The sequence below is a fragment of the Luteimonas arsenica genome, assembly GCF_004352825.1.
Taxonomy (GTDB): domain Bacteria; phylum Pseudomonadota; class Gammaproteobacteria; order Xanthomonadales; family Xanthomonadaceae; genus Luteimonas; species Luteimonas arsenica.
This window is the reverse complement of record NZ_SJRW01000001.1, coordinates 790304-845076: the sequence shown is the minus strand read 5'-3', so window position 1 is coordinate 845076 and position 54773 is coordinate 790304. Positions and strand designations below refer to the sequence as shown.

General features: G+C 70.5%; 58 protein-coding genes (2 of these 58 running past the window's edge). 15 read left to right on the top strand and 43 right to left on the bottom strand.

Going from position 1 to position 54773, the window contains the following annotated elements; translation table 11 throughout:
- Positions 1–667: the 5' portion of an efflux RND transporter periplasmic adaptor subunit gene (locus E2170_RS03930; protein WP_132999317.1), read on the bottom strand. Its footprint begins 476 nt before the window's first position; 667 of the gene's 1143 nt are visible here — the first part of the coding sequence; its start codon is at positions 665–667; the stop codon falls past the left edge of the window.
- Between the two features lie 75 nt (positions 668–742).
- On the opposite strand from E2170_RS03930, the gene E2170_RS14130 reads away from it, so the two are divergent.
- Positions 743–1231, top strand: a complete 489-nt coding sequence (locus tag E2170_RS14130) for a MarR family winged helix-turn-helix transcriptional regulator (RefSeq protein WP_132999316.1) — start codon at positions 743–745, stop codon at positions 1229–1231.
- Between the two features lie 51 nt (positions 1232–1282).
- On the opposite strand, the gene E2170_RS03920 is transcribed toward E2170_RS14130, so the two are convergent.
- The 11 genes from E2170_RS03920 to rlmE all read right to left on the bottom strand — a co-directional run bounded on the left by E2170_RS03920 (position 1283) and on the right by rlmE (position 13045).
- Positions 1283–2575, bottom strand: a complete 1293-nt coding sequence (locus E2170_RS03920) for an adenylosuccinate synthase (protein WP_132999315.1) — start codon at positions 2573–2575, stop codon at positions 1283–1285.
- A 124-nt stretch (positions 2576–2699) separates the two neighbouring features.
- A complete protein-coding gene (locus tag E2170_RS03915) occupies positions 2700–2888 on the bottom strand; it encodes a DUF2065 domain-containing protein (RefSeq protein WP_132999314.1) in 189 nt (62 codons plus the stop codon).
- A 16-nt stretch (positions 2889–2904) separates the two neighbouring features.
- Entirely contained in the window at positions 2905–3768 is an 864-nt protein-coding gene (gene hflC / locus E2170_RS03910) for a protease modulator HflC (RefSeq protein ID WP_132999313.1), read from the bottom strand.
- The gene (hflK, locus tag E2170_RS03905) at positions 3765–4940 is read right to left on the bottom strand and encodes an FtsH protease activity modulator HflK (RefSeq protein WP_132999312.1); all 1176 of its coding nucleotides are present in this window, start codon (positions 4938–4940) and stop codon (positions 3765–3767) included. The genes hflC and hflK overlap by 4 nt, the downstream gene beginning before the upstream one ends.
- Before the next feature lie 95 nt (positions 4941–5035).
- Positions 5036–6343 carry a ribosome rescue GTPase HflX gene (hflX, locus tag E2170_RS03900; RefSeq protein WP_133000003.1) on the bottom strand — a complete coding sequence of 436 codons (1308 nt, stop codon included), beginning with the start codon at positions 6341–6343 and terminating at the stop codon, positions 5036–5038.
- 71 nt (positions 6344–6414) lie between these two features.
- Complete coding sequence (gene hfq / locus E2170_RS03895; protein WP_132999311.1) at positions 6415–6699, bottom strand: RNA chaperone Hfq; 285 nt, start codon at positions 6697–6699, stop codon at positions 6415–6417.
- A 172-nt stretch (positions 6700–6871) separates the two neighbouring features.
- On the bottom strand, positions 6872–7822 hold the full coding sequence (miaA, locus tag E2170_RS03890) for a tRNA (adenosine(37)-N6)-dimethylallyltransferase MiaA (protein WP_132999310.1): 951 nt from the start codon (positions 7820–7822) through the stop codon (positions 6872–6874).
- Positions 7823–7836: 14 nt separating this feature from the next.
- Positions 7837–9342, bottom strand: a complete 1506-nt coding sequence (putP, locus tag E2170_RS03885) for a sodium/proline symporter PutP (RefSeq protein WP_132999309.1) — start codon at positions 9340–9342, stop codon at positions 7837–7839.
- Positions 9343–9466: 124 nt separating this feature from the next.
- Complete coding sequence (gene folP, locus E2170_RS03880) at positions 9467–10360, bottom strand: dihydropteroate synthase (RefSeq protein WP_132999308.1); 894 nt, start codon at positions 10358–10360, stop codon at positions 9467–9469.
- Between the two features lie 105 nt (positions 10361–10465).
- Positions 10466–12385 carry an ATP-dependent zinc metalloprotease FtsH gene (gene ftsH / locus E2170_RS03875; RefSeq protein ID WP_132999307.1) on the bottom strand — a complete coding sequence of 640 codons (1920 nt, stop codon included), beginning with the start codon at positions 12383–12385 and terminating at the stop codon, positions 10466–10468.
- Between the two features lie 27 nt (positions 12386–12412).
- Entirely contained in the window at positions 12413–13045 is a 633-nt protein-coding gene (gene rlmE / locus E2170_RS03870; protein ID WP_133000002.1) for a 23S rRNA (uridine(2552)-2'-O)-methyltransferase RlmE, read from the bottom strand.
- Between the two features lie 69 nt (positions 13046–13114).
- On the opposite strand from rlmE, the gene yhbY reads away from it, so the two are divergent.
- Both yhbY and E2170_RS03860 read left to right on the top strand, forming a co-directional pair.
- The gene (gene yhbY, locus E2170_RS03865) at positions 13115–13420 is read left to right on the top strand and encodes a ribosome assembly RNA-binding protein YhbY (protein ID WP_132999306.1); all 306 of its coding nucleotides are present in this window, start codon (positions 13115–13117) and stop codon (positions 13418–13420) included.
- A gap of 22 nt (positions 13421–13442) precedes the next feature.
- Complete coding sequence (locus tag E2170_RS03860) at positions 13443–13820, top strand: Mth938-like domain-containing protein (RefSeq protein WP_132999305.1); 378 nt, start codon at positions 13443–13445, stop codon at positions 13818–13820.
- Positions 13821–13827: 7 nt separating this feature from the next.
- Here E2170_RS03860 and E2170_RS03855 read toward each other — a convergent pair whose 3' ends face one another.
- From E2170_RS03855 to surE, 4 genes are read right to left on the bottom strand one after another with little or no spacing between them, the layout of a single operon-like run.
- Entirely contained in the window at positions 13828–14631 is an 804-nt protein-coding gene (locus tag E2170_RS03855; RefSeq protein ID WP_132999304.1) for a peptidoglycan DD-metalloendopeptidase family protein, read from the bottom strand.
- 38 nt (positions 14632–14669) lie between these two features.
- Positions 14670–15323, bottom strand: coding sequence for an exopolysaccharide biosynthesis protein (locus E2170_RS03850; protein WP_132999303.1), 654 nt, complete (start codon positions 15321–15323; stop codon positions 14670–14672).
- A gap of 3 nt (positions 15324–15326) precedes the next feature.
- Positions 15327–16010 (bottom strand): protein-L-isoaspartate(D-aspartate) O-methyltransferase, encoded by a 684-nt coding sequence (locus E2170_RS03845; protein WP_132999302.1) that lies wholly within the window; start codon positions 16008–16010, stop codon positions 15327–15329.
- On the bottom strand, positions 16007–16792 hold the full coding sequence (surE, locus tag E2170_RS03840; protein WP_132999301.1) for a 5'/3'-nucleotidase SurE: 786 nt from the start codon (positions 16790–16792) through the stop codon (positions 16007–16009). Before surE ends, E2170_RS03845 begins: the two co-directional genes overlap by 4 nt.
- Positions 16793–16847: 55 nt before the next feature.
- Here surE and E2170_RS03835 point away from each other — a divergent pair, with 55 nt between their 5' ends.
- Positions 16848–17396 carry a Smr/MutS family protein gene (locus tag E2170_RS03835; protein WP_132999300.1) on the top strand — a complete coding sequence of 183 codons (549 nt, stop codon included), beginning with the start codon at positions 16848–16850 and terminating at the stop codon, positions 17394–17396.
- A 1-nt stretch (position 17397) separates the two neighbouring features.
- Here the strand turns inward: E2170_RS03835 and E2170_RS03830 are convergent, their stop codons facing one another.
- From E2170_RS03830 to E2170_RS03790, 9 genes are all read right to left on the bottom strand, one after another.
- Positions 17398–17652: a hypothetical protein gene (locus E2170_RS03830; protein WP_132999299.1), complete on the bottom strand. Its 255-nt coding sequence runs from the start codon at positions 17650–17652 to the stop codon at positions 17398–17400.
- Positions 17653–17761: 109 nt separating this feature from the next.
- The gene (gene truD, locus E2170_RS03825) at positions 17762–18814 is read right to left on the bottom strand and encodes a tRNA pseudouridine(13) synthase TruD (protein WP_207914912.1); all 1053 of its coding nucleotides are present in this window, start codon (positions 18812–18814) and stop codon (positions 17762–17764) included.
- A gap of 37 nt (positions 18815–18851) precedes the next feature.
- The gene (gene ispF, locus E2170_RS03820; protein ID WP_132999298.1) at positions 18852–19331 is read right to left on the bottom strand and encodes a 2-C-methyl-D-erythritol 2,4-cyclodiphosphate synthase; all 480 of its coding nucleotides are present in this window, start codon (positions 19329–19331) and stop codon (positions 18852–18854) included.
- A complete protein-coding gene (ispD, locus tag E2170_RS03815) occupies positions 19328–20029 on the bottom strand; it encodes a 2-C-methyl-D-erythritol 4-phosphate cytidylyltransferase (RefSeq protein ID WP_132999297.1) in 702 nt (233 codons plus the stop codon). The genes ispF and ispD overlap by 4 nt, the downstream gene beginning before the upstream one ends.
- A 34-nt stretch (positions 20030–20063) precedes the next feature.
- The gene (gene ftsB, locus E2170_RS03810; protein WP_132999296.1) at positions 20064–20396 is read right to left on the bottom strand and encodes a cell division protein FtsB; all 333 of its coding nucleotides are present in this window, start codon (positions 20394–20396) and stop codon (positions 20064–20066) included.
- A gap of 11 nt (positions 20397–20407) precedes the next feature.
- Positions 20408–21694 carry a phosphopyruvate hydratase gene (eno, locus tag E2170_RS03805; RefSeq protein WP_132999295.1) on the bottom strand — a complete coding sequence of 429 codons (1287 nt, stop codon included), beginning with the start codon at positions 21692–21694 and terminating at the stop codon, positions 20408–20410.
- Positions 21695–21939: 245 nt separating this feature from the next.
- The gene (gene kdsA, locus E2170_RS03800; RefSeq protein ID WP_132999294.1) at positions 21940–22773 is read right to left on the bottom strand and encodes a 3-deoxy-8-phosphooctulonate synthase; all 834 of its coding nucleotides are present in this window, start codon (positions 22771–22773) and stop codon (positions 21940–21942) included.
- Between the two features lie 172 nt (positions 22774–22945).
- Positions 22946–24610, bottom strand: a complete 1665-nt coding sequence (gene pyrG, locus E2170_RS03795; protein ID WP_133000000.1) for a CTP synthase — start codon at positions 24608–24610, stop codon at positions 22946–22948.
- 120 nt (positions 24611–24730) lie between these two features.
- Complete coding sequence (locus tag E2170_RS03790) at positions 24731–25234, bottom strand: globin (protein ID WP_207914911.1); 504 nt, start codon at positions 25232–25234, stop codon at positions 24731–24733.
- A 145-nt stretch (positions 25235–25379) separates the two neighbouring features.
- On the opposite strand from E2170_RS03790, the gene parE reads away from it, so the two are divergent.
- Complete coding sequence (parE, locus tag E2170_RS03785) at positions 25380–27269, top strand: DNA topoisomerase IV subunit B (RefSeq protein ID WP_132999293.1); 1890 nt, start codon at positions 25380–25382, stop codon at positions 27267–27269.
- A 31-nt stretch (positions 27270–27300) separates the two neighbouring features.
- Here the strand turns inward: parE and hutG are convergent, their stop codons facing one another.
- The 4 genes from hutG to E2170_RS03765 are packed head-to-tail and all read right to left on the bottom strand — an operon-like array spanning position 27301 to position 31275.
- A complete protein-coding gene (gene hutG, locus E2170_RS03780; RefSeq protein WP_132999292.1) occupies positions 27301–28077 on the bottom strand; it encodes an N-formylglutamate deformylase in 777 nt (258 codons plus the stop codon).
- Between the two features lie 17 nt (positions 28078–28094).
- Positions 28095–29462: a glutathione-disulfide reductase gene (gene gorA, locus E2170_RS03775; protein ID WP_132999291.1), complete on the bottom strand. Its 1368-nt coding sequence runs from the start codon at positions 29460–29462 to the stop codon at positions 28095–28097.
- Positions 29459–30709: an NAD(P)/FAD-dependent oxidoreductase gene (locus E2170_RS03770; RefSeq protein WP_132999290.1), complete on the bottom strand. Its 1251-nt coding sequence runs from the start codon at positions 30707–30709 to the stop codon at positions 29459–29461. The genes gorA and E2170_RS03770 overlap by 4 nt, the downstream gene beginning before the upstream one ends.
- Before the next feature lie 29 nt (positions 30710–30738).
- A complete protein-coding gene (locus tag E2170_RS03765; protein ID WP_132999289.1) occupies positions 30739–31275 on the bottom strand; it encodes an FKBP-type peptidyl-prolyl cis-trans isomerase in 537 nt (178 codons plus the stop codon).
- A 72-nt stretch (positions 31276–31347) separates the two neighbouring features.
- Between E2170_RS03765 and E2170_RS03760 the strand changes: the two genes are divergently transcribed.
- From E2170_RS03760 to E2170_RS03750, 3 genes are all read left to right on the top strand, one after another.
- Positions 31348–31923: a C40 family peptidase gene (locus E2170_RS03760; protein ID WP_132999288.1), complete on the top strand. Its 576-nt coding sequence runs from the start codon at positions 31348–31350 to the stop codon at positions 31921–31923.
- Positions 31924–32034: 111 nt separating this feature from the next.
- Entirely contained in the window at positions 32035–32691 is a 657-nt protein-coding gene (locus E2170_RS03755) for a C40 family peptidase (RefSeq protein WP_243708040.1), read from the top strand.
- Between the two features lie 144 nt (positions 32692–32835).
- Positions 32836–33708 (top strand): bile acid:sodium symporter family protein, encoded by an 873-nt coding sequence (locus E2170_RS03750; protein WP_132999287.1) that lies wholly within the window; start codon positions 32836–32838, stop codon positions 33706–33708.
- Positions 33709–33775: 67 nt separating this feature from the next.
- Here the strand turns inward: E2170_RS03750 and E2170_RS03745 are convergent, their stop codons facing one another.
- Positions 33776–35194, bottom strand: a complete 1419-nt coding sequence (locus E2170_RS03745) for a M16 family metallopeptidase (RefSeq protein ID WP_132999286.1) — start codon at positions 35192–35194, stop codon at positions 33776–33778.
- Positions 35195–35204: 10 nt separating this feature from the next.
- Positions 35205–36605, bottom strand: a complete 1401-nt coding sequence (locus tag E2170_RS03740; RefSeq protein ID WP_132999285.1) for a M16 family metallopeptidase — start codon at positions 36603–36605, stop codon at positions 35205–35207.
- Positions 36606–36746: 141 nt separating this feature from the next.
- Here E2170_RS03740 and bla point away from each other — a divergent pair, with 141 nt between their 5' ends.
- On the top strand, positions 36747–37622 hold the full coding sequence (gene bla / locus E2170_RS03735; protein WP_132999284.1) for a subclass B3 metallo-beta-lactamase: 876 nt from the start codon (positions 36747–36749) through the stop codon (positions 37620–37622).
- Between the two features lie 27 nt (positions 37623–37649).
- On the opposite strand, the gene E2170_RS03730 is transcribed toward bla, so the two are convergent.
- Positions 37650–39014: a dicarboxylate/amino acid:cation symporter gene (locus E2170_RS03730; RefSeq protein ID WP_132999283.1), complete on the bottom strand. Its 1365-nt coding sequence runs from the start codon at positions 39012–39014 to the stop codon at positions 37650–37652.
- 150 nt (positions 39015–39164) lie between these two features.
- On the opposite strand from E2170_RS03730, the gene E2170_RS03725 reads away from it, so the two are divergent.
- Positions 39165–40877, top strand: a complete 1713-nt coding sequence (locus E2170_RS03725) for an alkaline phosphatase (protein WP_132999282.1) — start codon at positions 39165–39167, stop codon at positions 40875–40877.
- A gap of 33 nt (positions 40878–40910) precedes the next feature.
- On the opposite strand, the gene E2170_RS03720 is transcribed toward E2170_RS03725, so the two are convergent.
- The 5 genes from E2170_RS03720 to E2170_RS03700 all read right to left on the bottom strand — a co-directional run bounded on the left by E2170_RS03720 (position 40911) and on the right by E2170_RS03700 (position 43882).
- On the bottom strand, positions 40911–41219 hold the full coding sequence (locus E2170_RS03720; RefSeq protein ID WP_132999281.1) for a type II toxin-antitoxin system RelE/ParE family toxin: 309 nt from the start codon (positions 41217–41219) through the stop codon (positions 40911–40913).
- A complete protein-coding gene (locus E2170_RS03715) occupies positions 41216–41488 on the bottom strand; it encodes a YlcI/YnfO family protein (protein ID WP_132999998.1) in 273 nt (90 codons plus the stop codon). Before E2170_RS03715 ends, E2170_RS03720 begins: the two co-directional genes overlap by 4 nt.
- A 91-nt stretch (positions 41489–41579) precedes the next feature.
- Positions 41580–42911 carry a peptidoglycan-binding domain-containing protein gene (locus E2170_RS03710; protein ID WP_132999280.1) on the bottom strand — a complete coding sequence of 444 codons (1332 nt, stop codon included), beginning with the start codon at positions 42909–42911 and terminating at the stop codon, positions 41580–41582.
- 24 nt (positions 42912–42935) lie between these two features.
- Positions 42936–43127, bottom strand: coding sequence for a hypothetical protein (locus E2170_RS03705; protein ID WP_132999279.1), 192 nt, complete (start codon positions 43125–43127; stop codon positions 42936–42938).
- A gap of 302 nt (positions 43128–43429) precedes the next feature.
- Positions 43430–43882, bottom strand: coding sequence for a CopD family protein (locus E2170_RS03700; RefSeq protein WP_132999278.1), 453 nt, complete (start codon positions 43880–43882; stop codon positions 43430–43432).
- Positions 43883–43954: 72 nt separating this feature from the next.
- Between E2170_RS03700 and E2170_RS03695 the strand changes: the two genes are divergently transcribed.
- Both E2170_RS03695 and E2170_RS03690 read left to right on the top strand, forming a co-directional pair.
- Positions 43955–44545 (top strand): class I SAM-dependent methyltransferase, encoded by a 591-nt coding sequence (locus E2170_RS03695; RefSeq protein WP_132999277.1) that lies wholly within the window; start codon positions 43955–43957, stop codon positions 44543–44545.
- A 94-nt stretch (positions 44546–44639) separates the two neighbouring features.
- Positions 44640–45950 (top strand): polyhydroxyalkanoate depolymerase, encoded by a 1311-nt coding sequence (locus E2170_RS03690; protein ID WP_132999276.1) that lies wholly within the window; start codon positions 44640–44642, stop codon positions 45948–45950.
- 13 nt (positions 45951–45963) lie between these two features.
- On the opposite strand, the gene E2170_RS03685 is transcribed toward E2170_RS03690, so the two are convergent.
- Together E2170_RS03685 and E2170_RS03680 are read right to left on the bottom strand one after the other, a co-directional pair.
- Positions 45964–46884, bottom strand: a complete 921-nt coding sequence (locus tag E2170_RS03685; protein WP_132999275.1) for a sensor domain-containing protein — start codon at positions 46882–46884, stop codon at positions 45964–45966.
- Positions 46884–47264 carry a PadR family transcriptional regulator gene (locus tag E2170_RS03680; protein ID WP_132999274.1) on the bottom strand — a complete coding sequence of 127 codons (381 nt, stop codon included), beginning with the start codon at positions 47262–47264 and terminating at the stop codon, positions 46884–46886. The genes E2170_RS03685 and E2170_RS03680 overlap by 1 nt, the downstream gene beginning before the upstream one ends.
- A 99-nt stretch (positions 47265–47363) precedes the next feature.
- Between E2170_RS03680 and E2170_RS03675 the strand changes: the two genes are divergently transcribed.
- On the top strand, positions 47364–48305 hold the full coding sequence (locus E2170_RS03675) for a peptidylprolyl isomerase (RefSeq protein WP_425477824.1): 942 nt from the start codon (positions 47364–47366) through the stop codon (positions 48303–48305).
- Between the two features lie 95 nt (positions 48306–48400).
- Positions 48401–48697, top strand: coding sequence for a hypothetical protein (locus E2170_RS03670; protein ID WP_132999273.1), 297 nt, complete (start codon positions 48401–48403; stop codon positions 48695–48697).
- A gap of 15 nt (positions 48698–48712) precedes the next feature.
- Here the strand turns inward: E2170_RS03670 and E2170_RS03665 are convergent, their stop codons facing one another.
- The 3 genes from E2170_RS03665 to E2170_RS03655 are packed head-to-tail and all read right to left on the bottom strand — an operon-like array spanning position 48713 to position 52422.
- On the bottom strand, positions 48713–49594 hold the full coding sequence (locus tag E2170_RS03665; RefSeq protein WP_132999272.1) for a DUF2785 domain-containing protein: 882 nt from the start codon (positions 49592–49594) through the stop codon (positions 48713–48715).
- 3 nt (positions 49595–49597) lie between these two features.
- Positions 49598–50431 (bottom strand): DUF4349 domain-containing protein, encoded by an 834-nt coding sequence (locus E2170_RS03660; RefSeq protein WP_132999271.1) that lies wholly within the window; start codon positions 50429–50431, stop codon positions 49598–49600.
- Positions 50428–52422 (bottom strand): alpha/beta hydrolase family protein, encoded by a 1995-nt coding sequence (locus E2170_RS03655; protein ID WP_132999270.1) that lies wholly within the window; start codon positions 52420–52422, stop codon positions 50428–50430. Before E2170_RS03655 ends, E2170_RS03660 begins: the two co-directional genes overlap by 4 nt.
- Positions 52423–52469: 47 nt before the next feature.
- Between E2170_RS03655 and E2170_RS03650 the strand changes: the two genes are divergently transcribed.
- Complete coding sequence (locus E2170_RS03650) at positions 52470–54278, top strand: DUF885 domain-containing protein (protein WP_132999269.1); 1809 nt, start codon at positions 52470–52472, stop codon at positions 54276–54278.
- 86 nt (positions 54279–54364) lie between these two features.
- Here E2170_RS03650 and E2170_RS03645 read toward each other — a convergent pair whose 3' ends face one another.
- Positions 54365–54773: the final stretch of a serine hydrolase gene (locus tag E2170_RS03645; RefSeq protein WP_484496900.1), read on the bottom strand. The gene runs 1193 nt beyond the window's last position; the window shows 409 of its 1602 coding nt (coding positions 1194–1602); the start codon falls outside the window, past its right edge; the stop codon is at positions 54365–54367.

Genomic DNA, 54773 nt, shown 5'->3' with positions numbered 1-54773 from the left:
CGACGCGCAGCAGGTCGGCCTCGGCCAGCTCCGCGCGCCATTCGAGCCGGCCGTCGCGGATCAGCCGCAGCAGCTCGGTACCCGCGCCCACCACCTGCCCCGGCTGCACGCTGCGTGCCGAGACCACGCCGCCCACCGGCGCGCGCACCAGGGTGAAGTCGCGCTGCACGCGCGCGGCGTCGCGGCTGGCGATGGCGGTATTGAGCCGCGCCTCGGCGTTGGCGCGCGCCGCCTCGGCTTCCTCGGCATCCTGCAGCGCGACCATCTGCGAGTCCGCCAGCTCGCGGATGCGCGCGGCCTTGCGGCGCGCGGTCTCGAGATTGGTCCGCGCCTCGCGCACCTGCGCGTCCGACTGCGCCAGCTGCGAGGCCAGGGTGCGGTCGTCGACGCGCAGCAGCACGTCGCCGGCGGCAACCACGCTGCCCACCTCGACCTCTACCGAGGCCACGCGCAGGCCGGAGAGCTCCACGCCCACCGAGACCTCTTCCCACGCCGCCACCGCACCCGAGGCCACCACGTCGCGGCTGACCTCGCGCAGCTGCGGCGCCGCCAGGCTCACGGTGAGGCTGGGCACGGCCTCGGGCGGCTCGTCCGCGCCGCAGCCCGCCACGGCGAGCGCGAACGCCAGGACAGCGGAAGCCGCCAGCAGTCGGGAAGGAACGGGCATCGTCACGGACTCGTACCGGAAAGTGCGGCAAGGTATCAGCACACTGATAGTCAGTGGGTGACGACGGAGACCGGGATGGCCGGCCGCAAGACCAGCAGCCTGCAGGCGTTCAGGAAATCACGTGCCTACCGCACCGGCGTGCTGGCCCGCCGCCTGCACCTGGGCCTGAGCGCGGCGGTGGACCGCCGGCTGCAGGAGGAAGGCCTGGACCTGACGCGACCGCAGGCGCTGGCGCTGATGGCGCTGGTCGAGCATCCGGGGCTGTCGAACGCCGAGCTGGCCCGCCGCAACGGCGTGTCGCCGCAGACGATGCACCAGATCCTGGCCCGGCTGGAGCGCGACGGCCTGGTCACCCGCAGCCCGCACCCGGACCTGAAGCGCGTGCAGGCGCTGGCGGCCACGCCCGCGGCGGTGGAGCTGGTCACGCGCGGCAGCGCCGCGGCACGCGCCGCCATCGAAAGTGCCATGCGCGCGCTCACGCCCGCCGAACAGGACCAGCTCATCGCCCTGCTGGAGAGCTGCGCCGCCCTGCTGCCCACGGCCGGCCCGCCACAGCTGGACTGACGCGCCGTACGCGCGTCAGTGGGGCTTCTTCATGCCCGGCCCGGCGCTACCTCAGGCGAACGGATCCTGCAGCACCATCGTGTGCTCCCGGTCCGGCCCCGTGCTGACGATCGACAGCGGGCAGCCCGCCAGCTCCTCCAGCGCACGCAGGTAGGCGCGCGCCGCCGCCGGCAGCTTGTCCCACTCGGTGATGCCGTGGGTATCCTCGGTCCAGCCGGGGAACTCCAGGTACACCGGTTCGCACTCGGCCCACCCCTGGGCGTCGAGCGGCGCGTACTCGGTCTCCTTGCCGCGATAGCGGTAGGCGATGCACAGCTTCAGCTTGTCGAAGCCGTCGAGCACGTCGAGCTTGGTGATGCACAGGCCGCTGATGCCGTTGATCGCCACCGCGCGTTTGAGCGCAACGATGTCGATCCAGCCGCAGCGGCGCGGGCGGCCGGTGGTGGCGCCATACTCCTGGCCGCGGTCGCGCAGGCGCTGGCCCACCTCGTCGTCGAGCTCGGTCGGGAACGGGCCGCCGCCGACGCGGGTGGCATAGGCCTTGCAGATGCCCAGCACGTAGTCGATCGAGTCCGCGCCCACCCCGGTGCCGGCCAGCGCGCCACCGACGGTGGTGTTGGAGCTGGTGACGTAGGGATAGGTGCCGTGGTCGATGTCGAGCAGCGAGCCCTGCGCGCCTTCGAACAGCACCTTCTTCCCCTGCCTGCGCAGGTCGTGGAGGATGCCCGCGACGTCGGACTTCATCGGCTCGACGTAGTCGCCGAAGGCCAGGGCCTCGTCATAGGTCTGCTGGAAGTCGACCGCGTCGACGCCCAGGTAACGGGTCAGCACGAAGTTGTGGTAGTCGAGCGCGGTGCGCAGCAGCTCTTCGAGCTGCGCCGGATAGTGCAGGTCGGCGACGCGGATGCCGCGGCGCGCCACCTTGTCCTCGTAGGCCGGGCCGATGCCGCGGCCCGTGGTGCCGATGGCCTTGCCGCCGGCGGCCTTCTCGCGCGCCTGGTCGAGGGCGATGTGGTACGGCATGATCAGCGGCGTCGCCGGGCTGATCTTCAGCCGCGAGCGGACTTCCACGCCCGCCTCCTCGAGTTCCGCGATCTCCTTCATCAGTGCCGCGGGCGAGAGCACCACGCCGTTGCCGATCAGGCACAGCGCGTCCTCGCGAAGGATGCCGGAGGGGATCAGGTGCAGCACGGTCTTCTTGCCGCCGATCACCAGGGTGTGGCCTGCGTTGTGCCCACCCTGGAAGCGGACCACGCCGCCGATGTCCTGCGTCAGCAGGTCGACGATCTTGCCCTTGCCCTCGTCGCCCCACTGGGCGCCCAGCACCACCACCGACTGACCCATGACCACTGCTCCTTGAACGGGAAAAAGCCGGAGGTCCGCGCTGTGCAGCGGGCCCTTCCGGCTTTTGTGGATTATCCCGGCTTTCCGCGCCGGGAGCCAGCCCGGCGTGCTGCCGGCGGCTGCCTCAGCCCTGGCGCACCCACCACAGCGCCAGCAGGCCTGCGGCCAGCACCAGGCCGCCGATGGTCCGCAGCTGGCGATCGGGGGTCGCCAGCATCTGCGCCACGGCGCGCTTCCACGCGCCTGGCGCCGCGAACAGCAGCAGGCCTTCCAGCACCGCCACCAGGCACAGGGCGGCCCAGAGGTCCTTCATCCCGGTCGCCCGAGGCTCAGCGGTCGCTGCGCATGTACTGCAGGAACGGATCGTTGCGCTCCAGCACGATCACCGCGTCACCGCTGGCGAAGGAACGGCGATAGGCATCCAGGCTGCGCTGGAAGGCGAAGAACGCCGGATCGCGGTTGGCGGCTTCGGCATAGATCCGCGTGGCCTCGGCGTCGCCCTCGCCTCGCAGCTTCTGGGCGTCGCGCTCGGCCTCGGCCAGGAGCACGGTCTGCTCGCGGTCGGCCTCGGCGCGGACGATCCGCGCCTGCTCCTCGCCCTCGGCGCGCAGCGCGGCGGCCACCTGGCGGCGCTCGGCGCGCATGCGGTCGTAGACCTGGCTGATGACGTCGCTGTCGGTGGGCAGGTCGATCTGCTTGAAGCGGATGTCCACCACCTGCATGCCCAGGGTCTTCGCGCCCTGGTTGATGCCCGGCAGCTGGCGTTCGATCAGCTCGGCGCGGTTGCCCGAGACCAGTTCGGTCAGGGTCTGCGAGTTGATCTCGTTGCGCAGCGATTCCTTGATGATCGGCGCCAGGCGCGCGGTCACCAGTTCCTCGTTGCCGCCGGTGGCGCGGTAAAAGTCGGCGGCGTCGACGATGAAGCCGATCGCGACGAAGTCCACGCTCACGTCCTTGCGCTCGGAGGTCAGCGAACGCTCGGGCGGGAATTCGTTGGCCTGGAAGCGGCGGTCGAACACGCGCGCGGTCTCGATCAGCGGGATCTTGAAGTGCAGGCCCGGGGCGATGTCGGTGCGTGCCACGCGGCCGAGGTTCAGCACCAGGCCGACCTGGCCTTCGCGGACGACGAACATCGAGCCCAGCAGGCCCAGGAGCACGACCAGGACGACGGGAATGATCAGCTGGGGCTTCATCGGGTGGCTCCATCACGCGGCGGGCGCGGCAGGTTGCTGGAGGCGGCCGGCACCACCGGACCGGACTCGGATCCGGAGCTGCCCTGCGGCGAGACCAGGTCAGGCGTCAGCAGCGGCGGCTGCGAGCCCCCGCCCTGCCCCTCCATCGGTACGTAGATGAGCTGGCGTCCGTCGCCGCCGACCACGGTGCGGTTCTCGGCCAGCACCTCCTGGACGGTGTCCAGCCACAGGCGCTTGCGGGTGACTTCGGGCGCCTTCTTGTATTCGTCCACCAGCAGGCTGAAGCGCTGCGCGTCACCGGTCGCGCCGGCAACGGCCGCGGTCTTGTAGCCCTCGGCGGTGGTGCGCACGCGCTGCGCCTGGCCTCGGGCCTCGGGGACGATGCGCGCGGCATAGGCACGGGCCTCGTTCACCAGGCGCTCGTTCATCTGCTGGGCGCTGTTGACCTCGTCGAAGGCCGGCTTGACCTCCTCCGGCGGGCGCGCGTCCTGCAGGCTCAGCTCGGTCACGATCAGGCCGGTGCGGTAGGTCTCCAGCGAGGCCTGCAGCGAGGTCGCGGCGGCGGCCGACAGCGGGCCACGCGCGTTGAGCGCCGAGTCCAGGTTGGCGCGGCCGATCTGCTCGCGCACCGCGCTCTGCGCCACCTGCTCCAGCACCCGGTCGGCATCGCGCGAGCCGAACAGGTACATCTCCGGGTCGCTGATGCGGTACTGGACGTTGAACGACACGGTGACGATGTTCTCGTCACGGGTCAGCACCGGCAGGCTGTTGCTGAAGGTGCGCACGCCGGTGGTGTTGATCGTGGTGACGCTCTCGATCGGCCACGGCGCCTTGAAGTTCGGGCCCGGCTGCATGACGCGGGCGAACTTGCCGAAGCGCAGCACCACGCCGCGATCCTGCTCGCCGACCAGCACGAAGCAGTTGAAGGCCAGCCACAGCACCAGGCCGATGCCGATCCAGCGCAGCGGGCTGCCGCCGCCCGGCCCGCCGCCGAACATGCGCCGGAGCTGGTCGAGGATGCCGTCGAAGGGCCCCCCGCCACCGCCGCGACCGCGGCCACCGCCGCTGTTGTTCCGGCGCGGCGGCCAGGGGTTCTGGCGGCGGTCGTCGTTGCCACCGTCGCGGCCCGAACCGCGGTCGTCGTTGTTCTTGCCGGGGATGTTCCAGGCCATGCTGGCTCCAGTCTGGGGATCCCGCCGCCGGGGGCCGGCAGCGAAGGTGCATTCTACAAGGTGTGGGCACCGCGGTCCGGCCGCGATGACCGCGCTCATTCTTCGGGCAGCAGCGGGCGCAGCGGCGCGCCGTCGGACTGCGCCGCCAGGCGCCGGGCATCGGCCAGCGGCAGGTCGATGTCGAGCGTCCAGCCGTCCTCGTCGTGCGATTCGCCGCGGACCGCGTCGACCTCGTGCAACTGCGCGCGCAGGCGGCCCGCATCGGTCGGCAGGCGCAGCCCGGCCTGCAGCCGGCGCAGGCCCAGGCGGCGGCCCAGGGCATCGCGCAGCAGGTCCAGGCCCTCGCGGTCGCGCGCCGAGATCCACACCCGCTCACGCACCGCGGCCTCTTCGGGATGGTCGCCCGCGTGCGGCCGATCATGCCGCGCCGGGATGCCCAGGCGGTCGATCTTGTTGTAGACCAGCAGCTGCGGGATATCGCCGGCACCGATCTCGGCCAGTACCTCGTCCACCTGGGCCACGCGCTCGTCGCGCAGGGGGTCGGAAGCGTCGATCAGGTGCACCAGCAGGTCGGCCTCGCGGGCCTCGCTGAGGGTGGAGCGGAACGCCGCCACCAGTTCGTGCGGCAGGTCGCGGACGAAGCCGACGGTGTCGGCCAGCACCACGTGGCCGCCCGGCAGGGTGATCCGGCGCACCGTCGGGTCCAGGGTCGCGAACAGCTGGTCGGCGGCATAGGCGTCGGCGCCGGTCAGCGCGTTGAACAGCGTCGACTTGCCGGCGTTGGTGTAGCCCACCAGGGCCACGCGCGGCAGCTCGCTGCGCACGCGCGCCCGACGCATCTGGCCGCGCTGGACCTCGACCTTGCCCAGGCGCTTCTGCAGCATGTCCACCCGCTTCTGCAACAGGCGGCGGTCGGTCTCGAGCTGGGTCTCGCCGGGGCCGCGCAGGCCGATCGAACCGCCGCGCTGCCGCTCGAGGTGGGTCCAGCCGCGCACCAGCCGCGTGGCCATGTGTTTGAGCTGGGCGAGTTCGACCTGCAGCTTGCCTTCGTGACTGCGCGCGCGCTGGGCGAAGATGTCGAGGATCAGCCCGGTGCGGTCGACCACGCGGCGCTCCAGCAGCTTCTCCAGGTTTCGCTCCTGGCCCGGGCTCAGCGCATGGTTGACCAGCACCAGGTCGGCGCCGGTGGCATCGGCCGCGGCCCTGATCTCGTCGAGTTTGCCGCTGCCCAGGAGGGTGGCGGCGTTCGGGCGGTCGATGCGCGCGGTCATCACGTGGGCGACCGCGGCCCCGGCCGAGCGCGCGAGTTCGGCGAATTCCTCCAGCGCGCCCTCGTCCGGCGGTCCGCCGGCGTGGGGCTGGATCAGCAGCGCGTTCTCGCCCCCGCGGGAGCGCTCAAACAGCTGGGTGGGCATGCGGTCGGCGGCGTGGTGTCATGGCCCTGACATGGGGCCGGAGCCCGCCGACGCAAGCCTCACTCGGCCTCGTCGGCGCCGCCGTCCTCGGCGGAGGCGTCATCGGTGGCCTGGACCACGCCGCCGCCCGGGCCCACGCGCACGTTGCGCGCCGGGACCACGGTCGAGATCGCATGCTTGTAGACCATCTGGCTGACGGTGTTGCGCAGGAGCACGACGAACTGGTCGAAGGACTCGATGGTGCCCTGCAGCTTGATGCCGTTGACGAGGTAGATGGAAACCGGAACCCGCTCGCGGCGCAGGGCGTTCAGGAAAGGATCCTGCAAGGACTGTCCCTTGGACATCAATATTCCCCAGTAGCTTGTTGTTGTTATCGATGGATGCGGCGTTCCCGCCGCGCCGCCGTACCACTCCCCGTGGCGACCGGATGATCTTATACGACCGGCGCCTGCCGGGACCGCCGGATCGCGTCGGGCGTGACGCCGCGCACGGCCGGCGCCACGCCGGAGGGGCCATTCAGCCCAGGAAATCGGCCACCGCTCGCTCCAGATCGCGCTGATCGGTGGCGGGATCGAACCAGCGCGCGTCCAGCTCCCCGCGCAGCCAGGTGAACTGGCGCTTGGCCAGCTGCCGGGTGGCGGCGATGGCGCGTTCGCGGAACCCGAGGGCATCGGTGCTGCCGTCCAGGTGCTCCCAGGCCTGGCGATAGCCCACCGCGCGCAGCGCCGGCAGATCCAGCGGCGCGGGGTGGTCGCGCAGCTGCGGCAGCGCGCGCAGGGCCCCGACCTCGGCAAGGAAGCCTTCGGCCAGCATGGCGTCGAAGCGCGCGGCGATCCGCCCGTGCAACACCGCGCGGTCGTGCGGTGCCAGCACCAGCTTGAACACGCGGTACGGCAGGCGCGGGGCCTGCGGCTCCGCCCGCCATTCACTGATGCTGCGCCCGCTCAGCCGGTACACCTCCAACGCGCGCTGGATCCGCTGTGCGTCCGTGGCATGGATGCGACCCGCGGCCTCGGGATCCACCCGCGCAAGCTCCGCATGCAGCGCCGCCCAGCCACGCTCCCGCGCCTCGTCCACCAGCGCCGCGCGCACGCCCTCGTCGGCCGAAGGCATCGCCGACAGGCCCTGCAGCAGGGCGCGGAAGTACAGCCCCGTGCCGCCGGCGAGGATCGGCAGTCGGCCACGCGCGACGATGCCATCGAGCGCCGCGCGCGCCTCGGCGGCGAAGTCGGCGGCCGAGTACGGCAGCCAGGGCTCGCGGACATCGACCAGGTGATGCGGCACCCGCGCCCGCTCCTGCGCGGTCGGCTTGGCCGCGCCGATGTCGAGGCCGCGGTACACCAGGGCCGAATCGACGCTCACGATCTCGCCACCCAGGCGCTGCGCGCAGTCCAGCGCGAACGCGGTCTTGCCCGAGGCGGTCGGGCCCATCAGTGCAATGACGGGCGGTCGGCGGTCGATCCCCATGCGCGCCCGCGCGCTCAGTAGCCGGTTTCGCGCAGCGACTGGCGCACCTGGACGTGGCCCTCGCGGATGGACTGCGCCGGCTCGCGGCCGAGCAGGCTGACCGCGACGATCGCCAGCGTCGCGGCGATGAAGCCCGGCACGATCTCGTAGAGCTGCGAGCCGTACAGACCCACCGCGACCACCTTCCAGGCGATCACCACCACCGCGCCCACCACCATGCCGGCCAGCGCCCCATTGCGGGTCATCCGCCCCCAGAACAGCGACAGCACCAGCACCGGCCCGAACGCCGCGCCAAAGCCGGCCCAGGCGTAGGACACCAGGCCCAGCACCCGGCTGTCCGGGTCGCGCGCCAGCCACAGCGCCACCAGTGCAACCAGCAGCACGCTGGCGCGGCCGACCCAGACCAGCTCGCGCTGGCTGGCCTGGCGGCGCAGGAAGCCACGGTAGAAGTCCTCCGACAGCACGCTGGAGCACACCAGCAGCTGGCTCGACAGGGTGCTCATCACCGCCGCCAGGATCGCCGACAGGATCACGCCCGCCACCCAGGGGTTGAACAGCACCTCGACCGCGGTGATGAACACGCGCTCGGGGTTGGCCTCCACCGGCGCGGCCACCTCGGGATGCGCGGCGAAATAGGCGATGCCGAAGAAGCCCACCGCCAGCGATCCGACCAGGCACAGGATCATCCAGGCCATGCCGATCTTCCGCGCTCGCGGGATCGACTGCACGCTCTCCGCGGCCATGAAGCGCGCAAGGATGTGCGGCTGGCCGCAATAGCCCAGGCCCCAGGCCAGTGCCGACACGACCGCAACCGCACCGCCCGCGCCGAACCAGCGCAGGCGCGTGGGATCGACCTCGCGCACCAGGTCCAGGCTGGTGTCGAAGCCACCGCTGGCCACCACCACCATCACCGGCGTGAGCACCAGCGCGAACAGCATCAGCGTGCCCTGGGCGACGTCGGTCCAGCTCACCGCCAGGAAGCCGCCGACCAGGGTGTAGGCGATGGTCACCGCCGCACCCCACCAGATCGCCTGCGCATACGACAGGCCGAACACGCTCTCGAACAGCCGCGCGCCGGCGACCACGCCCGAGGCGCAGTACACCGCGAAGAACACCAGGATCACCAGCGCCGCCAGCACGCGCAGCACGCGGCTGTCGTCCCTGAAACGGTGGGTGAGGTAGTCGGGCAGGGTCAGCGCATTGCCGCTGTGCTCGGTGTACACCCGCAGCGGGCCGGCGACGAAGCGCCAGTTGAGCCAGGCGCCGAGGGTCAGGCCCACCGCGATCCAGGCTTCGGCCAGGCCACTGATGTAGAGCGCGCCCGGCAGGCCCATCATCAGCCAGCCGCTCATGTCCGAGGCGCCGGCCGACAGCGCGGTCACCGCCGGCCCCAGCCTGCGCCCGCCGAGGATGTAGTCGTCGAAGCTCTTCGTCGAGCGCCAGGCGTAGTAGCCGATCAGCAGCATGCCGGCGAGATAGACGAGAAAAGTGGCGATCAGCGGCGTGCTGGCCTTGAGCATGGGCGCGGTGCCTCCTCTGGTGGGTGCCGCCACCCTCCCCGGGCGCCAGCGGTGGCACAGACTAACCCGGGAGCAGCGGCCGGGCATGCGCCGGAGGCCATGGTCCGCTCCACGACCGCCGCGATCACTCCGGCCAGGCGATGTCCACGGTGGCGGCCGCGACGCGCGGCGTGGGCACCGCATCCACCGCCGCCCACAGTTTCAGCGCGTCGACGGTGGCGGCCACGTCGTGGACGCGCAGCAGCATCGCGCCGCGCTGCGCGGCGACCAGGTGCGCGGCCACCGAGCCGTGCACGCGTTCGCGCGGATCCCCGCGGCCGGTGACCTCGCCGATGCTGCGCTTGCGCGACAGGCCGGCCAGCACCGGCACGCCGAGCTCGGCGAAGCGCTCCAGCCGCGCCAGCAGGGTGATGTTGTGCTGCGTGGTCTTGCCGAAGCCGAAGCCGGGGTCGGCGACCAGGCGCTTGCGCGGGATGCCCGCCATCTCGGCGGCGAAAATTCGCTCGGCGAGGAAGCGGTGGACGTCGGCGACGACATCGTCGTACTCCGGCGCGTCCTGCATCGAGCGCGGCTCGCCGAGCATGTGCATCAGGACCACGGGCACGTCGAGCTCCGCGGCGGTTTCCAGAGCACCCTCGGCGCGCAGCGCGCGGATGTCGTTGATCATGCCGGCACCGGAGGCGACCGCCGCGCGCATCACCTCCGGGCGCCAGGTGTCGATGCTGACCGGCAGCGCGGTCTCGCGCACCAGGCGTTCGATCACCGGCACCACGCGGCGGATCTCCTCCTCCGCGCCCACGCCTTCGGAGCCGGGGCGGGTGGATTCGCCGCCCACGTCGAGGATGTCGGCACCCTCCTCGGCCAGCTTCAGGCCGTGGGCGACCGCGGCCTCGGCGTCGAAATGATCGCCGCCATCGGAGAAGGAATCCGGGGTGACGTTGACGATGCCCATCACCCGCGGACGGTCGAGGCGCAGCGCGCGGCCGGCGCAGTCCAGGCTGGGGACGGTGTCGAACATGGCGGGCTCCTCGGTGGCGAGGGACGATTATCGCCCGTCGGAAACGAAGCGGGGCCGCTCTCGCGGCCCCGGTCGCGGGTGCACGTGCCAGCCCGGCCGCAGGACTCAGGCCTGCGGCGCGGGATCGGGACTGATCGGGGGCAGCGGACGTTTGTCGCCGTCGCTGTCGCCGTCGTCGCCACCCTTTCCGGCCTTGTTCCAGCCCATCGGCGCCGGCGGCTCGCGGCCTTCCATGATCGCGTCGATCTGCGGCACGTCGATGGTCTCGTACTCCAGCAGCAGCTTCGACATCGCGTGCAGCTTGTCGATGTTCTCGGTCAGGATCTCGCGGGTGCGGGCATAGGCCTTGTCGAGGATCGCGCGCACCACCTCGTCGATCTTGCGCGCGGTGTCGTCGGACACGCTCTTGTGCTGGGTCACCGAGCGACCCAGGAACACCTCGTCGTCCTCCTCGCCGTAGGCGATCGGCCCCATCGCGTCGGACAGGCCCCACTTGGTGACCATGTTGCGGGCGATCTTGGTCGCGCGCTCGATGTCGTTCGAGGCGCCTGTGGTGACCTTGTCCTCGCCGAAGATCAGCTCCTCGGCGACGCGGCCGCCGTACAGCGAGCACAGCTGCGATTCGATCGCGACGCGGTTCATCGAGTACTTGTCGCCCTCGGGCAGGTACATGGTCACGCCCAGCGCGCGGCCACGCGGGATGATCGTGACCTTGTAGACCGGGTCGTGCTCGGGCACCAGGCGGCCGACGATGGCGTGGCCGGCCTCGTGGTAGGCGGTCAGCGTCTTCTCGTCCTCGCTCATCGCCATCGAGCGGCGCTCGGCACCCATCAGGATCTTGTCGCGCGCGCGGTCGAAGTGGTCCATGCGGACCTCCTTCGAGTTTTCGCGCGCGGCGAACAGCGCCGCCTCGTTGACCAGATTGGCGAGATCCGCGCCCGAGAAGCCCGGCGTGCCGCGTGCGACCACCATCGGCTCGACGTCGTCGGCCAGCGGCACCTTGCGCATGTGCACCTTGAGGATCTGCTCGCGGCCCTTCACGTCCGGCAGGCCGACCACCACCTGGCGGTCGAAGCGGCCCGGGCGCAGCAGCGCCGGGTCGAGCACGTCGGGGCGGTTGGTCGCGGCGATCACGATCACGCCCTCGCCGCCCTCGAAGCCGTCCATCTCGACCAGCAGCTGGTTCAGGGTCTGCTCGCGCTCGTCGTGACCGCCGCCCAGGCCGGCACCGCGGTGGCGGCCGACGGCGTCGATCTCGTCGATGAAGATGATGCACGGCGCGTGCTTCTTCGCCTGCTCGAACATGTCGCGCACGCGGCTGGCGCCGACGCCGACGAACATCTCGACGAAGTCGGAGCCGGAGATCGAGAAGAACGGCACCTTGGCCTCGCCGGCGATCGCCTTGGCGAGCAGGGTCTTGCCGGTGCCGGGCGGGCCGACCATCAGCACGCCGCGCGGGATCTTGCCGCCGAGCTTCTGGAAGCGCGAGGGATCGCGCAGGAACTCGACCAGCTCGCCGACCTCCTCCTTGGCCTCGTCGCAGCCGGCGACGTCGGCGAAGGTCACCTTGACCTGGTCATCGCCGAGCAGCTTGGCGCGCGAGCGGCCGAAGGACATCGCGCCCTTGCTGCCGCCCTGCTGCATCTGCCGCATCATGAAGAACCAGAAGCCGATGATCAGCAGCACCGGCAGGAAATTGAGCAGCAGCGACCACAGGGTGATGCCCGACTCCGGCGGCGCCTGCTTGATTTCCACGTTGTGGTTCATCAGGTCGTCGACCATGCGGTCGTCGCGGCGCGGTGCGGTGGTGATGCCGCTGGTGCCGTCCTTGCGCTGGAACTGGACCGAGCGCTCGTCGCTGGAGATGTCCACGGACTTGATGCGGTCGGTGCGCACTTCGGACATGAACTGCGAGTACATGACCTCCTGGCTGCCGGGCATCTTCGGGCTGAAGCTGTTGAAGACCACCATCAGCACGACGGCGACCACCACCCACAGCATCAGATTCTTCACCAGGTCGTTCATTCCACTCTCCGCGGCCAAGCCGCCAATTTACTTCATCCGCGCCAGCTTGCCCTGCGCGAGCGCATAGACTTCCGGCGAACGTTGCCGCGAGGCCGCGGGCTTGCGGACCACGACCTTGGCGTAGCGCCGGCGCAGCTCGCGCACGTAGTCGTCGAAACCGGTGCCGTGGAACAGCTTGATCAGGAAATCGCCGCCCGGCTTCAGGTGCCGGTCGGCGAAGTCCATCGCAAGCTCGGCCAGGTACATGGCCCGCGGCTGGTCGACGGCGTTCACACCACTCTTGTTGGGGGCCATGTCGGACAACACAAGGTCGACCGCCGCTCCGTCCAGCACGGATTCGAGCCGGGCCAGGACCTCGTCCTCGCGGAAATCGCCGTGGATGAACTCCACGCCGGCCAGTGGCGGCATCTCCAGGATGTCCAGGGCGACCACCCGGCCGCCGTCGCCCAGGGCCTGGCGGACCCACTGCGACCAGCCGCCGGGGGCGGCGCCGAGGTCGACCACGGTCATGCCCGGCTTCAGCAGCCGGTCGCGCTCGACCAGCTCCTCGAGCTTGTACGCCGCCCGCGAGCGCATGCCGTCGGCCTGCGCCTTCTTCACGTAGGGGTCGGAGAAATGCTCCTGGAGCCAGCGGTGGCTGCTTTTGCTGCGGGTGGCCATCGCCGGGCCCGGGACGGGGGGAGCGGCCATGATACCCTGCGTGCCCCGCCGAACCTGACCGCCGCCCGCATGACCGTCGAGCTCACCGCCGCCCAGAACCGCTTCCTGCGCGGCCAGGCCCATGGGCTCAAGGCGATGCTGCAGGTGGGCGGCAAGGGCCTGACCGACGCCGTGGTGGCCGAGGTCGACGGTGCCCTGGAGCACCACGAACTGATCAAGGTGAAGGTGGGTGCCGCCGACCGCGAGGAGCGCGACGCCCTGATCGGCAGCCTGGTCGAGCGCACCGGCGCCGCCCTGGTGCAGCGCATCGGCCACGTCGCCATCCTCTACCGGCCCAACCGCGAGAAGCGCCTGATCGTGCTGCCGCGGGCCTGAGGCTCCGGCTGGCACCGCCGCCATGGACCTGGTTCACGAACGTCCCGACTACGACTACGTGCTGCGCGCCGCCGACGGCCGCTCGGCGCGGGTCAACGACCGCGAGCTGCGGTCGAGCTTCATCATCGCCCCCGACCGTCTGGTCGAGGACTGGCCTGTGCCCGCGATCGCCGGACTGGCGCCGGAGCAGCTCGAACCGCTGCTGGCGCTGGAGCCGGAAGTGATCGTGATCGGCACCGGCGAGTCCCAGGGTTTCCCGCCGCCGCGGACGATGGCTGCCTGCCTGTCGCGCGGGATCGGCCTGGAGGCGATGACCAACGCCGCCGCCGCGCGCACCTTCAACGTGCTGGCCAGCGAGGGCCGGCGGGTGGTGGCCGGCTTCATCCTCACCGGCGATTGAGGCGCGCTCAGCGCCGCGGCAGGTAGCGCAGCGGGTCGACCGGCTTGCCGTTGTAGCGGATCTCGAAGTGCAGCATGTCGCGCTCGGCGCCGGTGCGGCCCATCTCGGCGATCTGCTGGCCGGCCTTCACGCGGTCGCCCTCGCCCACCAGGCGCCTGCGGTTGTGGCCGTAGGCCGACAACCACTGCTCGTCGTGCTTGATGATGATGAGCTCGCCGTAGCCGACCAGGCCCGAGCCCGAATACACGATCACGCCGTCGCCTGCGGCACGCACCGCCTGTCCGGCCGAACCGGCCACGCCGATGCCCTGCTTCGTCGGGTCGCCCTCGACGTAGCGGCTGACCAGCTGGCCGTCGGCGGGCCAGCGCCAGGACACCGCGCTCTGCACCGGCGCCGGGCCAGTGGGCTGCGGCGGGGTCTGCGTCGGCTGGACCACGCGGCCGCGGCTGTCGGTGGGCGGCCGCGCAGTGGTGCTGCCCGTGCCGCGGCGGCTGGTCGAGGCCGTGCTGGCGCGCGCGCTCCCCGACGAGGGGTACAGGCGCAGGCTCTGCCCGGGATAGATCGTGTATGGCGGCTGGATGCCGTTCCACATCGCCAGATCCAGCGGGCTGATGCCGTTGTTCACGGCCAGCCGGTAGAGGTTGTCGCCCCTGCGCACGGTGACCGTCTGCCCCGGCTTCGGCGTGGAGGTGCGGGCGGCCCCGCTGCCGCCTTCGCGGACCACCTTGCTGGTGCCGCAGCCGGCCACGGCCAGGGCCAGGGCGACCAGGGGAACCAGGGCGATGCGGGCGGCTCGACGGATCGGGGGCATGCGCGAATGGACCTCCGTGTTGGGCATGGCGGGACGGATCAACCGGCGAAGCGCTGCCACAGGTGCGTCAGGGCCAGGCCGCCGCCTCCGATCAGCACGCTGAAATAGACCACGGTGCCGATCGTGGCGAGATGGCCGAGGAGCACGGCGCCGCCATCGCGCTGGATGAAGCCGACAGCGTAAAGCAGCAGCGCGATCGCGGGGATGGTGTTGCTGAACGGAACGAATCCGAACGGCGCCATCAGCAGCAGCGCGGCGAAGATGAAGGCGAGGCTGTTGAACACGTGCATCGCGCGGCCGTCGACCAGGCCGGGCATGCGGTGCGGCCGGCTGATGCGCTCCAACCGGCGCACCCAGGCCATGCCGCCGGTGAGCGCGGGCCGCAGGCGGTCGGCCGGGAGCTGACGATCGGCCAGCTTCTTCGGCACCCACAGCGGGCGGCCGGACAGGCGGCTCAGGCCCACCAGCAGGATGGCCGCGCCGAACACCGTGCTCACGCCCGGGATCGACACCGGGATCAGGAACACCAGGGTCAGCAGGATGGACAGCACCAGCAGGCCTTCGTCGCCGATCACGGCCAGCAGCTCGCCCAGGCTCATCGAGCCGCTGGGCAGGCGCTCGATGATGCCTTCGAGCTGGGTACGCAGGGAGGCCTCGCCGGCGGGGCCGGTCGGGCCCGGTCGATCGCTCATGTGTCAGTCCACCAGTCCGGAAAGCAGGGGCACGAAGGCGACGTTGGCCAGCGTGTCCTGGGTGATGCGGCCCTCGGCGTCCTTGCGCAGGCGCAGCAGCGACTGCGCGCCGCCGGCACCGACCGGCGCCACCAGGGTGCCGCCGGGCGCGAGCTGCGCGCTCAGCGCTTCGACCAGGGCCGGCGCGCCGGCGGTGACCAGGATGCCGTCGAAGGGCGCTTCCTCCGGCCAGCCGACGCGGCCGTCATCGTGCTTGCTGCGCACGTTCAGGCCCAGCGAGCGGAAGCGCTTGCGCGCCACCCGCAGGAGGTCGCCGATGCGTTCGACCGTGTACACCTGCAGCCCCAGCGCGCCAAGGATCGTGGCCTGGTAGCCGGATCCGGTGCCCACCTCGAGCACGCGCTGCGGCTGCGCGCCGTCGGCCAACAGGGCCTCGGTCATCTTCGCCACCACCCAGGGCTGGGAGATGGTCTGGCCGTGGCCGATGGGCAGCGCGGTGTCCTCGTAGGCGCGGGTGGCCAGCGCCTCGTCGATGAACAGGTGCCGCGGCACGGTGCGGATGGCGTTGAGCACGCGTTCGTCGACGATGCCGTTGCCGCGCAGGCGCTCGATCAGACGGTCGCGCACGCGCTGCGAGGTCATCCCCATCCCGATCGCCTCGGGCTGGAGCCGGAGCCGTGGGGTCATGCCTGCCCCCCGTTGCGCAGCGCCTCTTCCAGCCCGCCGACCCAGGCCGCTACCTGCTCCAGCGCCTGGTAGCGGGTGAGGTCGACCTGGATCGGGGTGATCGCGATGTGCCTGGTGCGCACGGCGTGGAAATCGGTGCCGGGGCCCGAGTCCTGCTCGGCGCCGGCGCCGCCGATCCACCAGAAATGGCGGCCGCGCGGATCCTGCGCCGGGATGCAGGCCTCGGCGCGGTGGCGGTTGCCCAGGCGGGTGACCTCGAAGCCCTCGATCTCCGACCACGGCAGGTCCGGGACGTTGACGTTGAGGATGGTGTCGGCCGGCAGCGGATCGGCCTTGAGCCGGGCCACGATCTCCACCGCGGCGCGGGCGGCGGTTTCGTAGTGCTGGCCCTGATGGTCGCGGGTGACCAGGGACACCGCCACCGCGGGCAGGCCCAGGAAGCGGCCTTCCATCGCCGCGGCCACGGTGCCGGAATAGATCACGTCGTCGCCGAGGTTCGCGGTGTCGTTGATGCCGGACACCACGATGTCGGGCTCGTCTTCGAGCATGCCGGTAATGGCGACGTGGACGCAGTCGGTCGGCGTGCCGTGCACGCGCCAGGTGGCGGCATCGAGCTGCACGGCCTGCAGCGGCAGGTCCAGGGTGAGGGAATTGCTGGCGCCGGAGCGGTCGCGGTCCGGTGCGACGACGGTGACTTCATGCCCCGCCGCGCGCAGGCCTGCGGCGAGCGCGCGGATGCCGGGGGCGTCGACGCCGTCGTCGTTGCTGACGAGGATTTTCATTGCGTTCATGATAGCGGAACGCGACGCCGCCGGTCCCCCGCGCTAGGCTTGTGGCATGGCCGGAACGGGCGGGAAACACGACGAAGACGACGACGCGGCGCTGTTCCGGGCCGCGGTCGGGCCGGTGCGCGAGCTGCCGGCGGCTCCGACACCGCCGGAGCGTCCGCGCCCACGCCCGCGCGCGCGCATGGCCGAGCGCGACGAGGCGCAGGCGCGCGAGGATTTCCGGCTGGGGCGTGGCGAAGCCTTTTCGATCGGCCGCGGCGACGTGATGGCCCATCGCCGCGAACAGGTCCCCCCGCGAACGCTCAAGCGCCTGTCACAAGGGCTGTATGCCGCCCAGGACGAGCTCGACCTGCACTACGCCGACGCCGCGGCCGCCGAAGCGCTGCTGCGCCGTTTCCTGGTCGAGGCCCGCGACGCCGGCCACGGCTGCGTGCGCGTCATTCACGGCAAGGGCATCAATTCCGACGACAGCCTGCCGGTGCTGAAGAACGTGGTCGACCGCATCCTGCGCCAGCGTTCGGACGTGCTGGCGTTTCATTCCGCGCCGCCCGCCCAGGGCGGGACCGGCGCGGTGCTGGTGCTGCTGGCGCGGCGCTGAACTACTGGTTGTCCACGTCGGCGGCGGCGCCCTCGGCCCGCTTCACCGGCGGATGGAACCAGCGCACGGTCACGCCGCGACGGCGCGCCACCCGCTCCACCATCGCCACGTATGCCGCGTCCTGGATCGCCTGGCCGGGCGCGTGCTGCTGCGGCTGCGCCGCGGGCCGGGTCGAAGCCGTGCCGCCACTGCTGGCACAAGCCGCGAGCAACACCGCCGATGCAGTGACCAGGGCGGCCTGATGAATCGTTTTCATGGGAGCCCTCCTCGTATGGCACATCGTTGCCGACGATGTGCAGGACCACCTGTATACCCGGCGAAGCGGAGCTGCCAGTGCCCGTCGTGGCTTTCCGACGAGCGGCGGCTCAGCGGGCGCCAGCGTCGCTGATCGTGCCGAGTTCAGCGAGCACGGCCGTGGCATAACAGCCTGCGGGCAGGCTGAAACCGACCTCCAGCGCGCTGTCGCCCAGCCACTGCCAGGACAGGTCGCCGGGCCGCAGCCGGGTGGCCCGCCGCTCCTGCTTCAGGCCGGCGGCCTCGAGACCCGCGCGTAGCAGGCCGCTGCCCTCGTCGGCCAGCGCCGCCAGTTCCACCGCACGCGCCGCGGCCGCGCTGCGCAGGTCGCCGCGCCCCCACAGCGGCGCACCGGGATGGATGTCGAAGGCTTCCAGCCGCGTCGCCAGCGCATCGCTCCAAGGCTCGGGGCCGAACACGCTGCGGCTGCCGTCGAGCATCCAGGCTTCGCCCTCCAGGCCACGGTCCCAGCTGCCGTCGGCCACCCGCGCGGCCAGCACGCGGTTGAACAGCGCCGAACGCGCAGCGGACAGCAGCAGCGCACGCTCGTCGCGCTTCACGCGCAGGCCGCCGAACATGCGCAGGGCCTTGTCGACGTTGCCGCCGCCGTGGCCGAAGCGCTGCCCGCCGAAATAGTTGGGTACACCGCGGGCGGCGATGGCCTGCAGGCGTTCCTTGATCGCGCCGCGATCGCCTTCGACCTCGCGCAGCACCAGCCTGAAGCGGTTGCCCGCGAGTGCACCCCGCGGCAGCTTGCGTGAGTGCCGGGCCTGGCCGAGCACGCGCAGGCGCTGGCCGGTCGCGGCATCGTCGCGTTCCAGCGTCGCGGTGTCCGGGGCCTCGCGTCCGGGCAACTGCACGCTGAAGCGCTGGCGGGTCACCGCGTGCCGGTCCTTGAGGCCGGCGTAGCCGACGGCGCGCTCGTCCACGCCTGCCCATTCGGCCAGCAGGCGTGCGACGAAGGCGGTGTTCATGCCGCGCTTCTCGATGGTCAACAGCAGGTGCTCGCCGGCGCCGCTGGCCTCGAAGCCGTCGATCTCGGTGACATCGAAATCCTCGGGCGCAACGCGGATGCGCGCCGCCAGCACCGGCGCACCGTGCGCGCGCGGCAGCGACGGGCTCACCTGCGCCGCCGACACGGCCAAGCGCCCATCACCCCGTTCAGGCCGCCACGAGCAGGCACACGGCCTGCGCCGCTATGCCTTCTTCGCGGCCGACGAAGCCCAGGCGCTCGCTGGTGGTGGCCTTGACGCTGACCGCATCCAGCGCGATGCCGAGGTCGGCGGCAATCGCCTCGCGCATCGCCTGCGCGTGCGGGCCGACCTTCGGGCGCTCGCAGATCACGGTCGCGTCGACGTTGCCGGCCTTCCAGCCGCGTTCCGCGGCCAGTGCCACGCAGTGGCGCAGCAACGCACGGCTGTCGGCGCCGCGCCAGCGCTCGTCCGACGGCGGGAAATGCACGCCGATGTCGCCCAGCGCCAGCGCGCCGAGGATGGCGTCGCAGAGCGCATGCAGGATCACGTCGCCATCGCTGTGCGCGACCAGGCCGCGGTCGTGCGGCACGCGCACACCACCGAGCATCACGTGGTCGCCTTCGCCGAAGGCATGGACGTCGTAGCCGTGGCCGATGCGGATGCTCATGCGTCCTCCCCCACCGCGCGGCGCGCGAGCAGGAACTCGAAATAGACCAGATCGGCGGGCGTGGTCACCTTGATGTTGTCCTCCGCGCCTTCGACCAGCAGCGGGCGGGCGCCCTTGCGCTCCATGGCCATGGATTCGTCGGTCACCTCGATCCCGTCGGCCGCCGCCGCCTCGAGGGCGAGGCGAAGCTGCAGGCGGCGGAACAGCTGCGGGGTCTGCGCACGCCACAAGCGCTCACGGGGTTCGGTGCGGTCGATGCCGCCTTCGTCACCGGCGCGCTTGAGGGTGTCGCGCACGGGCGTGGCGAGGATGGCGCCGACCGGATCCTCGCGGCCGCGTTCCAGCAGGGCGGCAAGATCGCCCAGGCGCAGGTTCGGGCGCGCGGCATCGTGCACCAGCACGAAGGCGTCGGCGCGCACCTCGTCGGGCAGCGCGGCCAGGCCGGCCAGCACCGATTCCGCGCGGGTGTCGCCACCGGTGCAGGCAAGCACCGGGCGGCCGCTGCCGTCGCTCCAGCCCTGCCAGCGGGCATCGCCTTCGGCCAGCGCCACCACCGCGCCCTTGACGCCCGGGTGCGCGAACAGCGCGCGCAGGCTGTGCGCGATCAGCGGTTCGCCCGCGACCTCGAGATACTGCTTGGGCACCTCGCCGCCGAAGCGCGCGCCGCGCCCCGCGGCGGGAACCACGACCCAGGTCATCGACCCGGCTCCGCGCTGGCGGGGACGCGCTGGCTCATGGCGTCACGTCCCCGTCGTCGGTCGCGGGGGCCGGCGCCGCGGGCGCCGCGCGATCGACCACGCGATAAAAGGTCTCGCCCGGCTTGATCATGCCCAGCTCGGCGCGCGCGCGTTCCTCGATCGCGGCCTCGCCGGACTTGAGGTCGGCGACTTCGGCGGCCAGCGCGGCATTGCGCTCGCGCAGGCCGTCGTTCTGCCGCGCCTGCTGCTCGACCTGCTCCTGCAGGGCGGCGACCTCGTGGTTGCCGCCGCTGCCGAACCATAGCCGGTACTGCAGCCACGCCAGCAGCGCGACCAGCACCACCAGCACGATCCGCAGCATGCGCATCGCGGCGTCCGTCAGCGCTTCAGCGAGACGAAGGCGTCGCGGCCGGCGAAGCGCGCACCGGCGCCCAGCGACTCCTCGATGCGCAGCAGCTGGTTGTACTTGGCCACGCGGTCGCTGCGGCACAGCGAGCCGGTCTTGATCTGGGTGGCCGTGGTCGCCACCGCGATGTCGGCAATGGTGGTGTCCTCGGTCTCGCCCGAGCGGTGGGACACGACCGCGGCATAACCGGCCTTGTCGGCCATCGCGATCGCCTCGAGCGTCTCGGTCAGGGTGCCGATCTGGTTGACCTTGATCAGGATGGCGTTGGCGGTGCCGCTGTCGATACCTTCGCGGAAGATCGACGGGTTGGTGACGAACAGGTCGTCGCCGACCAGCTGCACGCGGTCGCCCAGGCGCTGCGTCAGCAGCTTCCAGCCGTCCCAGTCGGCCTCGGCCATGCCATCCTCGATGGTGATGATCGGGTACTGGTCGCACCAGGAGGCGAGGAAGTCGGTGAACTGCTCGCCGCTCAGGCGCTTGCCCTCGCCGACCAGGTGGTACTTGCCGTTGTCGTAGAACTCGCTGGAGGCCACGTCCAGGCCGAGCAGCACGTCGTCGCCGGCGCGGTAGCCGGCTTTGCCGATGGCTTCGAGGATGGTGTCCAGCGCCTCGACGTTGCTGCGCAGGTCGGGGGCGAAGCCGCCCTCGTCGCCGACCGCGGTGGAAAGGCCGTGGCCTTTCAGCACCGACTTCAGCGCATGGAAGATCTCGGTGCCCGCGCGCAGGCTCTCGGAGAACGAGTCGAAGCCCACCGGCAGCACCATGAATTCCTGCAGGTCGACGTTGTTGTCGGCGTGCGCGCCGCCGTTGATGATGTTCATCATCGGCACCGGCAACACCGGTGCGCGGTCGCCGGCCAGCAGCTGCCACAGCGGGATCCGGCGCGAAGCCGCCACCGCGTGCGCCGCCGCCATCGACACGCCCAGCAGCGCGTTCGCGCCCAGCCGGCCCTTGTTGTCAGTGCCATCGAGGTCGATCAGGCGCTTGTCCAGCCCGGCCTGGTCGGCGGCGTCGAAACCCTTCAGCGCCTCGGCGATCGCGCCGTTGACGTTCGCCACCGCGCGGGTCACGCCCTTGCCGAGGTAGCGCGTCTTGTCGCCGTCGCGCAGTTCCACCGCCTCGCGGGTACCGGTCGAGGCGCCCGAGGGCACCATCGCCCGTCCGAACGCGCCGTCGGCGAGGGTCACCTCGGCTTCGAGCGTGGGATTGCCCCGGCTGTCGAGGATTTCACGGGCATGGATGCTGGAGATATCGGTCATGGTTTCGCTTTGTCGCTTTGTAGGTGGGACTGCGGGAAGAGCTTTTTTGCCACGGATTACGCGGATCACGCGGATTTACACGGATCAGATCTGGACGAGGTCAAAGGGAGCGCGCTGCCCTTGGCTACTTTTTTTGAGTCTGTTTTTTCTACTTCTATCAATACCTGTGTGCGTTCCACACGTTTCTCGCCTCGGCCTGATCCGCGTGAATCCGCGTGATCCGCGTAATCCGTGGCAAGGCTTTTTCAAACATCGCTCTCGAGGAAGCCACCGCGCTTGGTGACGGCGTCGAGTTCGAGCATGGTTTCGAGCAGGGCGCGCATCTTCGGCAGCGGCCAGGCGTTGGGGCCGTCGCTCAGCGCCTTGGCCGGGTCGGGGTGGGTTTCCATGAAGACGCCGGACACACCCACGGCGATCGCGGCGCGGGCAAGCACGGGCACGAATTCGCGCTGGCCGCCGCTGGAGGTGCCCTGCCCGCCCGGGAGCTGCACCGAATGGGTGGCGTCGAAGACCACCGGGCAGCCGGTGTCGCGCATCACCGCGAGGCTGCGCATGTCGCTGACCAGGTTGTTGTAGCCGAAGCTTGCGCCGCGCTCGCAGACCATGATCTGGTCGTTGCCGGTCGACTTCGCCTTCTCGACCACCGGCTTCATGTCCCAGGGCGAGAGGAACTGGCCCTTCTTGATGTTCACCGGCTTGCCGGCCGCGCAGACCTTGCGGATGAAGTCGGTCTGGCGCACCAGGAAGGCCGGCGTCTGCAGCACGTCGACGACGCTGGCGACCTCGTCCATCGGCGTGTACTCGTGCACGTCGGTCAGCACCGGCACGCCGACCTGCCGCTTCACCTCGTCCAGCACGCGCAGGCCCTCCTCCATGCCCGGCCCGCGGAACGCGGTGCCCGAGGTGCGGTTGGCCTTGTCGAAGCTCGACTTGAAGATGAAGTTGATGCCCAGCGCCGACGTGATCTCCTTCAGCTGCCCGGCCACGTCGAGCTGCAGCTGCTCGCTCTCGACCACGCAGGGCCCGGCGATCAGGAAAAACGGCCGGTCGAGGCCGACTTCGAAGCCACAGAGGTTCATTTGGAAAGCCTTTTTTGCCACGGATTTACGCTGATCACGCGGATGAAAGCAGATAGCACACAGGCACCCCGCTGCGACAAGGCAGGCCTGGAGGCCATGCTTCTTGCGGAATGGCTGAAGAAGCCAACAGACTGATCCGCGTAATCCGCGTAGATCCGTGGCCAGAAAATGCTCACGCGCTCGCTTCCTTCAGCAGCTTCCCGCCGGCCTTGCGCTCGCGCGCGGCGCGGACGAAGCCGATGAAGAGGGGGTGGCCGTTGCGCGGGGTGGACAGGAACTCGGGGTGCGCCTGGCAGGCGATGAACCAGGGGTGGTCCGGGAGTTCGACCATTTCCACCAGCAGGTCGTCCATGGACTTTGCGCTGATCACCAGGCCGGCGTCCTCCAGCTGGGTGCGGTAGCGGTTGTTGAACTCGTAGCGGTGGCGGTGGCGCTCGGCCACCACGTCCTTGCCGTAGATCTCGCGCGCCCGGGTACCCGGCTTCAGGCGCTGCTCCTGCAGGCCCAGGCGCATGGTGCCGCCGAGGTCGCTGTCTTCGCTGCGCCGCTGCACATCGCCGGACTGGGTGCGCCACTCGGTGATCAGGCCAATCACCGGGTGCGGGGTCTGGCGGTCGTTCTCGGTGCTGTTCGCGCCGCCCAGGCCGGCCAGATTGCGGGCGACGTCCACCACCGCGGCCTGCATGCCGTAGCAGATGCCGAAGTACGGCAGCCCGGTTTCGCGCGCATGCTGCGCGGTCAGCACCTTGCCCTCGAAGCCGCGGTCGCCGAAGCCGCCGGGCACCAGCACGCCGTCGACCCCGGCCAGCACGGCCGCAGCGCCGTCGCGCTCGATGTCCTGCGATTCCAGCCACCTCAGGTTCACGCGGGTGCGCTGGCGGATGCCACCGTGGCGCAGGGCCTCGGCCACCGACTTGTAGGCGTCCTTGTGGTCGACGTACTTGCCGACCACCGCGATCGTGACCTCGTCGATCGGGTGTTCGGTGGCGTCGACCACGTCCTGCCAGGCCGACAGGTCGGCCTCGGGCGCGGCCTTGCCGTCCAGGCGCAGGCGCTCGAGCACGATCGCGTCCAGGCCCTGGCTGTGCTGCCACATCGGGATCTTGTAGATGTTGTCCAGGTCCACCACCGAGATCACGGCCTTCTCGGAGACGTTGGTGAACAGGGCGATCTTGCGGCGCTCGCTGTCGGGCAGCGGCTGCTCGCTGCGGCACAGCAGCACGTCGGGCTGGATGCCGATCGAGCGCAGTTCCTTCACCGAGTGCTGGGTGGGCTTGGTCTTGAGCTCGCCGGCGGCCGCAATCCACGGCACCAGGGTCAGGTGCATGAACAGCGCCTTGTCCGGGCCGCGTTCGGTGCGGATCTGGCGGATGGCCTCGAGGAAGGGCAGCGATTCGATGTCGCCCACCGTGCCGCCGATCTCGACCAGGGCCACGTCGTAACCCTGGGTGGCGGTGTCGATGCAGCGCTTGATCTCGTCGGTGATGTGCGGAATCACCTGCACGGTGGCGCCGAGGTAGTCGCCGCGGCGCTCCTTGCGGATCACGTTCTCGTAGATCTTGCCGGTGGTGATCGAGTTCTTCCCCGACAGGCGCACGTTGACGTAGCGCTCGTAGTGGCCCAGGTCCAGGTCGGTCTCGGCGCCGTCGTCGGTGACGTAGACCTCGCCGTGCTGGAACGGGCTCATGGTGCCCGGGTCGACGTTGATGTAGGGGTCGAGCTTCATCATCGTCACCCGCAGTCCGCGGGCTTCGAGGATGGCCGCGAGCGACGCCGCCGAAATGCCCTTGCCAAGCGAGGACACCACGCCGCCGGTGACGAAGATCAGGGGAGTCATGGTCATGCTGCCGCTGGAAAGCCATAGTCTACCGGCTGCCGGTGACCGGGGCGACCTTGACAGCCCGCGACGCGTGGGGCTGCCTGCTCCCGCGCAGGGCGGAGACGGGCGTTGCCGGCCTCAGGCCTGCTGCGGCCTCAGTCCCTGCATCACCCGCGAGAACAGCCCGCGGGCGCCGTCCCGCGCCGGCTCCGGCCCGGCCGCGGTGGCCCCGTCGCGGGCCTGGAAGGTCCCCACCACCACGCCCATCGCCTCCCGCCAGCGCGCCATCAGCGCCTCGTCGGCCTCGGGATCGGTCTCGGCAACCACTTTCAGGAGGCTGTCGATCCAGTCCCGGTACAGCGCTGCCGGTACCGGGCAGCGGCCGCCACTGGCATGGACGCTGCCCATCTCCGCGATCCCGCGGTCGACCACGCGGCTGCCTCCGGCATGGAAGATCGCCATGGTGATGCCCCGCCGAAGGGCCATGCGCTGCTTGTTGAAGTCGGTGTGCGCGAACAGCGGGGGCACCTCGGGGTTGCTGGCGAGGAACACCTCGTAGAAGCGGCCGATGAAGTCCCGGTCGCGCAGGCAGCGGCCGTAGCTCTGGTGGAGGTCGGCGTAGTCGTCGGTGGAAGCGGTCATGGGGCCCCCTGCAGGCTGGTCCGCGCATGCTCGGCGATCCCGGGCGCAGGGCTCTTGATCGGGGTCAATACCCCGCCTTGACCCGCCCTGCCCACCCCGCCATCCTGATCGGCTTCCCCTACCCCAGCGCCCCCGAATCCCGCCGATGAGTTCCCGCTACGACGCCGCCGACATCGAAGTCCTCTCCGGCCTGGATCCGGTCAAGCGCCGCCCCGGCATGTACACCGACACCGCCCGGCCCAACCACCTGGCGCAGGAGGTCATCGACAACGCGGTGGACGAGGCGCTCGCCGGCCACGCCAGCGCGATCTCGGTCACCCTGTTCAAGGACGGCAGCTGCGAGGTCTCCGACGACGGCCGCGGCATGCCGGTGGACATCCACCCCGAGGAAAAGGTGCCGGGCGTCGAACTGATCATGACCCGCCTGCACGCGGGCGGTAAGTTCAGCAACCGCAACTACGCGTTCTCCGGCGGCCTGCACGGCGTGGGCGTGAGCGTGGTCAACGCGCTGTCCACGCTGGTGGAGGTGCACATCCGGCGCGAGGGCAACGAGCACCGGATGAGTTTCCGCGACGGCGACGTGGCCAGCCCGCTCGAGGTCATCGGCACCGTGGGCAAGCGCAACACCGGCACCCGCCTGCGCTTCTGGCCGGACCCGAAGTACTTCGACACCCCGAAGTTCGCCCTCCGCGCCCTGCGCCACCTGCTGCGCGCCAAGGCCGTGCTCTGCCCCGGCCTGACCGTGACGCTCATCGACGAGGCCACTGGCGAGCGCGACGAGTGGCACTACGCCGACGGCCTGCGCGACTACCTCGCCGGCGAGCTGACGGGGCGCGAACCGCTGCCGCCGGAGCTGTTCCTCGGTGGCCTGAAGAAGGACACCGAGATCGTGGACTGGGCCGCGGCCTGGATCCCCGAGGGCGAGCTGGTGCAGGAAAGCTACGTCAACCTGATCCCGACGGCGCAGCACGGCACCCACGTCAACGGATTGAGGTCCGGCTTCACCGACGCACTGCGCAAGTTCTGCGAGTTCCGCAGCCTGCTGCCGCGCGGCGTGAAGCTCGCCCCCGAGGACGTCTGGGACCGCGTGTCCTTCGTGCTCAGCCTGAAGATGAGCGACCCGCAGTTCAGCGGCCAGACCAAGGAACGCCTGAGCTCGCGCCAGGCCGCGGGCTTCATCGAGGGCGCGGCCGAGGACGCGTTCACCCTCTGGCTCAACCAGCACGTCGAACTGGGCGAGAAGATCGCGCAGCTGGCGATCGACCGCGCCAGCGCGCGCCTGAAGACCGAGAAGCAGATCGTCCGCAAGAAGGTCACCCAGGGCCCGGCGCTCCCCGGCAAGCTCGCCGACTGCATCAGCCAGGATCTCTCGCGCACCGAACTGTTCCTGGTCGAGGGCGACTCCGCCGGCGGCAGCGCCAAGCAGGCGCGCGACAAGGATTTCCAGGCGATCATGCCGCTGCGCGGCAAGATCCTGAACACCTGGGAAGTGGCCTCGGGCAGCGTGCTGGCCAGCGAGGAGGTGCACAACCTCGCCATCGCCATCGGCTGCGACCCGGGCAAGGACGACATCTCCGGCCTGCGCTACGGCAAGGTCGTGATCCTGGCCGACGCCGACTCCGACGGCCTGCACATCGCCACCCTGCTCTCGGCGCTGTTCCTGCGCCACTTCCCGGCCCTGGTGCGCGCCGGCCACGTCTTCGTCGCGATGCCGCCGCTGTACCGCGTGGATGTGGGCAAGCAGGTGTTCTACGCGCTCGACGAGGAGGAGAAGCGCCTGCTGCTGGAGAAGATCGCGCGCGAGAAGCTCAAGGGCCAGGTCAACGTGACCCGCTTCAAGGGCCTGGGCGAGATGAACCCCTCGCAGCTGCGCGAATCCACCATCCACCCCGACACCCGCCGTCTGGTGCAACTGACCGTCGACGACGCCGAACAGACGCGCTCGCTGATGGACATGCTGCTGGCGAAGAAGCGGGCGTCGGACCGCAAGGCCTGGCTGGAGGACAAGGGCGACCTGGCGACGCTGGAAGTCTGAGTTCCGCCGGGTTGCCCCCAAAGGCAGGTCCCTACGGCAGGCAGGCCTCAAGCAGCGCACGCAGCACCGGCTGCAGCGCGGCGGCCCTGTCCGGCAACCACTCGAACGTCGCCTCGTCCATGTAGCAGCGCTGGCTGATCTCCAGCTGCACCGCCTCCACGCCCTGTTCGGGCCGGCCGTAGTGGCGGGTGATATGGCCGCCCTTGAAGCGGCCGTTGGCGACCCAGTCGTAGCCGTCCTGCTTCGCCAGCAGCAGGGCCAGGCGCTCGGCCAGTTCGGGCGAGCAGCTCGTCCCGCTGGCGGTGCCCAGGTTCAGGTCGGGCAGCCGGCCCGGGAACAGCCACGGCAGTTCGCCGCGGATCGAATGACCTTCCCACAGCATCACGCGGCCGTGCTCCGCCCTGAGGCGTTCAAGCTCCGACGCCAGTGCGTCGTGGTACGGCCGCCAGTACGTCTCCACGCGCGCGCGCACTTCCTCCGGCGTGGGCTCCTGGCCGTCCAGGTAGACCGGGCTGCCGTCGAACTGGCGCACCGGGCACAGGCCGGTGGTGTTCTGCCCGGGATACAGCGAGGTGTCGTCCTCGCTGCGGTTGAGGTCGACCACGTAGCGCGAATGCCTCGGCACCAGCACCGAGGCGCCCAGCTCGCGCGCGAAGTCGTAAAGCTTCGCGACGTGCCAGTCGGTATCTGGCACGCCGCGCGCGCTTTCGGCCAGGCGCGGCCGCATCGCCTCCGGGATGACGGTGCCGTCGTGCGGCAGGCTGACGAGCAGCGGCGCGGTGCCGCGGTGCAGGCTGAAGATGTCCATGCCGCCATGCTAACCGCTCAGCGCAGCAGCACGATCTCTTCGGCGCTGGTCGGATGGATGGCCACGGTGGCGTGGAAGTCGGCGAGCGTCGCGCCCAGCTTCACCGCCACCGCGAAGCCCTGCAGGATCTCGTCGGCCGCCTCGCCGACCAGGTGCAGGCCGACCACGCGCTTTTCCTTCCCCACGCAGACGGCCTTGAACATGCTGTGCTGCTGCGCGTCGGCCAATGCATGCAGCATCGGCCGGAAGGTGGTGCCATGGCAGCTGACCGCATCATGGCCGAAGCGCTCGCGCGCCTCGGCCTCGGTCAGGCCGACCTTGCCCAGCGGCGGGTGCGAGAACACCACCGTGGCCACGTTGTCGTGGTCGACGCACGCATCCGGCTCGCCGCCGAACACGCGATCCATCAGCCGGCGGCCTTCGGCGATCGCCACCGGCGTCAGCGCCAGGCGGCCGGTCACGTCGCCGACCGCGTAGACGCGTTTGGCGCTGGTAGCCTGGAAGGCATCGACCTCGACATGGCCATCGGCCGCGGTGCGCACGCCGGCGGCCTCCAGGCCCAGGCCGTCGGTGTTAGGCCGGCGACCGGTGGCGAAGATCACCGCGTCGAAGGGCTCGCCGGTGTCGCCGCCCTGTTCGCACAGCCGCGCGCCGCCGCCCGCACAGGCCTCCAGCGCCGCCAGCGAATAGCCGAAGTGCAGCGCGATGCCGGCCTGGTGCATGTTGCCCTGCAGCCGCTCGACGACCTCGGGGTCGAAGCCCTTGAGCAGGCTGTCGCCGCGCACGAACAGCTCGACCCGGCTGCCCAGCGCCTGCAGCACGCCGGCGAGTTCGACGCCGATGTAGCCGCCGCCGATGATCGCCACCCGCCGCGGCGCCTCCGACAGCGCGAAGAAGCCGTCCGAGTCGATGCCCAGCTCCGCGCCCGGGATGTCCGGCCGCACCGGCCGGCCGCCGGTCGCGACCAGGATGTGCTTCGCCTCCAGCCGGTTGCCGTCTTCGCACTCCACCATGCCGCCGCCGGTCAGTCGGCCGCGCGCGGGCAGCAGCACGATACCGGCTTCGTCCAGGCGTCGGCGGTAGCTGGCGTGGATGTTGGCGATGTAGCGCTGGCGGCTGGCGATCAGCTGCGCCCAGTCAGGACAGGCCGGCTCCACCGGGAAGCCCAGCGCCGAGGCCATGCGGATGTGCGCGCCGAGTTCGGCCGCCAGCCACATCGCTTTCTTCGGCACGCAGCCGACGTTGACGCAGGTGCCGCCGAGTTCGCCCGGTTCCAGCAGCGCGACGCGCGCGCCGTGGCCGGCGGCGCGGAAGGCCGCGGCCAGCCCGCCGGAACCGCCGCCGACGACGGCGAGATCGACGTGGAGCCCACGGTCGGCGCTCACCGGAAGCGCTCCGGCGAATAGGGGGCGGGATCGATCCGCGGCTCGCGGCCGCAGACCAGGTCTGCGACCAGCTGCCCGGTGCCCGGACTCATGCTGACGCCGAGCATGCCGTGGCCGGTCGCCACCCAAGCGTGGCGACGCCCCGGAACGCGGCCGATGATCGGCACGTCGTCCACGCTCAGCGGGCGCCAGCCGTACCACTCCTCGCGCTTCACCGCGCCCACCGGCTCGTGCAGGAACGCCGCCGCGCCGCGCTCGAGCGCGTCGAGCCGGCGACGGTTGAGGCTGGTGTCGTAGCCGGAGAATTCCATGGTGCTGCCCAGGCGGTAGCCGCTGTCCCAGACGGTAACGCAGACACTGGGTTCGTGCAGCGTCACCGGGCGCCGCGGCACCAGGGACGGCCGATCGTAGGTGATCGAGTAGCCCTTGCCGGGCTGCACCGGGAGCGCACCCAGACCGGCCGAGCGCATCAGCACGGGCGACCAGGCGCCGGTGGCGACCACCACGTCGCGCGCGCGCAGCCGGCCGCGACTGCCGTGCACGACCACGTCGTCGGCATCCTCCTCGATGCCCTGCACTTCCCAGCCTTCCTCGACCACGCCACCCAGCGCGCGCAGCGATTCCAGCAGGCCACGCACGTAGCGGTCGGGGCGCAGCCGGGCGTCGCCGGGGAAGCGGATGGTGGCGTGGACGCCGGGCTTGAAGGCCGGGTCCTCGCGCTCGTAGTCGACGCCATCGATGACCTCGGTGGCGATGCCGGCCTCGGCCAGCAGCGGGATCTCGCGGGAGAGCGCGTCGAAGCCGCGCGCGGTGTGGAAGACGTAGTCCACGCCCTCCTTCGCGAATTCGGCGGCGGGCGCGTGGCGGGCCACCCAGCCGGGATAGGCGGCGATCGAGTCGTTGAGGATGGCTGCGCGCGCGCGCAGTGCGCCCTGCCAGTCACGCGCGTTGCAGCGCCGCGCGAAGCCGAGCAGCCAGCGCCACAGCCCGGGGTCCAGCCGCGGCGCGACGTACAGCGGCGCGTCGGGCGTCAGCATCCAGCGCATCGCCTGCACGATGGTGCCCGGCGCACACAGCGGCGCAGCGTGGCTCGGCGTCAGCGTGCCGCAGTTGCCGTGCGAACTGCCGCTGCCGACGGTCTTCGCCTCCAGCACGCGTACGCTGCGCCCGGCCTCGACCAGGCACAGCGCAGTGCACAGTCCGATGACACCGCCACCCACCACCACCACATCGACGCGTTGATCCATGGTGGAAGTGTAGCGGTGCCGGCGCGCCGTCAGTCGGCCTTGCCGGCCTCGTCGCCGCCCGCGTCCGCGGCTTCGTCGCCGTGGCCGTGGTCATGGCCGCCGTCGCCGTGCACGTGGCCGTGCTCGATCTCGACCGGCTGCGCCTCGCGCACGTCGACGATCTCGATGTCGAAGTGCAGGTCCTTGCCGGCCATGGGGTGGTTGAGGTCGACGTCGACCACGCTCATGCCCACCTTCTCGATGGTGACCGCGCGCGGGCCGAAGTTGGTGTTCAGCACCACCTGGTCGCCGACCGCGAGCTTCTGCCCGGCGAAGTGCTTCTTCGGCACGCGCTGGGTCATGCCGTCGCGGCGCTCGCCGTAGGCCTCGGCGGCGGGCACGTCGGCGGCGAAGCTGTCACCGGCGGCATGGCCTTCCATCGCCTTCTCCAGGCCCGGGATGATGTTGCCGTGGCCGGCCAGGATGGCCAGCGGCTCGCCGCGGTCCTTCGAACTCTCCACCGGCTCGCCGCCCTTCTCGGACACGGTGTAGTGGAAGCGGACGACGCGGTCTTTCTCGATCTTCATGGGCTGTGGATCCTGTGGCGCGGCGCGCGGGCCGCTTGTAAGGAAGAAGGGGCTCGGCCAAGATGCCGGCCGATGGGCAAGGGCACGCATTATCCAGACACCGGCCGCCGCGCGCCAATCGGCGCCACCGCCGGCGGTATCGCCGCGCTGGCGATCGTGCTGCTGGCCGCCGGTTGCGGCCGCGACGCACGCAACGATGTCCGCCCCACCCCGCCGGCGCCGGCTCCGGCCGCCCAGCGCGAGTGGCCCCAGGTCACCCCGGACGACCCGGCCTCGGCCAATGCGGTGCTGATGCGGGCCATCAGCCTGGTCGGCACGCCCTACCGCTACGGCGGCAACACCCCGGAGGGCGGCTTCGACTGCTCCGGCCTGGTCAATTATGTCTACCGCGACATGCTCGACCTGAAGCTGCCGCGCACTTCACGCGAGCTTGCGGCCTACCAGGGCCCGAAGATCGAACCGCGGAAGCTGGCCACCGCCGATCTGGTGTTTTTCGGCAGCGGCGGCAACGTCACCCACGTCGGCATCTACGTCGGCGAAGGCCGCTTCGTCCACGCACCCAGCACCGGGGGCACGGTCCGCCTGGACCACCTGGACGGCACCTACTGGCGGCGGAATTACAGCGGGGCAAAACGCATCCTGCGCTAATTCGGCGACGTGCGTCACACTTTTCTTCACGCCCTGCTGATGGAAAATTAACAAACGGGGCGACTCTCTACGGCACCATCACGCGCTGCTGTGCTGACTTGTGAAGACCGCGTGACTGTTCCCGCCCCGACCGACCACCGTCGCCGTGCCGCCCTGCGGGTGCGCTCCCTCCTTTTCACTTGCCTGATGCCGCTGGCCTTCGCGCCTGCGCTGGCGGCTCCGCTGGCCGCCGACTCCGCCGACCAGCTGCTGGCCGGCTCGGCCAGCCAGACCCTGGTCGGCAGCGCCTTCGCACCCGACCGCAACATGCTCAGTGCCGCCGACGTCAGCCAGCTGATCGACGCCGGCCAGGCCCTGGCGGCCGGCAAGGACGAGCCGCCCAGCCGCATCCAGGCCGTGCTGCAGCGAGCCCTGGGCCTGCTCGGCACGCCCTACCGCTGGGGCGGCACCTCGCCCGACTCCGGCTTCGACTGCTCGGGCCTGGTCAACTACGTGTTCCGCACCACCCTGGGCATCGAGCTGCCGCGCGTCTCGCGCGACATGGCCAGCAACGGCGAGAAGGTCGAGCGCACGTCCCTGGTCGCCGGCGACCTGGTGTTCTTCGGCCGCCGCGGCAAGCGCGTCGACCACGTCGGCATCTACCTCGGCGACGGCCAGTTCGTGCATGCGCCGCGCACCGGCCGCGACGTGACCGTCTCGCGCCTGGACACCGGCTACTGGGCCGGCCGCTTCCTGCAGGCACGCCGCGTCGAGGGCCTGGGCAGCTGACGCCGCCCACCGCCGGGAATGATTCCAGAAGGCCGCCTCCGGGCGGCCTTCGTGCATCCAGGCGCACGCTGCAACGCGGCGTGCACAGCGCCCGGGCACGCGCCAAGCTTCCACGGATCGAAACCCACGACGGAAAGGATGCCGATGCAGGCTTCGCTGCTCACCAACCTCCTGCTGCCGCTGGCCCTGGGCGTGATCATGCTCGGCCTCGGCATGGGCCTGGCCCTGGACGACTTCCGGCGCGTGGCGCGCTACCCGAAGGCGGTGCTGCTCGGCCTGGGGCTGCAGACCCTGCTCCTGCCCTGGGTGGCCTTCGGCCTGGCCCTGGGCTTCGGGCTGCGCCCGGAGCTGGCGGTCGGCCTGATGCTGCTTGCGGCCTCGCCCGGCGGGGCGACGGCCAACATCTACAGCCATCTCGCACGTGGCGATGTCGCGCTCAACATCACCCTCACCGCCATCAACAGCCTGCTCTGCCTGCTGACCTTGCCGGTGATCCTGAACCTGTCGCTCGAGTACTTCATGGGTGCCGGCCAGTACGTGCCGCCGCCGGTGGCCAAGGTGATCGAGGTTGCGGTGATCATCCTGCTGCCGGTGGCCGCGGGCATGGCCGTGCGCCATTTCGCGCCCGCCTTCGCGGCGGCCTCGGAGAAGCCGCTGCGCCTGCTGGCGGTGCTGGTGCTGGCGCTGCTGGTGGCGGTGGCGGTGGCCCAGTCCTGGGCCGTGCTGCTGTCGTCGCTGGCGACGGTGGGCCTGGCCTGCCTGCTCTTCAACCTGGCCAGCCTGGGCACCGGCTACGCCGCACCGCTGGCGCTCAGGCTGCCGCGCCCCCAGGCGATCGCGATCTCGATGGAGATCGGGATCCACAACGGCACCCTGGCGATCTTCATTGCCCTGAACGTGCTCGGCAGCGCGGCCATGGCGATCCCGGCGGCGGTGTACAGCCTGCTGATGTTCTTCACCGCCGCGGGCTTCGCCTGGTGGCTCAACCGGGGGCGGGCCGTCCCGGCCCCGGCCTAGCCACCCATTCCCGCCCCGCGGGCATCTTCCCCCGCTTTGCGGGGGAAGATGCGGGCCTCCGGTGGTCTTACTCCACCTTGGTGAACTCGCCCCAGTCGGCCAGCTGCTCCGAGACCGCGCCACCGTCGCCGACGACGATGATGGTCTGCCGCTCCGGGGCGAAGTACTTCGCCGCCATCGCCTGTACCTGCTCCGCGGTCACCGCGCGCACCTTGGGCACGTATTCGCCCAGGTACTCCGGCGGCAGGCCGACCAGCCAGTTGGTCGCCAGGCTGGCGGCCACCGAGGCCTGCATCTGGTTGCCGATCAGGTAGCCGCCGGCGACGTAGCGCTTGGTGTCGTCGAGTTCGCTGGCGGGCACCGGCTCGGTGCCGATCCGCTCGTATTCCTTGAAGAACTCCGTCAGCGACGCACCCGTGACCTCGTTGCGCACGTCGGCCGAACCGCTCACGTAGCCGCCCTGCGCCGAGGACGTGGAGCCGGCACGGGCGCCGTAGGTGTAGCCCTTCTCCTCGCGCAGGTTCTGCATCACCCGGCTGGAGAAGCTGCCGCCGAGCACGGTGCCGGCGAGCTGCAGCGGGATCGCGTCGGGATCGTTCGCGGGCACCGCCGGGCTGGCCAGGCGCAGGGTCGACTGCACGCTGCCGTCGCGCTGCAACAGCAGGCGCTGCGCCTGGGCCTCGCGGCGCGTGGCCGGGGTGGGCGGGACGTCGGCGCTGGACGCCTTCCAGTCGCCGAAGACCTCCTCGGCCATGCGGAAGGCATCGGCGGCGTCGATCCGGCCGGCCACCACCAGCAGCGCGCGCTCGGGATGGAAGCGGCGTGCGTGCTCGCTACGCAGGACCCCGGGCGTGATCGCCATGATCGAGGCCTCGGTCTGCTGCGTGCGCGAGTACGGATGATCGCCGTACACCGCCTTAAGCAGGGCGCGGTTGGCACGGAAGCCGGGCTGCGCCTCGGCCGCCTTCAGCGCCTGCAGGGCATTGGCCTGGGCCAGCTTGACCTCGCCCTCCGGGAAGGACGGCGTGCGCGCCACTTCTGCAAGCAGCGACAGCATCGGGCTGGCGTTGGCGGCCAGCGCGTTGCCGTAGACCAGGGCGCCGTCGCTGCTGACCGAGGCGCCGACGCTGCCGCCCTGTGCCTGGGCGAACTCGGCGATCTCGCGGGAATCACGCTTCGCCGTGCCCTCGGCCAGCAGACCGGCCATGATCGAGGCGAAGCCGGGCGCATCGGGCGCATCGGCGACGTAGCCGGCGTTGCGCACCGCGAGCACGTAATCCACGCGCGGGATGCCGTCGCGCGGCACCACCCAGACCTCCAGGCCGTTGGCGAGGGTCTTCTTCGCGATGTCGGGCACGGGCAGCGGCTTGTCGGCCGCGTAGGGCGGCAGGTCCTTCGGCAGGTCGGCGGCAGGGCCGGCGACGGCGGCGCCGCAGGCCAGCGCGGACACGGCCAGGGCGAGCAGGGTGTGCTTGAAGATCGTCATGGTCGTGTCCTCAGTCCTGGGTCGCGCCGGCGTCGGCATCGGATGCGGCGGCCGCGGCCTGCAGCATGGCTTCGGGCTTGCGGTCGATCACCGTGCGGTTCTCGCGCGTGAGGTAGGTGCGCGCGGCGCGCTGCACGTCGGCGGAATCCACCGCCTCGATCCAGCCGGGGATGCGGTTGACCACTTCGGCGTCATCCCACATCAGCTGCAGCTTGGCCAGCGCGTCGGCGCGGGAAATGAAGGACTCCAGGCCGTTGTACCAGTCGGCGAGCATGCGGGTCTTGATGCGCGCGAGCGTGGCATCGTCCACGCCCTCGGCCACGACCTTGGCGATTTCCTCGTCGATCGCGGCAAGCACGGCGTCGGCATCGGTGGTCGGCTTGTACAGCGCGAACACGGTGAACAGCGTCGGGCCGTCGTACTCCCACTCGCTGGTCAGGCCGTAGAGCGAATCGACGTTGAGCGCCAGCTCGCGACCCTTCACCAGGCCCTGGTACAGGCGCGAGGCGTCGCCGTTGGCGAGCAGCGCGCCGAGCACCGCCATCGGCGCCTGGTCGGGGCTGCCGCGGTCGGGCATCTTCCAGGCGGCGGCGATCGCCGGCACCTGGGCCAGCTTGTCGCCCTGCTGGATGCGCTTCTCCTGCGTGTTCAGGCCCTCGCTGAAGTCCGGCGCCGGCGGCGTCGGGCGCGAGGCGATGTCGCCGAAGTACTTCTCCGCCAGCGCGAAGCCTTCCTCGGGCGAGATGTCGCCGGCCATCGACAGGATCGCGTTGTTGGGACCGTAGTAGTCGCGGTGGAAGGCCTTCACGTCGTCCAGGGTGGCCGCTTCCAGATCCTCGAAGCTGCCGTAGCCGTCGTGGTTGTTCTCCCACTTCTGGAAGGCCTGCATGCCGATGTCGATCCACATGAAGCCGCCGTAGGGCTGGTTCTGGACGTTGTTGCGGATCTCCTCCTTGACCACGTCCTGCTGATTCTTCAGCGTGCTCTCGCTGAAATCGAGCATGCGCATGCGGTCGGCCTCGAGCCACAGAATGGGCTCGATCGCCGAGGACGGCGCGACCTCGATGTAGTTGGTGAAATCGGCGCGGGTCGAGCCGTTGTTGCGCCCGCCGCCACCGGTGATGACGCGGTCGAACACGCCCTCCGGCGCATTGACCGAGCCCTCGAACATCAGGTGCTCGAACAGGTGCGCGAAGCCGGTGCGGTTGCGCGGCTCCAGCCGCATGCCGATGCCGTAGACCACGCTCACGCCCACCACCGGCGCGCTGCGGTCCTCGGAGACGACGACGGTGAGGCCGTTGTCGAGGGTCTTCGTCGCCACCGGGATGTCCCAGCGATCGGCGTCGGCGGCGAAGGCCGGCGCCACGAACAGCAGCGCGGACAGCCACGCCGTATGCCTGAGAAGCTTCATATGTCCCCCATCTCCCTCTGCGGGCGGACTGCGAACATACCCCGGAAACCGGTGCAGGTGGCCGGCCGGAAGTCATGCCCGTGGCCCGTGTCTGGGCATGCCGGGCGATACTGCCGCGCCCTCCCACGCCACCGGTGAACCATGACCCACCACGCCCTGCCCGCCGCACTGTCCCTGGCCCTCCTCCTGCCCGCCGGCGCAGGCATCGCGGCCGAGCCGCCGCTGCCGCAGCTCGAGGCCTACACCGTGCACGAGAGCTGGCGGCAGCCCATCGCGCCGGTGAAGATCGCCGACAACACCTGGCACATCGGCACCGCCAACCTCAGCGCGATCCTGGTGAAGACGCCGGCCGGCGCGGTGCTGGTCGACGGCGGCATGCCGCAGGCGGCGGACATGTTGCTGCGGCACATGGCGGACCTGGGCGTCGCGCCGGAGGACCTCAGGCTGATCCTCCTCAGCCAGGCCCACGCCGACCACGTCGGCCCGCTGGCCGAACTGCGCCGGCGCACCGGCGCGCGGGTGGCCGCCAACGCGGAGTCCGCGGTGCTGCTGGCGCGCGGCGGCAGCGACGACATCCACTTCGGCGACGCCATCACCTACCCGCCGGTGCAGGTCGACCGCCTGCTGCTGGATCACGAGGTCGTCGAACTCGGCGGCATGCGCTTCACGGTGCACTTCATGCCCGGGCATACGCCGGGCAGCATGGCCTGGACCTGGACCGACCACGAAGGTGGCCGCCCCGTGCGCATCGCCTATGCCGACAGCCTGAGCGCGCCCGGCTACCGGCTGGTCGACAACCCGCGCTACCCGCGCATCGTCGAGGACTACCGCCGCAGCTTCGACGTGGTCCGCGCCCTGCCCTGCGACGTGCTGCTGACGCCGCACCCGGGATCCAGCGGCCGCAACTACGCCGAACCCGCGACATCCAGGCCGATGGGCTGCGTCGAGTATGCCGACGCCTCCGAGCGCAGCCTCGAACAGCAGCTCCAGGCCGAGCGCGAGGGCGGCCGGCGTTGAGCCGGGCGACCCGCCCCCCGGGGCTGATTACGGTGAACCGCTGCGTTCCGGAGTCGATGCCACGTCAGCCGGGTCGCCGTCTTCGACGCCGACGTTGCTCGACGCCCGCTCATACACCTCGCGGTCGAGCAGCCCGGTCTGCTTCGCCACCAGCACCGGCACCAGCACCTGGCCGGTGACGTTGGTCATGGTGCGCATCATGTCAAGGATGCGGTCGATGGCGTAGAGGATGCCGATCGCCTCCAGCGGCAGGCCGGCGGCGCTGATCACGACCGTGGCCATGATCACCGCCGTGCCCGGCACGCCGGCGGTGCCGAAGCTGCCCAGCACCGAGGCCAGGGCGATGATGAAGTACTGCCCGGCCGACAGCTCCAGGCCCATGAACTGGGCGATGAACACCGCGCCCAGCGCCGGGTAGATCGCGCCGCAGCCGTCCATCTTGATGCTCGCGCCCAGCGGCACGGCGAAGCTGGCGTAGTCCTTGTTCACGCCCAGGTTGTGGGTGGCCGAGGTCAGAGACAGCGGCAGCGCTGCGAAGCTCGAGGAGGCGACGAAGCCGATCTGCATGGCCGGCGCGGCGCCGCGGAAGAACTTCAGCGGGTTCAGCCCGTGCGCCAGCAGCAGCCCGCTGTACACCACCACGATGTGGAAGGCGCAGGCCAGGTACAGTGCGATCACGAACTTGCCCAGCGGCAGCAGCTGCTCGAAGCCGTAGCTGCCCACCAGCGCTGCGATCAGGCCGAAGGTACCCACCGGCGTGGCTTCCAGCACGAAGCGAGTGACCTGGATCATCAACTCGCGCGACTCGTCCATCAGCGCGCGCAGGCGCAGGGTCTTTTCGCCCAGCTTCACCAGGGCGAAGCCGACCAGGCCGGCGAAGAAGATCACCTGCAGGATGGTGAAGTTGCTCGGCACGATGACGTTCTGGCCGTCAGCGGCCTTGCCGGAGCCCAGCGCGGCGAGCGCGCGGACGGGATTCTCGGGAACGATATTGATCAACACGTCCAGCGGGCCGGGCACATCGCGCTGGCGATAGTTCTCGGCCACCTGCAGGCCGGCCGCATCGACGCCGACGCCGGGCTTCAGCACCAGGCCGAACGCCAGGCCGACGGCCACCGCCAGCACCGCGGTGATCGCGAACCACAGGAAAGTGCGCCCCGCCAGCGCCGCGATCGAACGCTGGCCCGCCAGCGAGCCCACCGCGCTGACCACCGCGAAGAACACCAGCGGGATCGCGATCATCTTGATCAGGTTGACGTAGACCGTGCCCAGCGGCCCGAACCAGGTCTCCGCCGCCGGCCCCATCAGCCAGCCCGCGAGCGCGCCGAGCACGAAGCCGGCGGCCACGCGCTGCCAGAACGGGATCTTGAACCAGGCGGTGACGAGCTTCATCGGCGTCCACGGAAACGGCAATGCCGCACCTTAGCCCATGGCCCCGCCGGCCGCGATCACTGCACGCGGAACGCCGGGGTGTCATGTCCGGGACGCCGTGCCCGGCCATAATGCGCAGTCCAACGGCCGCACCCACCTCGCAGGAAACACATGACCCGCACCGCCCGCCTGTCCCTGCCCCTCCTCAGTGCCTGCCTCGCGGCCGCCTGCGCATCGCCTGGCGGCGGCGCCACGGCCTCCACCGCGGCCGCGTCGGGTGCGGCCGCGGCACCGGCCGCGATCCGCGTCGACGTGCCCGCCGTCGCCCACCCCGAGGGCGAAACCGCGGCCTGGTGGTACCGCAGCGGCGCCGCGCACGCGGCGGCCAACGGTGCCATGTCGGGGCGGGCGAAAAACGTGATCGTGTTCCTGGGCGACGGCATGAGCCTGACCACGGTCGCCGCGGCGCGGATCTTCGCCGGCCAGCGCGACGGCGGGCCCGGCGAGGAAAACCTGCTGTCCTGGGAGCGCTTCCCGGCCACCGCCTTCTCCAAGACCTACAACACCGACGCCCAGACGCCGGATTCGGCCGGCACGATGACCGCGGTCGCCACCGGCGTGAAGAGTCACATGGGCGCGATCGGTGTCAGTGCCGGCGACCGTCGCGACTGCGCGCAGTCGCTGGGCAACCGCGTGCAGAGCTGGCTGGCGCTGGCCGACGACGCCGGCATGGGCACCGGCATCGTCACCACCGCGCGCCTGACCCACGCCACGCCGGCGGCGACGTACGCCCATTCGCCGGACCGCAACTGGGAGCATGACGCGTCCATGCCGGCGGCCGCGCGCGAAGCCGGCTGCACGGACATCGCCAGCCAGTTCATCGACTTCGCGCGCGAACGCGGCGCGCCCCAGGTGGTGCTGGCCGGTGGTGCCGGCCAGTTCCTGCCGAACGAGGAAGTCCTGCCGGGCATCCGCGGCAAGCGCCGCGACGGCCGCAACCTGGTCGCCGAATGGCAGGCCCTGAATCCCGACGGGCGCTTCGTGTACACCACCCGCCAGTTCGAAGCCGCACGCGGCGCGCCGGCCTTGCTCGGCCTGTTCGAACTGAGCCACCTGCAGTACGAACACGACCGCGACCGCGGCCCCGACGGCGAACCCGACCTCGAGGCCATGACCCGCTTCGCGATCGAGTCGCTGTCGCGCCGCCCGGAAGGCTACGTGCTGCTGGTCGAGGGCGGCCGCATCGACCACGCCAACCACGAGGGCAACGCCTATCGCGCGCTGGACGAGACCGCGTCGATGTCGCGCGCCGTGCAGGCCGCGGTCGACCTGACCTCGGCCGACGACACCCTGATCGTGGTCACCGCCGACCACTCGCACGTGCTCAACTTCGTCGGCTACCCGCGACGCGGCAACCCGATCCTCGGCAAGGTGCGCGGCTGGGGCAGCGAAGAGGACAACGGCGCCGGCTACGCGCGCGACGGGCTCGGTCTGCCCTACACCACGCTCAGCTATGCCAACGGACCTGGCTACGTGGGCGCCAGCTCGTCGCAGCCCGAGGGCCCGAAGCGCCATCTTCACGAAGCGAAGAGCGTGCACCCGGCAAGCGGCCGTCCCGACCTCAGCGGCGTCGACACCACCGATCCCGATTACATGCAGGAAGCGATGGTGCCGCTGGCCTCGGAAACCCACGGCGGCGAGGACGTCGGCATCTGGGCCCGCGGCCCCGGCAGTTCCGCCTTCCGCGGCACCCTGGAACAGAACGTGATCTACCACGTGATCGTGCAGGCCACGCCGAGGCTGCGCGAGCAGCTGTGCGCGGCAGGCCACTGCGATGCGTCGGGCGTGCCGGTGGAGCTGCCCAAGGTCGACGCCGGCCGCTGACCGGCCTTCAGCGGCCTCGGCGGCATTCCCCGCTCAGTAGCGGTCGTCTTCCCGCTGGTGGCGCACGGCAAGCACCGTGACCGTACGCGCGTCCTCGATCTCGAACAGTGCCACGTAGCCCGCGGATCCAAACGGGATCACGACTTCCCGCAGCAACGGGCCTCCTCGCGCCGCTTTCCTGCAGCTGAAAGGCGTCGCCGCCAGCAGCGCCAAGCCGCTGTCGATGGCCGCAAGCGCGCGCTCGGCCAGGCTCCAGTCCCCGTCGGCCTGCTCGAGAAGGAATGCGAACAGCCGCTCAAGGTCGGCCCGGGCCTCGTCCGTGAACCGGACGCGGAAGCTCATCGCCGGTCTTTCTTCTTCGCCGCAGCGAGGTCATTCCGCAGCGCTCCCAGCACGTCGACCGCATCGTGGTAGACACCGCTTTGCTTCGCGGCATCCCTCGAGGCCAGCCCCCGGGCAATGAACGCCTCCTGGCTCTTCCGCAGCTGGATGTGCGCGCGCAGCGAGGCTTCGACGAAGGCGGACAGGGTTTCGCCTTCCTGCAGCACCTCTTCGGCGGCGTGGCGCAGCGCGGGATCGACGCGGAGCGATGGAATAGTGGCCGTCTTCATGACAACCCCGGATGCATTGCAATTGCGATGCATCATGCGCCGATCAGGGATCACGACACAAGCCCGGGATGAAACGCGCCCTGGCCCCGGCTCAGATGCCATGGAACATGCGGTGCGGGTTGACGGCCTCATGCTGGACAGGCAGGGCGGGCGCAGCGGCACCCGCCGGCGCGTCGGCCGTCCGCAGCCGCTGCAGCGAGGCCTCTGGCGAGATCGCCAGGGCCTCGGCCACCGACATCGAGACCCGGCGCTGGGCAGGGTCGTCCAACCGCCCCTGGATCACGGAAACGCGTTCGCTGAACCCTGCTGGCCCTACAGGTGCCACCAGCAGGTGATCGATGGAACTCAGGCGCTGCTCCGCGGCACGCCCCGCCAGGGCCAGCGCCAACCACTCGCCATTCGCACCAAGTGCGCCCCCACGGTTCGCGTCATGGTCACGGATATGGCTGCGGATCTGGTCCAGCAGGCGGAACTGGCCATGCCCCGACGGACGTTCCCCGTCGAGCTCGATGGCGGGAGGCGGCAGCAGCGGTTTCCCAAGCGCAAGATCGAGGGCGGCACGCCACGTGGGCGCGTCGATGTCCGCCGTCGGAGCCAGTCCATGATCCGCCTGGAACGACAGCACGGCGCCCTGCATGGACAGCCTGTAGATCCCGTCGACTTCGATGGGAACATCGCCAACCGCCCGGTACCCGCCAGCCACCAGCGCGCGCTGCACCATGGCGATGCGCTCGCCGGCTTCGCCGACGCGAAGCACGCCGTCGTCGACGACCGGTCGCGGCTCGACGCCCGCGCGGTGTGCGGCCTGCACCGGCAGGCGTCCCTCCACCAGGTCGCGCACGTAGTGGTCGAACTGCTGGTAGTGGCGCGTGTCCATTTCGATGTGGACATGTTTGCCCGCCGCGGCTGGAAGTCCGATCCTGTTCTGCGTGCCCAGCGACTGCCCGTAGGCGACATGCTCGCCCACCCCGACCGCGATCGGCCCGAGGTGGCGGATGCGGACGATGAGCGCGCTGTCTGCCGGATCGAGGATGTCGACCACGCCGTTGCGCGCGTCCACCCGGCCTATGACCCCGGCCACCGGCGCCGGCACGTCCACGCGCCGGCTGTCGGCAGTCGTGGGGTCGTCGAGGATGAAGTCCTTGACCAGCAGAACCTGGTCCGGGCGCAGGCCGCGATACGAGCTTCCACCCCGCACGGTCTGCAACTCCTGGAACTCTCCGCCCACCACGCCATAGGAACGCCGCAGCGGATTCTCGGCTTCGACCGGAACGCCTCCTTCAAGACGCGCGGCCTGATTGGATCCAGGATGATGCGTGACCAGGCTCTCCAGGTCGGTTACCGGCACGTTCCACTGGTCGCCCCTTGCATCGGGCCTTCCCAGCTGGCGCACCTGATAGTGCGTCGGCATCGATTGGGGCATCGGACTGTCCTTGTCCAGCGCGGATCACTTGCAGCGCGCGTACATCCTTGCGCTCTGCCCATCGTTCACGGCGAGGCGATCATCCTTCAATACGTAGATGAAGGGCTGCTCCAGCTCCGGCGGGCCCACGTCGGAGGTGGTCACGATGCGCCAGGTGAACGGCGACTCCGTCAGCAGTTCGGCCGAGACGATGTCTTCGATCTCTTCGTAGTTCAACCGCTGGCTCCGGGTGATCTCGAACCGGCTGTCACTGTCCGATGTTTCACCGGTATCACACGGCAGGTATGGCTCCCATACGCCCTGAAGCGGAGCCGGGAACGAAGCAGCCGATCCAACGGCAAGCGCAGAACCAGACAGGGCCAGCGCGAAGACGACCACAGCCCCGTGAACGAACGCCCTTCCAGGAATACGCACGACATCCTCCATGACATACGACTACAGACCCGGAGCCTAGCAGCCGTGCCAGAACCCGGGTATAGGACTAACCCCCGATCCGCCTGCCGCCTGTCCCGCCCGCCTCAGAACGGCTTCGCGATCACCAGCCACACCACCACCAGCAGGATCAGCACCGGCAGCTCGTTGCGGATCCGCAGCGCCTTCGCGGAGGGCAGGCCGCCGCCGCGGGCGACGCCCTTGAGCTGCCGGCCGTCGACGATGTACAGCGCGAACATCACCGCCACCAGCAGCAGCTTGGCGTGCAGCCAGCCGGTGCCGCTGCCGACCATGGTCGGGAAGTCCGGGATCACGCGGTAGCCCAGCCACAGCACCAGGCCGGCCACCACCGCCAGGCCGAACATGACGTGGCCGAAGCGGTACAGGCGGCGCCCCATCAGCAGCAGGCGTTCGCGCACGGCGCCGTTGCCGCCGTCTTCCACGATGTTGATCAGGATGCGCGGCATATAGAAGGCCGCGGCCACCCAGGCCATCACGAAGACGATATGTAGCGACTTGATCCAGAAATAGGTCTGCATGGCGTGGCTGTCCGGAGATTGGCTGCCTACAGGATCGCACGGAGGCGGCCGCAGCCGGTATCGTGCCCGCCCATGGACAAGACCTATGACCGCGAATACTTCGACCGCTGGTACCGCCGCGGCGGCATCGGCGGCCGGCAGCGTCTCGCGCGCAAGGTCGCGCTGGCGGTGGCGACGGCCGAGTACCACCTCGAACGCCCGCTGCGCAGCGTGCTCGATGTCGGCTGCGGCGAAGGCGCCTGGCGCGCGCCGCTGCTGAAGCTGCGGCCAAAGGCGCGCTACCTCGGCTTCGACAGCAGCGCCTACGCGATCGAGCGCCACGGCGCGCGCCGCAACCTGCACTACGCGCGCTTCGCCGACTTCGAACACCTGCGTCCCTGCCCACCGGTCGACCTGCTGGTCTGCAGCGACGTGCTGCACTACCTGCAGGCACGCGAGTTCGACCGCGGCCTGCCGGGCCTGGCCGAGCTCTGCGGCGGCGTCGCCTTCCTCGAGGCCTTCGCCCGCGAGGACGCCGCCGAGGGCGACGAGGACGGCTACATCGCCCGCCCGGGGGCCTTCTACCGCCGCCGCTTCGAGGCCGCCGGCTTCCGCGCCCTGGGCTCGCACTGCTGGCTGTCGCCTGCCCTGGCGCCGGGTGCCACGGCCCTCGAAGTTTCCTGAATACGCCCGAGCACCTCTCGACCAATGGCCACCTTCCGTGCACGGCCGGCTGCGTTATGCTGCAGCGCGCCAACCACAGGGGTCTCCGCCGCCGATGATGTATCAACTGCACGAGTTCAACCGCACCCTGCTCGCTCCCTTCACCGAGCTGGCGCAGGCCAACGCGAGGATCTTCGGCGCAGACGGCACCTGGCTGTCCTCCCTTCCCGGCGCCACCCGGGTGGCCGCGGGCAACGAGTTGCTGCACCGCATCGGCAAGGACTACGAGAAGCCCGCCTTCGCCATCCACCAGGTGGTCAAGGACGGTCATGACGTGCCGGTGGTGGAAAAGGTCGCGCTGGACAAGCCCTTCTGCCGCCTGCTGCGCTTCAAGCGCTACACCGACGACGCCGAGAACATCCTCGGCATGAAGGACCAGCCCACCGTGCTGGTGGTCGCGCCGCTGTCGGGCCACCACGCCACCCTGCTGCGCGACACCGTGCGCACCCTGCTGCCCGACCACAAGGTCTACATCACCGACTGGGTCGACGCGCGCATGGTGCCGAAGGAGGCCGGCGCCTTCACCCTCGACGACTATGTCGCCTACATCGAGGAGTTCATCCGCCACATCGGCGCCGAGCGCCTGCACGTGATGAGCGTCTGCCAGCCGACCGTGCCGGTGCTGGCCGCGATCTCGCTGATGGCCTCGCGCGGGGAGCCGGTGCCGCGCTCGATGGTGATGATGGGCGGCCCGATCGACACCCGTGAATCGCCCACCGCGGTCAACAACCTCGCGGCGAAGAAGCCGCTGTGGTGGTTCACCAGCAACCTGATCCATGTGGTGCCGCCGAACTACCCCGGCCGCGGCCGCCGCGTGTATCCCGGCTTCCTGCAGCACACCGGCTTCGTGGCCATGAACCCCGAGCGCCATTTCATGTCGCACTGGGATTTCTATCAGGACCTGGTCAAGGGCGACCAGGAGGATGCCGCTTCGCACCGCAAGTTCTACGACGAGTACAACGCGGTGCTGGACATGCCGGCGGAGTACTACCTCGACACCGTGCGCGTGGTGTTCCAGGAGCACCTGCTGCCGCGCGGCCTCTGGGACGTGGCCGGCGAGCGCGTCGACCCGTCGGCGATCGAGGGCTGTGCGCTGATGACCATCGAGGGCGAACTCGACGACATCTCCGGCCTCGGCCAGACCCGCGCCGCGCACGACCTCTGCACGGGCGTGGCCGGTGCCGACCGCGAACACCTGACCGTCGAGGGCGCCGGCCATTACGGCATCTTCAGCGGCCGCCGCTGGCGCACGAAGGTGTACCCGAAGGTGCGCGACTTCATCGCGAAGCACGATGCCGCGCCCGCCAAGCGCGCCAGGCCCGCGCGCGCCGCGAAGCCGGCACGCACGGGCACGAAGCAGCGCTGACCTGAGTGACCGCTCAGGCGTACTGGGCGGTCTTCACCAGCAGGTGCTTGGCGAGCAGGCCGTGGCCACGGCCGATCAGGCGCGCCAGGTGCAGGGTGGCGAACAGCAGCAGCACGCCGGCCAGCAGCATCAGCACCAGCTCCCAGCCCGCCAGCGGAACGCCGTTGATGCCGACCAGCACCAGGTCGTTGCTGTCGACCCAGTGGTCGGTCATGCCGGTCCACACCGCGATCGGCGCCAGCACGAAGCAGATCCCGAGCAGCAGCAGGGTCGTGGCCAGCGTGAAGTAGGCGATGCCCAGCGGCAGCATCAGCAGCATGTACAGCAGCGTGCTCCAGGTGCGCGGATCGGTGAACATGTCGCCGATGCGCTGCCAGATGCTGCGCCCGCGCACGGTGTACAGCGGCCGCCGCGGCATGCGCTCGCCCAGCATCACTTCCACGATCCGGCCTTCGACCAGCGACAGGACGCGGATCGATCCGAAGAACAGGATCAGCAGCGGAATGCCGACGATCGTCACCGACAGGCCGGCGGCGGTGGAGAAGCCCGCCACCACCCAGGTGAAGTAGAAGACGCCGGTGGCCAACGCCAGCACCATGTAGAACAGCGACCCGTAGGTCCGCGGATCGGCGACCACGCCGAAGAAACGACCCAGCGCCGAGGCACGCCGCGGCGGCGCCGGCGCGCGCAGCGCGGTCTGCACCGTCACCTCGGTATCGCGATAGATGTCGGCGACCTCGTCGGGCGCGCCGTAGCTGGACGCGACGGTGGCGATGACCTCGGCTTCCGACTTGCCGGGGTTCTCCGCGAGCTCGGAGCGCAGGTACTCCTCGGCGTCGTAGAGCGCGTCCTGGATCATCGCCGGGTCGGCGCCGGCCAGTGCGCGCCGCAGCTGCTCGAGGTATTCGGGGATGGTGCGCGGCAGGGTGTTCATCACGGGGTCCCCTCCAGGACGGTGTCGACGGAGTCGCGGGTCGCGCGCCAGGCGGCGGCCCATTCGCGCAGGGCGTCGTGCCCGGCGCCGGTGATCTCGTAGTAGCGCCGCGGCGGGCCGGCATCCGATGGCCCGACGTGGCTGGACAGCAACGCCGCGGCCTCCAGGTTGCGCAGCACCGGGTACAGCGCGCTCTGCTTGCCGCTGAGCACCCCGTCGCCGAAGCGCTCCAGGGTCTTGGCGATCTGGTAGCCATACATCGGCTCGGCGGCGCGCGACAGGACGGCCAACAGGGCCAGGGCCACCACGCCCGAGCTCAGTTCGCGCTGGAACTTGCGCAGGGCGGCTTCGATGTCCGGCGGTGGCGGCTGTTCGACCATGCCCGCAGACTAGTACGAACTTCCATATAGCGAATGTGCCGATAGTCAGCCCGGCGACCGGATGGGCAACAATCGGGGCATCCCGACCGGAGTCCCGACGTGTCCCGAAGCCACCGCATCCGCCTGCTGCCCCTGTGCGCCGCCCTGCTCTGCGCCGCCACCGCCACCGTCGCGATCGCCGCCGAGCCTGCCGACAGCGCCACCGCCGAGCGGCCGAAGACCACCCAGGAGTTGCTCGATGCCTCACTGCCCACCGACTGGCGCCGTCCGGACCCGGCCAACACCCTTTACATGGAACTCGACGGCGGCCGCGTGGTGATCGAACTCGCGCCTGACTTCGCGCCGGAGCACGTGGCCAACATCCGCACCCTGGCGAAGGAAGGCTTCTGGGACGGCCTGACGATCTACCGCTCGCAGGACAACTTCGTGGTCCAGTTCGGCGACCTCACCGACGAGGGCGAAACGCCGAAGCCGATCGGCAGCGCGAGGGCGAAGCTCCCGGCCGAGTTCTCGCGCCCGGCCGAAGGCCTCGCCTTCCACGCCCTGCCCGACCGCGACGGCTGGGCGCCGGAGACCGGTTTCGCCGCGGGTTTCCCCGCCGCGCGCGACCCCGCCGAGGGCCAGGCCTGGATGGCGCACTGCTACGGCACCCTCGGCGCAGGCCGCGACATGGCTGCCGATTCCAGCAACGGCACCGAGCTGTACGTGGTCACCGGCCAGGCCCCGCGCCAGCTCGACCGCAACATCACCCAGGTCGGCCGCGTGCTGCAGGGCATGGAGCTGCTGAGCGTGGTGCCGCGCGGCGCCGGCCCGATGGGCTTCCACGAGGAGGCCTCGCGGCGCGTGCCGATCAAGGCCATCCGCCTGGCCTCCGAGGTGCCCGCGGCCGAACGCAGCGACCTCGAGGTGCTGCGCACCGGCACCCCGCTGTTCGACGCCGTGGTCGAATCGCGCCGCAACCGCCGCGACGACTGGTATCTGCATCCGGCCGGGCACATCGACCTGTGCAACATCACGGTGCCGGTGCGGGACGCGGAATGAAGGTGGCCGCCATCACGCGGCGTTAGCCGGCGGCTTCCTAGCCTGCGGGCGTGCTTCCCCCCTCCGCCACAGGCCGCCCACAAGAGGATCCCCCGATGGCCCTGCTCCGCATCCGCCTCACCGGCAGCGACGACACCGCGCGCGCCATCATCAACCTGCTGCAGAGCCTTGACGGGATCGAGCACGTGGAGGAGATCGACGACCTGATGCCCCAGCTCGACGACGCCGACTCCAGCTCCGCCGGCCTCAGCGACGTCGACGGCCCGCAGGGCCACACCATCGAGATCGACGCACCCAACCCCTCGACCGCACGCCGCGTGCGCGAGGCGGTGGAGGCGCTGGCCTTCGATCTCGATGCACTGGTGGAGTTCGACGAGGAAGACGAGGACTGAAACCTCGCGCAGCGCTCAGGGAATAGCCTTGAGCGCGGCGTCGGCGGCCGGTTTCAGCGCACGGACGGACTCATTGCCGGAGCGGTCAGCCGCCACGTACACGGCCTGGAGGAAGGCCACCAGGTCATGCCTGCGCGCCAACCAGCCGTCGTCGGCATGGGCCAGCGCCGCGTCACCCAGCCCCGGCGGCAGCGCCGCGAACCATGACTGCCACTCCGTCCCGGTATGCAGCCCGCGCGCGGCCACGTAGAGCACCGGCCGCGCGAGCCGTGCGGGTTCGTCGAACACATAGGCATGCGCTGACTCCGGCACGACCTGCGTGGCGACCGCAGCGAGGATGCGGTCCAGCTGACCACGCTCCAGCGCCGGATTGAGTACCAGTTGCATCAGCCAGTCGGCGCCGTGCGCGACGCCATGGCGCCAGCCTGCGTCGTTGTCATGGCCGCGATAGTCGCGGACGCCCGCGACGTAGTCGGTGGCCCTGTCGAGCATCCCGTCGCGTTCGGCCGGATCCATCCACGGCGCCACGCGGTCGGTACGGGCCACCTCGGACAGCACCAGTACGGCGAAGGGGCGCGCGAAGCCGTCGCCCTCGGGACCGTCGAGCGCTTCGTACAGCGCCTCGCGCAGCGTGCGCAGGCCCTCCGCGTCGAATGCGCCGGCGCGCATCCAGTCGGCGATCAGCCCATAGGCGATGCCGTCGCGCAGCGAGGGCTCGGGGTGACCCAGGCAGTCGACCAGCTCCACCGCGAGTGCGAGGCGTCCGCCCTCGTCGACGACCGCCGCGCCTTCCGCCTTGAGCACCTGCAGCGAGGCCTCGTCGTGGCCGGCCGGCGGGCACGCGGCCTGTGCACCTCCGGCGAGTGCGAGCAGCGCCACCAGCAGCGGAGCGCGCATCGCTCAGCGCTTCCCGCGGCGGCGCAATCGGCGGATCACCAGCACCAGCACCGCGAACACCGCCAGCACCGGCAGCAGGAATGCCGCCGCCCGGATCGTCCACGCCGTGCCGCTGGCGAGGATGCCGCCGAAGTCGCGCAGTGCGCGCGAGACCTCGCCCTGCGCCTCCTGGCTGCGGGTGGCGCTGAAATTGAAGGTCAGCAGCTGGGTGTCGATGCGGCGGCGGTGCTGCGCGGCCTCGCGCTCGGCGGCTTCGAGCTGCGCCTCGGTAGCGGCCAGGCGCTCGGACAGAGCGATCATGTCGGCCACGGCCAGGTCGCGCCGGGCCTGGAAGCCGTTGAGGCGCTCCAGTTCCTTGCGCAGCCGCTCCTGCGCCAGCGTGTTGTCGCGCACGGCCACGGCCAGGTCCTCGGCGCGGGTGCTGCGGCTGCCGATTTCGGCGCCACCGCTGGCCAGGGCGATCATCGGCTCCACGCCGGCGGGCACGATGCGCACGCCGATGCTGCCGCCGGGATGGTCGCCGCCCTGCTGCCAGACGTTGAGCACGGCGCATTCGCCGAAGCGGCCGTCGTTGCAGGCGGCCTGCAGCGCCCCCACGCGCGCCGCCATGTCGGCGGCGGCCAGCGAGATGCCGACGGTGTGCTCATAGGCCAGGTAGCTGGCGATGCCGCCGTCGGCTGCGGCCTGTGCCGCTTCGCGCGAAGGCGGCGCGCCGGCTGGCATGTCGAGCGTCGCCACCTTCTCCGAGCAGGCCGCAAGCAGCCACAGGCATGCCGCGAACCCGCCGAGGCGGGCCGGATGCAGCAGGCCGGTGCCGGAACGACGGCCGCCGCTCATGGCAATCCTCCTTCACTGCTTTCCACGGCGGTGGCCACTGCGGCCACCGGGAGATGCCGGCCGAGGAAACCCAGGACGCGGGTGTAGTACTCGCGTTCGCTGCGGTCGTCGTGGAAACCGTGCGTCTCGTCCCCGGCCAGGTACCACTCGTAGCGCTTGCCCGCCTTGTCCAGCTCGCGCCGCATGATGCGCGCGTGCTCGGGCGGCACGCGACGGTCGCGTCCGCCCTGGACGATCAGCAACTCCGCACGTATCGCTGCGGCATGATTGCTGGGCGAATCCTCGCGCAGCCGGGCGCGATCGGCGCCGATGTACCTGTCCAGCATCAGTTTGCCCATGCGCGAATCCTTGGTGTCGCCCCACTTGTACATCGTCGGGAGGTCATACGGGCCCGCCATGCCGATCGCACAGCGGAACATGTCCGGCTCGCGCACGCTCGCGAACAACGCCGCGTACCCGCCGTAACTGGCACCCCAGATGCAGGCCCGGGTCGGCGAAACCCCGGCCCGTGCCTGTGCCCAGCGGGTGCCGTCGATGATGTCGTCGATCATTCCGCGTCCCCACTGCAGGTAACCGGACTCCATGAAATCGCGGCCTCGGCCGGACGAGCCACGGAAGTTCACCTGCATTACCGCATAGCCGTGCGCGGCCAGCATCTGGACCTCCGGATCGAACCCCCAGCCGTCGCGGACGCCGAACGGCCCGCCATGCACCAGCACCACCAGCGGCGCCCCGTCCGCGGCCGGCTGAAGCGGCAGGGTCAGGTAGCCGTCGAGCTCGCGGCCATCCCGCGCAGCGAACACGACCGGTTCCACGGCAGCCAGCATCGCGCGGTCGATCCATTCGCGATGCTCGATCAGGCGGCTCATCTCGCCGCTGACGATATCGAGCAGGTAGTAGCGACCGGGCTCGCGATCCGCGGTCACGACGACCACCACCAGGCGGCCGTCGCGGGTGGAGCTGGTCACGTGCACGTGCTTCCCGGCGAATTCCTGCTCGAGCTCCCGATACAGCCGGACATGCGGGTGCTGCTCGTTGAAGTAGCGGATCTCCTGGGTGCCGCGGCCATAGCGGACGCCGATCACTTCGCGCTGGTCGAACGATCGCACCAGGCCCGCAGGATCCATCACCGGATCGCTTGCCACGATGGAGCGCCGGCCATCGGAAAGATCGATGCGCTCGATGACGTCCGGGCCCGAACGGCGCTCCGACCACAGGTAGCCATGCCGCATCTCGTAATCCACGCCCACCGGATGGACCTCGACCCCGCTCACGGCCTGGTCGTTGATCGGCATCCAGGCGTCGCCGCGGCGGAGGAAAGCGAGTTGGTGACCATCCCAGCTGGTCGTCCAGCTGAAGACCGGGTTTCCCATGCGATCCACCATGAAGCGCGCGTTGCGCTCGGGGCCGTCGACAATGTCGCGCGGCTTGCCCCGCGACAGCACCCCGATCTCACGCAGGCGGGTCGAACACCCTTTCCTGGTCTCGCTCACGCACTCGACGACAACCACACGCTCGGGGTCGTGGGTCATGGCATCGACGATCCAGCCGTGGAAGGCACGCCGGTTGCGGCCGTCGACGTCCATGACCTGCAGCGACGACATCGCATAGGGTTCGGCGCGATGGCCGACCCGCTTCGACCACGAGGCAAGCACGCGTTCGTCGCCGATCCAGACGACGTTATCGATGAAGCCATCCTCCCCCGCACCCATGGTCGCGGTGATGGTGCGGTCGGCACGACGCATGATCGCCAGCACGGTGCGATCCGGGAACGGCATGCGCAGGGCCAGGTAGTCCCCCTTGGGGGATATCTGGACGTCCTCGAACTCGGCGCGCCGCAGCAGGTCGTCGACGCCCGGCGTTGCCGCCACGGCCTGCCCCGCCAGAACCCACCCCACCACCAGTCCCGCCAGTGCCCGACGCCACGATCCCTTCATGGATGCCCCCTTTTCCGTGGCGCAGAAGGTAAACCATCGGCCCGGGCGCGGCACCTCGTCCCGGCATATGCTGCGGGGCTGACATCACTCCGAGACCCGCCATGTCCCGTCCGCTGCTCGCCGCCTCCCTGCTCGCGCTCGCCCTGGCCGCCTGCCAGGGGCAGGCCCCGACCACGCCGTCCAGCGACGCCGCCGCCGCGGCCGCGGTGGAGAGCGAGCAGGACCGCGCCTTCGCCGCGCTCGCAGCGCGCTTCCTCGACGAAGGCCTGGCACTGTCGCCGGTGTCGGCCACCCAGATCGGCGACCACCGCTTCGATGCCGAGCTCGACGACCTCAGCGCCGAAGGACGGCAGAAGGCCGCCGACTGGGCCCGCGACATGCTCGCCGGGCTCGATGCGATCGACAGCGCCGCGCTCTCGCGCGAGAACCAGGTCGATGCGCTGATCCTGCGCAACCACCTGGAGGGCTCACTCTGGGACCTCGAGACCATGCAGGGCTGGGCCTGGGACCCGCAGGCCTACAGCGGCCTGGCCGGCGGCGCGATCTACAGCCTGATGGCGCGCGAGTTCGCGCCGCTGTCCGAGCGCCTGAACGCCGCCGCCGCGCGCATGGAGAAGATCCCGGCCCTGCTGGCGCAGGCGCGCGAAAATCTCGATCCCGCGCGCGTTCCGAAGACCCATGCCGAGACCGTCGCCCGCCAGAACCGCGGCATCTTCACCCTGATCGATACCTTCATCACGCCGAACCTCGACCAGCTCGAGGGCGCTGAGCGCGAGCGCATGGACGCCGCCATCGTCGCCCTGCGCCCGGCGGTGGAAGAACACCAGGCCTGGCTCGACGGCACCCTGGTGCCTAATGCGAAGGGCGAGTTCCGGATCGGCGCCGAGCGCTACGACCAGAAGCTGCGCTTCTCGCTCAACTCATCGCTCTCGCGCCAGGAGATCCGCAGCCGCGCCGAAGCCGAACTGGCGCGCGTGCGCGGCGAGATGTACGACGTGGCCCGGGTCGTGCTGAAGGACGTCGAGGGCGCGCCGGAGACGCCCGACCAGCCCACCGCCGACCAGCAGCAGGCAGCGATCGAGGCCGCGATGGAGCTCGCCAACGAGGACCGCCCGGGCCGCGACGAGGTCGTCGACTTCGCCAGGTACACGCTGGACGTCGCCACCGACTTCGTGCGCGAACACGACATCGTGACCGTGCCCGACGACCCGGTGAAGATCATCCTGATGCCGGAGTTCCAGCGCGGCGTCGCCGTGGCCTACTGCGATTCGCCCGGCCCGCTCGACAAGGGCCTGGACACCTACTACGCGATCTCGCCGATCCCCGACGACTGGGACGACGCCCAGGTCACCTCGTTCCTGCGCGAATACAACAAGCGCATGATCCACGTGCTGTCGATCCACGAGGCGATGCCGGGGCACTACCTGGAGGGCGCGCATTCGGCGAACCATCCGTCCACGCTGCGCGCCGCGCTGCGCTCGGGCCCGTTCGCCGAGGGCTGGGCGGTTTACACCGAACGCGTGGTCGCCGACGCCGGCTACCTCGACAACGACCCGCTGTTCCGCCTGATGCAGCTGAAGTTCTACGCCCGCTCGGTGGGCAACGCGATCCTCGACCAGGGCATCCACGTCGACAACTGGACGAAGGAGCAGGCGATGGACCTCATGGTCCGCCAGACCTTCCAGCAGCAGAGCGAAGCCGAGGGCAAGTGGGTCCGTGCGCAGCTGTCCTCGACGCAGCTGGCGACCTACTTCGTCGGCGCGCAGGAGCACTTCGACATGCGCCGCGCGGCGGAGGAAAAGGCAGGCGCAGACTTCGACATGAAGCGCTACCACGACAGCGTGCTGGCCAAGGGCGCCCCACCGGTGCGCTTCGCCCGACAGCTGCTGCTCGACGAACCGATCCAGTAGGCCGAGCGCCCCTCGCAAGCAAGAGCGCGATCCCGCAAGCGTGCGGGAACCCCTTCCCCCGCTTGCGGGGGAAGAGCGTCGCTCTGCTACTTCTTTACCGGCTTCAGAAGCAGGTCGTGGAAGTCGAAGCTGAAATCGGTCAGCGGCGACACCGCCTCCATCGTCGCCTCCTGGACCTTGCCGTCATGGTCGAGCCGGAAGCTGACGAAGGCATCGGCGTTCAAGGTGCGGTCGCGCCAGCGCACGATGAAGCTGTCGTGCTGCCAGTGCTCCAGGTCGCCGACCAGCTGCGGGGTGCGGGTGAAGCGCATCTCCAGGCCCTTGCGTCCCTCGGCCACGACCACATCGCCGTACCAGCGGTCGCGGTAGGTGGCCGCATAGCCGCGCAGCGGCAGCGACGGCTGCGAACTGGCATCGCGCGCGGCGACGTGCTTCTTCCAGTCCTCCTCGGCGCGATCGCTGCCCTTGGCCAGCGCCGCGGAGTACGCCGCGACC

Excerpts from the sequence above, each read along its gene's own strand:
- folP (WP_132999308.1), bottom strand. The coding sequence starts at position 10,360 with ATGTTCGACACCGTCCCCAGCCTGGACTGCGCCGGCCGCGCGCTGCGC.
- ftsH (WP_132999307.1), bottom strand. The coding sequence starts at position 12,385 with ATGAACGACCTGGTGAAGAATCTGATGCTGTGGGTGGTGGTCGCCGTC.
- pyrG (WP_133000000.1), bottom strand. The coding sequence starts at position 24,610 with ATGACTCCCCTGATCTTCGTCACCGGCGGCGTGGTGTCCTCGCTTGGC.
- hflC (WP_132999313.1), bottom strand. The coding sequence starts at position 3,768 with ATGAAGCCCCAGCTGATCATTCCCGTCGTCCTGGTCGTGCTCCTGGGC.
- E2170_RS14130 (WP_132999316.1), top strand. The coding sequence starts at position 743 with ATGGCCGGCCGCAAGACCAGCAGCCTGCAGGCGTTCAGGAAATCACGT.
- E2170_RS03750 (WP_132999287.1), top strand. The coding sequence starts at position 32,836 with ATGCAGGCTTCGCTGCTCACCAACCTCCTGCTGCCGCTGGCCCTGGGC.
- E2170_RS03650 (WP_132999269.1), top strand. The coding sequence starts at position 52,470 with ATGTCCCGTCCGCTGCTCGCCGCCTCCCTGCTCGCGCTCGCCCTGGCC.
- eno (WP_132999295.1), bottom strand. The coding sequence starts at position 21,694 with ATGACCGATATCTCCAGCATCCATGCCCGTGAAATCCTCGACAGCCGG.
- hflK (WP_132999312.1), bottom strand. The coding sequence starts at position 4,940 with ATGGCCTGGAACATCCCCGGCAAGAACAACGACGACCGCGGTTCGGGC.
- E2170_RS03665 (WP_132999272.1), bottom strand. The coding sequence starts at position 49,594 with ATGCGCGCTCCGCTGCTGGTGGCGCTGCTCGCACTCGCCGGAGGTGCA.
- E2170_RS03715 (WP_132999998.1), bottom strand. The coding sequence starts at position 41,488 with ATGAAGACGGCCACTATTCCATCGCTCCGCGTCGATCCCGCGCTGCGC.
- E2170_RS03695 (WP_132999277.1), top strand. The coding sequence starts at position 43,955 with ATGGACAAGACCTATGACCGCGAATACTTCGACCGCTGGTACCGCCGC.
- parE (WP_132999293.1), top strand. The coding sequence starts at position 25,380 with ATGAGTTCCCGCTACGACGCCGCCGACATCGAAGTCCTCTCCGGCCTG.
- E2170_RS03720 (WP_132999281.1), bottom strand. The coding sequence starts at position 41,219 with ATGAGCTTCCGCGTCCGGTTCACGGACGAGGCCCGGGCCGACCTTGAG.
- E2170_RS03790 (WP_207914911.1), bottom strand. The coding sequence starts at position 25,234 with ATGACCGCTTCCACCGACGACTACGCCGACCTCCACCAGAGCTACGGC.
- ftsB (WP_132999296.1), bottom strand. The coding sequence starts at position 20,396 with ATGCGCATGCTGCGGATCGTGCTGGTGGTGCTGGTCGCGCTGCTGGCG.
- surE (WP_132999301.1), bottom strand. The coding sequence starts at position 16,792 with ATGAAAATCCTCGTCAGCAACGACGACGGCGTCGACGCCCCCGGCATC.
- E2170_RS03850 (WP_132999303.1), bottom strand. The coding sequence starts at position 15,323 with ATGAGCGATCGACCGGGCCCGACCGGCCCCGCCGGCGAGGCCTCCCTG.
- ispD (WP_132999297.1), bottom strand. The coding sequence starts at position 20,029 with ATGACCTGGGTCGTGGTTCCCGCCGCGGGGCGCGGCGCGCGCTTCGGC.
- kdsA (WP_132999294.1), bottom strand. The coding sequence starts at position 22,773 with ATGAACCTCTGTGGCTTCGAAGTCGGCCTCGACCGGCCGTTTTTCCTG.
- E2170_RS03740 (WP_132999285.1), bottom strand. The coding sequence starts at position 36,605 with ATGAAGCTTCTCAGGCATACGGCGTGGCTGTCCGCGCTGCTGTTCGTG.
- E2170_RS03660 (WP_132999271.1), bottom strand. The coding sequence starts at position 50,431 with ATGAGCGGCGGCCGTCGTTCCGGCACCGGCCTGCTGCATCCGGCCCGC.
- ispF (WP_132999298.1), bottom strand. The coding sequence starts at position 19,331 with ATGAGCATCCGCATCGGCCACGGCTACGACGTCCATGCCTTCGGCGAA.
- E2170_RS03920 (WP_132999315.1), bottom strand. The coding sequence starts at position 2,575 with ATGGGTCAGTCGGTGGTGGTGCTGGGCGCCCAGTGGGGCGACGAGGGC.
- E2170_RS03770 (WP_132999290.1), bottom strand. The coding sequence starts at position 30,709 with ATGGATCAACGCGTCGATGTGGTGGTGGTGGGTGGCGGTGTCATCGGA.
- E2170_RS03855 (WP_132999304.1), bottom strand. The coding sequence starts at position 14,631 with ATGCCCCCGATCCGTCGAGCCGCCCGCATCGCCCTGGTTCCCCTGGTC.
- miaA (WP_132999310.1), bottom strand. The coding sequence starts at position 7,822 with ATGGGGATCGACCGCCGACCGCCCGTCATTGCACTGATGGGCCCGACC.
- E2170_RS03680 (WP_132999274.1), bottom strand. The coding sequence starts at position 47,264 with ATGGTCGAACAGCCGCCACCGCCGGACATCGAAGCCGCCCTGCGCAAG.
- E2170_RS03725 (WP_132999282.1), top strand. The coding sequence starts at position 39,165 with ATGACCCGCACCGCCCGCCTGTCCCTGCCCCTCCTCAGTGCCTGCCTC.
- hfq (WP_132999311.1), bottom strand. The coding sequence starts at position 6,699 with ATGTCCAAGGGACAGTCCTTGCAGGATCCTTTCCTGAACGCCCTGCGC.
- E2170_RS03730 (WP_132999283.1), bottom strand. The coding sequence starts at position 39,014 with ATGAAGCTCGTCACCGCCTGGTTCAAGATCCCGTTCTGGCAGCGCGTG.
- hutG (WP_132999292.1), bottom strand. The coding sequence starts at position 28,077 with ATGGACATCTTCAGCCTGCACCGCGGCACCGCGCCGCTGCTCGTCAGC.
- E2170_RS03690 (WP_132999276.1), top strand. The coding sequence starts at position 44,640 with ATGATGTATCAACTGCACGAGTTCAACCGCACCCTGCTCGCTCCCTTC.
- yhbY (WP_132999306.1), top strand. The coding sequence starts at position 13,115 with ATGACCGTCGAGCTCACCGCCGCCCAGAACCGCTTCCTGCGCGGCCAG.
- E2170_RS03760 (WP_132999288.1), top strand. The coding sequence starts at position 31,348 with ATGGGCAAGGGCACGCATTATCCAGACACCGGCCGCCGCGCGCCAATC.
- E2170_RS03845 (WP_132999302.1), bottom strand. The coding sequence starts at position 16,010 with ATGACCCCACGGCTCCGGCTCCAGCCCGAGGCGATCGGGATGGGGATG.
- E2170_RS03670 (WP_132999273.1), top strand. The coding sequence starts at position 48,401 with ATGGCCCTGCTCCGCATCCGCCTCACCGGCAGCGACGACACCGCGCGC.
- E2170_RS03685 (WP_132999275.1), bottom strand. The coding sequence starts at position 46,884 with ATGAACACCCTGCCGCGCACCATCCCCGAATACCTCGAGCAGCTGCGG.
- E2170_RS03835 (WP_132999300.1), top strand. The coding sequence starts at position 16,848 with ATGGCCGGAACGGGCGGGAAACACGACGAAGACGACGACGCGGCGCTG.
- E2170_RS03700 (WP_132999278.1), bottom strand. The coding sequence starts at position 43,882 with ATGCAGACCTATTTCTGGATCAAGTCGCTACATATCGTCTTCGTGATG.
- rlmE (WP_133000002.1), bottom strand. The coding sequence starts at position 13,045 with ATGGCCACCCGCAGCAAAAGCAGCCACCGCTGGCTCCAGGAGCATTTC.
- E2170_RS03830 (WP_132999299.1), bottom strand. The coding sequence starts at position 17,652 with ATGAAAACGATTCATCAGGCCGCCCTGGTCACTGCATCGGCGGTGTTG.
- putP (WP_132999309.1), bottom strand. The coding sequence starts at position 9,342 with ATGCTCAAGGCCAGCACGCCGCTGATCGCCACTTTTCTCGTCTATCTC.
- E2170_RS03765 (WP_132999289.1), bottom strand. The coding sequence starts at position 31,275 with ATGAAGATCGAGAAAGACCGCGTCGTCCGCTTCCACTACACCGTGTCC.
- bla (WP_132999284.1), top strand. The coding sequence starts at position 36,747 with ATGACCCACCACGCCCTGCCCGCCGCACTGTCCCTGGCCCTCCTCCTG.
- E2170_RS03710 (WP_132999280.1), bottom strand. The coding sequence starts at position 42,911 with ATGCCCCAATCGATGCCGACGCACTATCAGGTGCGCCAGCTGGGAAGG.
- E2170_RS03745 (WP_132999286.1), bottom strand. The coding sequence starts at position 35,194 with ATGACGATCTTCAAGCACACCCTGCTCGCCCTGGCCGTGTCCGCGCTG.
- E2170_RS03915 (WP_132999314.1), bottom strand. The coding sequence starts at position 2,888 with ATGAAGGACCTCTGGGCCGCCCTGTGCCTGGTGGCGGTGCTGGAAGGC.
- E2170_RS03860 (WP_132999305.1), top strand. The coding sequence starts at position 13,443 with ATGGACCTGGTTCACGAACGTCCCGACTACGACTACGTGCTGCGCGCC.